General features: G+C 58.7%; 48 protein-coding genes (1 of these 48 running past the window's edge). 22 read left to right on the top strand and 26 right to left on the bottom strand.

What is annotated here, in order from left to right:
• Positions 1-1,352: the 5' portion of a 30S ribosomal protein S1 gene (locus VGM18_12065; GenBank protein ID HEY3973734.1), read on the bottom strand. It extends 565 nt beyond the left edge of the window; the window shows 1,352 of its 1,917 coding nt (coding positions 1-1,352); it begins with the start codon at positions 1,350-1,352; the stop codon falls past the left edge of the window.
• Positions 1,353-1,710: 358 nt separating this feature from the next.
• Between VGM18_12065 and VGM18_12060 the strand changes: the two genes are divergently transcribed.
• Positions 1,711-2,214 carry an HIT domain-containing protein gene (locus VGM18_12060; GenBank protein ID HEY3973733.1) on the top strand — a complete coding sequence of 168 codons (504 nt, stop codon included), beginning with the start codon at positions 1,711-1,713 and terminating at the stop codon, positions 2,212-2,214.
• 15 nt (positions 2,215-2,229) lie between these two features.
• On the opposite strand, the gene ligA is transcribed toward VGM18_12060, so the two are convergent.
• From ligA to VGM18_12045, 3 genes are all read right to left on the bottom strand, one after another.
• Complete coding sequence (ligA, locus tag VGM18_12055) at positions 2,230-4,260, bottom strand: NAD-dependent DNA ligase LigA (GenBank protein HEY3973732.1); 2,031 nt, start codon at positions 4,258-4,260, stop codon at positions 2,230-2,232.
• Between the two features lie 154 nt (positions 4,261-4,414).
• Positions 4,415-5,560: a DUF5005 domain-containing protein gene (locus tag VGM18_12050; protein ID HEY3973731.1), complete on the bottom strand. Its 1,146-nt coding sequence runs from the start codon at positions 5,558-5,560 to the stop codon at positions 4,415-4,417.
• 180 nt (positions 5,561-5,740) lie between these two features.
• Positions 5,741-7,411, bottom strand: coding sequence for a hypothetical protein (locus VGM18_12045; GenBank protein ID HEY3973730.1), 1,671 nt, complete (start codon positions 7,409-7,411; stop codon positions 5,741-5,743).
• Between the two features lie 318 nt (positions 7,412-7,729).
• Here VGM18_12045 and VGM18_12040 point away from each other — a divergent pair, with 318 nt between their 5' ends.
• The 3 genes from VGM18_12040 to VGM18_12030 all read left to right on the top strand — a co-directional run bounded on the left by VGM18_12040 (position 7,730) and on the right by VGM18_12030 (position 10,529).
• On the top strand, positions 7,730-8,707 hold the full coding sequence (locus VGM18_12040; GenBank protein HEY3973729.1) for a diacylglycerol kinase family protein: 978 nt from the start codon (positions 7,730-7,732) through the stop codon (positions 8,705-8,707).
• A 44-nt stretch (positions 8,708-8,751) separates the two neighbouring features.
• Positions 8,752-9,885 (top strand): metal-dependent hydrolase, encoded by a 1,134-nt coding sequence (locus VGM18_12035; protein ID HEY3973728.1) that lies wholly within the window; start codon positions 8,752-8,754, stop codon positions 9,883-9,885.
• Positions 9,886-10,004: 119 nt separating this feature from the next.
• The gene (locus VGM18_12030; protein ID HEY3973727.1) at positions 10,005-10,529 is read left to right on the top strand and encodes a DUF6580 family putative transport protein; all 525 of its coding nucleotides are present in this window, start codon (positions 10,005-10,007) and stop codon (positions 10,527-10,529) included.
• A 100-nt stretch (positions 10,530-10,629) separates the two neighbouring features.
• Here VGM18_12030 and VGM18_12025 read toward each other — a convergent pair whose 3' ends face one another.
• Entirely contained in the window at positions 10,630-11,250 is a 621-nt protein-coding gene (locus VGM18_12025; GenBank protein HEY3973726.1) for a VTT domain-containing protein, read from the bottom strand.
• 164 nt (positions 11,251-11,414) lie between these two features.
• Here VGM18_12025 and VGM18_12020 point away from each other — a divergent pair, with 164 nt between their 5' ends.
• Positions 11,415-12,854 carry an amidohydrolase family protein gene (locus VGM18_12020; protein HEY3973725.1) on the top strand — a complete coding sequence of 480 codons (1,440 nt, stop codon included), beginning with the start codon at positions 11,415-11,417 and terminating at the stop codon, positions 12,852-12,854.
• A 108-nt stretch (positions 12,855-12,962) separates the two neighbouring features.
• On the opposite strand, the gene VGM18_12015 is transcribed toward VGM18_12020, so the two are convergent.
• From VGM18_12015 to queD, 9 genes are all read right to left on the bottom strand, one after another.
• Positions 12,963-13,472 (bottom strand): MogA/MoaB family molybdenum cofactor biosynthesis protein, encoded by a 510-nt coding sequence (locus VGM18_12015; protein ID HEY3973724.1) that lies wholly within the window; start codon positions 13,470-13,472, stop codon positions 12,963-12,965.
• A 2-nt stretch (positions 13,473-13,474) separates the two neighbouring features.
• On the bottom strand, positions 13,475-14,350 hold the full coding sequence (locus VGM18_12010) for a response regulator (protein ID HEY3973723.1): 876 nt from the start codon (positions 14,348-14,350) through the stop codon (positions 13,475-13,477).
• An 11-nt stretch (positions 14,351-14,361) separates the two neighbouring features.
• Complete coding sequence (gene moaC / locus VGM18_12005; GenBank protein ID HEY3973722.1) at positions 14,362-14,832, bottom strand: cyclic pyranopterin monophosphate synthase MoaC; 471 nt, start codon at positions 14,830-14,832, stop codon at positions 14,362-14,364.
• A 210-nt stretch (positions 14,833-15,042) separates the two neighbouring features.
• Entirely contained in the window at positions 15,043-16,296 is a 1,254-nt protein-coding gene (gene glp, locus VGM18_12000; protein HEY3973721.1) for a gephyrin-like molybdotransferase Glp, read from the bottom strand.
• Positions 16,297-16,364: 68 nt separating this feature from the next.
• On the bottom strand, positions 16,365-17,510 hold the full coding sequence (locus VGM18_11995; protein ID HEY3973720.1) for a PilT/PilU family type 4a pilus ATPase: 1,146 nt from the start codon (positions 17,508-17,510) through the stop codon (positions 16,365-16,367).
• Positions 17,511-17,711: 201 nt separating this feature from the next.
• Entirely contained in the window at positions 17,712-18,860 is a 1,149-nt protein-coding gene (locus VGM18_11990; GenBank protein HEY3973719.1) for a tetratricopeptide repeat protein, read from the bottom strand.
• Positions 18,861-18,930: 70 nt separating this feature from the next.
• Positions 18,931-19,608 carry a 7-cyano-7-deazaguanine synthase QueC gene (gene queC / locus VGM18_11985; protein HEY3973718.1) on the bottom strand — a complete coding sequence of 226 codons (678 nt, stop codon included), beginning with the start codon at positions 19,606-19,608 and terminating at the stop codon, positions 18,931-18,933.
• 113 nt (positions 19,609-19,721) lie between these two features.
• Positions 19,722-20,405, bottom strand: a complete 684-nt coding sequence (locus VGM18_11980) for a radical SAM protein (protein HEY3973717.1) — start codon at positions 20,403-20,405, stop codon at positions 19,722-19,724.
• 454 nt (positions 20,406-20,859) lie between these two features.
• A complete protein-coding gene (queD, locus tag VGM18_11975; protein ID HEY3973716.1) occupies positions 20,860-21,276 on the bottom strand; it encodes a 6-carboxytetrahydropterin synthase QueD in 417 nt (138 codons plus the stop codon).
• A 119-nt stretch (positions 21,277-21,395) separates the two neighbouring features.
• On the opposite strand from queD, the gene VGM18_11970 reads away from it, so the two are divergent.
• From VGM18_11970 to VGM18_11960, 3 genes are all read left to right on the top strand, one after another.
• On the top strand, positions 21,396-23,351 hold the full coding sequence (locus VGM18_11970; GenBank protein HEY3973715.1) for a CocE/NonD family hydrolase: 1,956 nt from the start codon (positions 21,396-21,398) through the stop codon (positions 23,349-23,351).
• 83 nt (positions 23,352-23,434) lie between these two features.
• Positions 23,435-23,695, top strand: coding sequence for an AbrB/MazE/SpoVT family DNA-binding domain-containing protein (locus VGM18_11965; protein ID HEY3973714.1), 261 nt, complete (start codon positions 23,435-23,437; stop codon positions 23,693-23,695).
• Positions 23,692-24,087, top strand: coding sequence for a type II toxin-antitoxin system VapC family toxin (locus tag VGM18_11960; GenBank protein HEY3973713.1), 396 nt, complete (start codon positions 23,692-23,694; stop codon positions 24,085-24,087). The genes VGM18_11965 and VGM18_11960 overlap by 4 nt, the downstream gene beginning before the upstream one ends.
• A 25-nt stretch (positions 24,088-24,112) precedes the next feature.
• On the opposite strand, the gene VGM18_11955 is transcribed toward VGM18_11960, so the two are convergent.
• Positions 24,113-26,245 (bottom strand): ATP-dependent DNA helicase, encoded by a 2,133-nt coding sequence (locus tag VGM18_11955; protein ID HEY3973712.1) that lies wholly within the window; start codon positions 26,243-26,245, stop codon positions 24,113-24,115.
• A gap of 175 nt (positions 26,246-26,420) precedes the next feature.
• Between VGM18_11955 and der the strand changes: the two genes are divergently transcribed.
• Positions 26,421-27,932, top strand: coding sequence for a ribosome biogenesis GTPase Der (der, locus tag VGM18_11950; GenBank protein ID HEY3973711.1), 1,512 nt, complete (start codon positions 26,421-26,423; stop codon positions 27,930-27,932).
• 129 nt (positions 27,933-28,061) lie between these two features.
• On the opposite strand, the gene VGM18_11945 is transcribed toward der, so the two are convergent.
• Positions 28,062-28,505 (bottom strand): biopolymer transporter ExbD, encoded by a 444-nt coding sequence (locus VGM18_11945; protein ID HEY3973710.1) that lies wholly within the window; start codon positions 28,503-28,505, stop codon positions 28,062-28,064.
• 390 nt (positions 28,506-28,895) lie between these two features.
• Between VGM18_11945 and VGM18_11940 the strand changes: the two genes are divergently transcribed.
• Positions 28,896-29,687: a hypothetical protein gene (locus tag VGM18_11940; protein ID HEY3973709.1), complete on the top strand. Its 792-nt coding sequence runs from the start codon at positions 28,896-28,898 to the stop codon at positions 29,685-29,687.
• Positions 29,688-29,779: 92 nt separating this feature from the next.
• Here the strand turns inward: VGM18_11940 and VGM18_11935 are convergent, their stop codons facing one another.
• From VGM18_11935 to VGM18_11910, 6 genes are all read right to left on the bottom strand, one after another.
• Positions 29,780-30,889 carry a hypothetical protein gene (locus VGM18_11935; protein HEY3973708.1) on the bottom strand — a complete coding sequence of 370 codons (1,110 nt, stop codon included), beginning with the start codon at positions 30,887-30,889 and terminating at the stop codon, positions 29,780-29,782.
• A 201-nt stretch (positions 30,890-31,090) separates the two neighbouring features.
• Complete coding sequence (locus VGM18_11930) at positions 31,091-32,347, bottom strand: ABC transporter permease (GenBank protein ID HEY3973707.1); 1,257 nt, start codon at positions 32,345-32,347, stop codon at positions 31,091-31,093.
• A gap of 107 nt (positions 32,348-32,454) precedes the next feature.
• Positions 32,455-33,642, bottom strand: a complete 1,188-nt coding sequence (locus tag VGM18_11925; protein HEY3973706.1) for an ABC transporter permease — start codon at positions 33,640-33,642, stop codon at positions 32,455-32,457.
• Between the two features lie 288 nt (positions 33,643-33,930).
• Positions 33,931-35,364 carry a methylenetetrahydrofolate--tRNA-(uracil(54)-C(5))-methyltransferase (FADH(2)-oxidizing) TrmFO gene (gene trmFO, locus VGM18_11920; GenBank protein HEY3973705.1) on the bottom strand — a complete coding sequence of 478 codons (1,434 nt, stop codon included), beginning with the start codon at positions 35,362-35,364 and terminating at the stop codon, positions 33,931-33,933.
• A gap of 301 nt (positions 35,365-35,665) precedes the next feature.
• The gene (locus VGM18_11915) at positions 35,666-36,127 is read right to left on the bottom strand and encodes a nuclear transport factor 2 family protein (protein ID HEY3973704.1); all 462 of its coding nucleotides are present in this window, start codon (positions 36,125-36,127) and stop codon (positions 35,666-35,668) included.
• A 131-nt stretch (positions 36,128-36,258) separates the two neighbouring features.
• Positions 36,259-36,708 carry a nuclear transport factor 2 family protein gene (locus VGM18_11910; GenBank protein HEY3973703.1) on the bottom strand — a complete coding sequence of 150 codons (450 nt, stop codon included), beginning with the start codon at positions 36,706-36,708 and terminating at the stop codon, positions 36,259-36,261.
• 264 nt (positions 36,709-36,972) lie between these two features.
• Between VGM18_11910 and VGM18_11905 the strand changes: the two genes are divergently transcribed.
• The 6 genes from VGM18_11905 to VGM18_11880 all read left to right on the top strand — a co-directional run bounded on the left by VGM18_11905 (position 36,973) and on the right by VGM18_11880 (position 45,451).
• A complete protein-coding gene (locus tag VGM18_11905) occupies positions 36,973-38,457 on the top strand; it encodes an RNase adapter RapZ (GenBank protein ID HEY3973702.1) in 1,485 nt (494 codons plus the stop codon).
• A 23-nt stretch (positions 38,458-38,480) separates the two neighbouring features.
• The gene (locus VGM18_11900) at positions 38,481-39,227 is read left to right on the top strand and encodes a nucleotidyltransferase family protein (GenBank protein ID HEY3973701.1); all 747 of its coding nucleotides are present in this window, start codon (positions 38,481-38,483) and stop codon (positions 39,225-39,227) included.
• 70 nt (positions 39,228-39,297) lie between these two features.
• Positions 39,298-39,630 carry a cupin domain-containing protein gene (locus VGM18_11895; protein ID HEY3973700.1) on the top strand — a complete coding sequence of 111 codons (333 nt, stop codon included), beginning with the start codon at positions 39,298-39,300 and terminating at the stop codon, positions 39,628-39,630.
• A 394-nt stretch (positions 39,631-40,024) separates the two neighbouring features.
• Positions 40,025-41,746 (top strand): biosynthetic-type acetolactate synthase large subunit, encoded by a 1,722-nt coding sequence (ilvB, locus tag VGM18_11890; GenBank protein HEY3973699.1) that lies wholly within the window; start codon positions 40,025-40,027, stop codon positions 41,744-41,746.
• A gap of 109 nt (positions 41,747-41,855) precedes the next feature.
• A complete protein-coding gene (ilvN, locus tag VGM18_11885; protein ID HEY3973698.1) occupies positions 41,856-42,401 on the top strand; it encodes an acetolactate synthase small subunit in 546 nt (181 codons plus the stop codon).
• A gap of 209 nt (positions 42,402-42,610) precedes the next feature.
• On the top strand, positions 42,611-45,451 hold the full coding sequence (locus VGM18_11880) for an HD domain-containing phosphohydrolase (GenBank protein HEY3973697.1): 2,841 nt from the start codon (positions 42,611-42,613) through the stop codon (positions 45,449-45,451).
• A gap of 153 nt (positions 45,452-45,604) precedes the next feature.
• Here VGM18_11880 and VGM18_11875 read toward each other — a convergent pair whose 3' ends face one another.
• From VGM18_11875 to VGM18_11865, 3 genes are all read right to left on the bottom strand, one after another.
• Positions 45,605-46,783 carry a methyl-accepting chemotaxis protein gene (locus VGM18_11875; GenBank protein ID HEY3973696.1) on the bottom strand — a complete coding sequence of 393 codons (1,179 nt, stop codon included), beginning with the start codon at positions 46,781-46,783 and terminating at the stop codon, positions 45,605-45,607.
• A gap of 124 nt (positions 46,784-46,907) precedes the next feature.
• Positions 46,908-47,402, bottom strand: coding sequence for a chemotaxis protein CheW (locus VGM18_11870; GenBank protein ID HEY3973695.1), 495 nt, complete (start codon positions 47,400-47,402; stop codon positions 46,908-46,910).
• Positions 47,403-47,413: 11 nt separating this feature from the next.
• A complete protein-coding gene (locus VGM18_11865; GenBank protein HEY3973694.1) occupies positions 47,414-49,819 on the bottom strand; it encodes a chemotaxis protein CheA in 2,406 nt (801 codons plus the stop codon).
• A gap of 134 nt (positions 49,820-49,953) precedes the next feature.
• Between VGM18_11865 and VGM18_11860 the strand changes: the two genes are divergently transcribed.
• Together VGM18_11860 and VGM18_11855 are read left to right on the top strand one after the other, a co-directional pair.
• Positions 49,954-50,904, top strand: coding sequence for a cation diffusion facilitator family transporter (locus tag VGM18_11860; GenBank protein ID HEY3973693.1), 951 nt, complete (start codon positions 49,954-49,956; stop codon positions 50,902-50,904).
• A gap of 36 nt (positions 50,905-50,940) precedes the next feature.
• Positions 50,941-51,585, top strand: coding sequence for a nuclear transport factor 2 family protein (locus VGM18_11855; GenBank protein ID HEY3973692.1), 645 nt, complete (start codon positions 50,941-50,943; stop codon positions 51,583-51,585).
• A gap of 164 nt (positions 51,586-51,749) precedes the next feature.
• Here the strand turns inward: VGM18_11855 and VGM18_11850 are convergent, their stop codons facing one another.
• The gene (locus VGM18_11850) at positions 51,750-53,552 is read right to left on the bottom strand and encodes an ATP-dependent DNA ligase (GenBank protein ID HEY3973691.1); all 1,803 of its coding nucleotides are present in this window, start codon (positions 53,550-53,552) and stop codon (positions 51,750-51,752) included.
• 198 nt (positions 53,553-53,750) lie between these two features.
• Here VGM18_11850 and VGM18_11845 point away from each other — a divergent pair, with 198 nt between their 5' ends.
• The 4 genes from VGM18_11845 to VGM18_11830 all read left to right on the top strand — a co-directional run bounded on the left by VGM18_11845 (position 53,751) and on the right by VGM18_11830 (position 57,358).
• Complete coding sequence (locus tag VGM18_11845) at positions 53,751-54,872, top strand: DUF1385 domain-containing protein (protein HEY3973690.1); 1,122 nt, start codon at positions 53,751-53,753, stop codon at positions 54,870-54,872.
• 141 nt (positions 54,873-55,013) lie between these two features.
• Positions 55,014-55,376 carry a four helix bundle protein gene (locus tag VGM18_11840; protein HEY3973689.1) on the top strand — a complete coding sequence of 121 codons (363 nt, stop codon included), beginning with the start codon at positions 55,014-55,016 and terminating at the stop codon, positions 55,374-55,376.
• Between the two features lie 46 nt (positions 55,377-55,422).
• Positions 55,423-56,502: a peptide chain release factor 1 gene (prfA, locus tag VGM18_11835; protein HEY3973688.1), complete on the top strand. Its 1,080-nt coding sequence runs from the start codon at positions 55,423-55,425 to the stop codon at positions 56,500-56,502.
• Positions 56,503-56,578: 76 nt separating this feature from the next.
• Positions 56,579-57,358, top strand: coding sequence for a carbohydrate-binding family 9-like protein (locus tag VGM18_11830; GenBank protein HEY3973687.1), 780 nt, complete (start codon positions 56,579-56,581; stop codon positions 57,356-57,358).
• Positions 57,359-57,671: the final 313 nt, after the last annotated feature.

Raw genomic sequence — 57,671 nt, 5'->3', positions numbered from 1 at the left:
CGGCCCTCGACCGTCATTCCGACCGGGAACTTTTCATGGAGCGAATCCCATGGATTGGCGGCCAGTTGACGCATGCCCAGCGAGATGCGCCGCTCGGTGGGATTCACGTTGATTACCACGCACTCCACCTGATCGCCGACATTAACCAGTTTCGACGGATGCTTCATGCGTTTCGACCATGTCATTTCGCTGACGTGTACCAGGCCTTCGATGCCTTGTTCGAGTTCGACGAACGCGCCGTAGTCAGTGACGCTGATGACGCGGCCGCCCACATGTGCACCCTCCGGATAGCGGTGCTCGGCATCAAGCCAAGGGTCGGGCGTGAGTTGCTTGAATCCCAGCGAAACGCGCTGTTTGTCTTTGTCGTACTTCAGCACTTTCACCTGAATCTGATCTCCGACGTTGACCAGATCTTTGGGATGGGTGAGGCGTCCCCAGGACATGTCGGTAATGTGCAGCAGGCCGTCGAGGCCGCCGAGATCGACAAACGCCCCGTATTCGGTGAGGTTTTTGACCACGCCGGTGAGAACCGATCCTTCTTCCAGATGCTCGAGAGTCTTGGAGCGCTTCTCGTTCTGCTCGCCTTCGAGCAGGTCTTTACGGGAGACGACGATGTTGCCGCGCTTCTTGTTCAGTTTGATGACCGCAACTTCGAGCGTCTGGCCTTTCATGCCGTCGAGGTTGCGGATGGGCCGCAGGTCGACTTGCGAGCCGGGCAGGAAGGCGTGCGCGCCCAGAATGTCGACGGTCAGCCCTCCTTTAATGCGGTCAACTACAACGGCTTGAATCGGCTTCTTCTCGTTGTAAGCCTTTTCGATTTCTTCCCAGGCGTGAATGCGCTGCGCCTTCTGGTGCGAGAGGTTAATGTAACCTTCTTCGGACGGGCCTTTGTCGCGCATCACATCGATCTCGTCGCCGGGCTTGAACTTCGGCTTGCCCTCGTGATCGAGCACTTCCGCCAGAGATAACAGCCCTTCGGACTTGGCGCCGATATCGACGACCACATGCGTTCCCGTCAGCTTCAGCACCGTGCCCTTGATGACGCGATCTTCACTCACCGCCTCTTCGGCCTCGGTGGTGAAACTCTCAAGCACAGATGCGAAGTCCTCGCTGGCGGCGGACTTCTCTTCGCCAGTCTTCTCTTCCGCACTCTTGTCGTCGGCAGACTTGTCTTCCCCAAGCCTATCTGTGTTGTCGGTGACAGCGGAAGAAGCTTGCATCTCGGTGGAATGGTCGGTGGTGGCGGCAGCCTGCGTCGCTTCGGGCTGGTGCTGCTGCTCTGTCGTCGGCTCGGTTTCGGTTGCGACAGAAGAGTTGGAATCGGAGTTGTGGGCGGTGGTCTCGTCGAACAAGGTTAGGCCTCTCTGATGACGGGATGCGGGGCCTGCTTTGCGGACTGCTGGATGAGTCGTTTGGTTGTGGTGGGCTCACCCTGGCGAATGAGCTTGGACAATCCCAGCTGTCGGACGTTTTCACAGAGAACCCGCGTCCAATGGGAACTCTTCGACTATAGCAATCGTGCGCGAACAGTGTCAAACGCAAAGCGGCCGATTGTTACAGGAAGGTTTCAGCGCAGATTCAGCACTCAGCAGTCAGCATTCAGCATGCAGCCAGTTCGAAACCGCGACTGATGGACTGAGTGCCAAATGCTGACTGCTGACTGCTTCGATCATTTCCATCGTCCGCGTGCATCTGCTAACCTGCCCTGCTATGGATTACCTCTGGACCCCGTGGCGGTATGCCTATGTCTCTTCCACAGAAAAGGCCGCTGGGTGCGTGTTTTGCGACGCGCCGAAGGAAGATGACGCGAAGGTTTTCATTGTCTATCGCGGGCAAAATTGCTATGTCATTCTGAACGCGTATCCGTATACGCCGGGTCACGTGATGATCGTGCCCTACGCTCACTTGGATGAGTTGCGCAAGCTACCAGTCGAGGCGGCGCAAGAGATGATGGCGCTTTCGCAAAAAATGGAGTCGGTGCTGCGCGAACTCTATCATCCGGACGGTATTAATCTGGGGATGAATATCGGGAAGGCCGCCGGCGCTGGAATTGCGGGACACATTCACATGCACGAGCTGCCGAGATGGGTGGCGGATGCGAATTTCGTGTCGGTCGTAGCGGAGACGCGGATTCTGCCGGAAACGCTGGATGTGACCTGGGCAAGGATGCGGGAGGCGCTGAAACTGTGTGAAATCGATGAGGGATATTCATAGTAGAAAAAATTGGGATTAGCCGGTCAGCCGTTCCATCTCGTTTTCATCGATTACCTCCACGCCCAGGTCCTTCGCCTTATCCAGCTTCGAGCCTGCATCCGCGCCGGCTACGACGTAATCCGTTTTCTTACTCACCGAGCCAGTGACTTTGCCGCCGGCGTCTTCAATCATCTTTTTGGCCTCGTCGCGGGTGAAATGGGCCAGTGTGCCGGTGAGCACGAAGGTCTTGCCCGCGAGCTTCGTGCCGCGTTCTTTTTTCTTACCGGTAAGCGTCAGCTTTGCCTTGCGCAACTGATCCACCAGATTCCTGTTGGCCGGGATGCTGAAGAACTCGACGATGCTCTCCGCGATGCGTGGGCCGACTTCGTTCACATTTTGCAGTTCTTCCACGCCTGCCTGCTCCAGCGCTTCCATCGATCCAAAGTGTTCGGCGAGAAATTGCGCGGTGCGTTCGCCGACCATGCGGATGCCGAGGCCGTAGACCACGCGCTCCAGCGGAAGATTCTTCGAGTTTTCGATCTCGCCGATAATGTTCTGCGCCGACTTGTCGGCAAAACGCTCCAGACCGAGCAGATCGTCTTTCGTAAGCTTGTAAATGTCGGCAACGTTCTTCACCAGGCCGCGCTCGGTGAGTTGCGTGACCAGCGCGTCGCCCATGCCGTCGATATTCATCACTCCGCGCGAGGCAAAGTGCAGGATCGTTCCCAGCAATTTTGCCGGGCAATTCGCATTGACGCAGCGGTAATCGACTTCGTCCTCCATGCGGACAACCTTTGTGCCGCACACCGGACACTTCTCCGGCATGACGAATTCTTTCGTGCCGCGCGGATGATCTTTATCGTCGATTACCTTCGCGACTTTTGGAATCACATCGCCGCCGCGCTCCACCTGCACCCAGTCGCCGATCTTCACGCCCAGGCGGCCAATCTCGTCCATGTTGTGCAGCGTAGCGTTGCGGACGGTCGTTCCACCGATCAGCGCGGGCGACAGCATGGCGACAGGCGTAAGTTTTCCCGTACGGCCGACCTGCACGCGAATATCTTCCAGTTTCGTGATTCCCGCGCGCGCTGTGTATTTGTAGGCGATCGCCCAGCGCGGGGCTTTTCCTGTAAAACCCAATTCGTCCTGTAAGCCGGTGCGGTCGACTTTGACGACGATGCCGTCGATCTCGTAAGGAAGTGAATCGCGCTTCTCTTCCCACTGTCGAATGAATGCCCAGACTTCGTCCATGGAATGAACGAGTTTGTAGTTCGAATTAACTTTGAATCCGGCCGCGGCGAGGGCGATGAGCGTCTTCGAATGGCGATCGAAATAGGTGCGGCCGTTGGCCAGCAGGATGTAGGGAAAGAAGTCCATGCGGCGCTCGGCGGTAACGTTGGCATCAAGCTGGCGGACGGTGCCTGCCGTGAAATTACGCGGATTGGCGTAGGTCGACAGCCCGTTGCGTTCGCGCTCTTCGTTGATCTTCTTGAACGACGCGGTGGGCATGAGCAATTCGCCGCGGACCTCGAAGTTCGGTGGCATGCCCGCTTTCTTCAGCCGGTCGAGCGGAATCGACAAGGGCACCGAGCGCACAGTGCGCACGTTGAGCGTGACGTCTTCGCCCACCGATCCATCGCCGCGAGTCACCCCTCGCGCCAGCTTGCCATCTTCATAAATCAAGGCCAGCGACATGCCGTCGAGCTTCAACTCGCAGACGTAGTCCACCTCACTGCGCCCGGTGAGTTCATGTACGCGGCGCTCCCAGTCGCGCAGGTCTTCCTCGTTATAGGTGTTGTCGAGCGACAGCATGGGCGTGGAGTGCCGCACTTTGACGAAGCCTTCGCGCGGCTTTCCGCCCACCCGCTGCGTGGGTGAATCCGGGGTGAGCATCGACGGATGCTCGCTCTCCAAAGCTTTCAGTTGCTGCATCAGCTTGTCGAATTCCGCGTCGCTGATTTCGGGATTGTCCAGAACGTAATAGAGGTACTCGTGGTGGCGAATTTGTTCGCGCAGCGCCTCAACCTTTTTTTCGGCCTTGTTTTGGAGGTCTTTCGCAGCTGGCATTGCAGGAAGATTATATGCAAAAGGGACGAGCCGCTTTAACCGCGCCGCCGAACACGTAGCCCCGGACGCATTCGTCCGGCGGCCAGGCATCGCCTGACTGCGGACGGACGAATGCGTCCGCCGCTACGCGTTCGGTTCCAACCGTCTTCTCAAACTACCTGGCGTCGTCCGTTGCGTCGGTAACGCCCGGTATCTGCACGCGCACGAAGCGGGGCTTGTAGTCATCGGCGCAAACCAGATCGGAGGAGTCGTTGGCGTTCACGTTGTAGGACATCAGAATTCCATCCGCATCGGTAAATTCCATATGCGCCTTCGCGTTGTACGTGACCAGAGTGCCGACTTTACATCCATTGGCTCCTGCTTCTGGCGTTGTGTAGACGGTGGTCTTATTGGTCCACGGTCCCTGCGGCGAGCATGAATACCAGGTCGTCACCGCGTCCCACAACGGATATGCCGGGTGCTGGGGATCCATCCCCGCCATTAGATAAAATGTGCCCCCGTTGTAGCTCATTGGGTCGACGGAATATTCCGGTGTCACCGCGGCCACGCCTTGCATGGCGGTGGCATTCGATTCTCCCGCCAGCCACTTCTTTTGTGCTGCATTCCAGAACTGCCACTTCGAGGCGTTGGTCAGATTGTTGACGGAGGTGGTCCGCGCCAGGTAGGGCGTCTTCGTATTGGTTCCCGGATCTTTCAATCCATAAATGTAGTAATAATTTCCGACTTGCAGAATTTTCGTTCCCCACTCCAGGCTCGTATCGAGGCCGGTCACCGGCGTGATGGAAACGATAGAGAGACTCGGCCACGAAAGCGTTGCCACGGAGTGCCCAACTAACTTGAACGCGCCGGTCCACTCCAGCAGCATGATTTTGATTTGATATGTTCCCGTGGTCGGCTCGGTGACAATTCCGTCTCCCTGCCAGAACCAGTCGCTCTTGCTTTTGGGCGCAAAGTAGGAAGTCGTCTTTGGCGGATAGCCGACGGTGGTCCACGATCCGGTGGACTGATTCAAAATCGTCAGCGAGTTGTGCGCCGAGAACAGATCGCCGCTGCGCATGCGGGTGGTCGGATTCACCGTTCCAATATAGGAATCAGACCACATCCACAGATTCGTTCCGTCGGGCAAAGGCAGGGAATACGTGCCGTCCGCTCCGGTCCAGCCAGGGCCGTTCTGCGTCGCGTATGCGTCGAAAGTAGAATCGATCGTGCCGGCCGACGGAGTTCCGGGCAGCGTACATTGGCCCACGGCGACGGATGAACAGAGGAATAGAGCAATGATGACGGCTGCGAAACATTTCATAATTTGAACTCCCACCGGAAGGTTACAACACCGGATACTTTATCCCATGGCAGGACGAGTGTTATAGAGCCCAATGACTCCACAGCTTCCCTAATATTAGATCCAGCGAGAGAAGCACTTAGCGACAGACGCCTCGGCATTGGCGGGACAGCCGAGGCGTCTGTTGCTACGTGACCCGTGCTAGACCAGATCATCCAGCTTCAACGCCTGCACTCCGCCTTTCCAATTCGCCTCAAACTGTTTCTGAACGAACCCCGCGTCGTAGTCGCGATTCTGCTTTAGCAGGGCCTGGTGCAATCCCCACAGCGAGCGAGGATTTCGCGGATTGCGGTCGAGATCTTCGCGAAATACTTTTTCCGCTGCCGTTGCATCACCGTTCAGCAGCAGCGCCGCTCCCAGAGACTCCCGCACGGGAAAGAACCAGTCGGGCGGCTCGCCATATTTGAGCTTGTCCTGAATCCCGACCGCATCGCGAAGCATAGCGATCGCCGCGGCGTTATCTTTCTTGGCGACGGCAATCTTCGCGCCCACGACATCCTCGGCGATTTTCATGATGTCTTTCGCCTTGTTGTTGATCGGCATCTGAAAGATGACATCCGGCGGTGTGGCGGCTTCGGCATCGGCGACAATCTTGTACTCCGCTTCCGCCTCCGTCATTTTGCCGGTTCCCGCCAGCGCCAGGCCGCGGCCAAAGTGCCAGAAGACCGTCGCGGTCTTCATGCTCGCGTCGGGCGCCGGCATCTTCAGAATTTCGTTCCAATGATGGAAGCGAACCTCCACCGCCATAGGGATCGTCATAAAACCCTCCAGCGGCGGCATGTCTTTCACATACGGTCCGACGTTGGCGGCCAGCAGGTCTGCATTCTGGCGCGCCTCGGAGTAGCGTCCATTCATGGCGCCGCACATGGCCACGAAGTGCAGGTTGTGGCTGTAATACATCATCGGATAAATGCCCTGCGCGCCAGTCGCCTTGATGTAGGCGCGATCGACCTCGGCAGCCTGTTCGTTGGTCTTGACCGCGGCATCATAGTCGCCGGTGCGAATGTAGACATGTGCCGGCATGTGCACGATGTGTCCCGCGCCGGGCGCGAGCGCAGCCAGTTTATTTGCCCCGGCCAGCGCGCGCTCAGGATTATTGGACGCCTCCACGGTGTGGATGTAGTAGTGGATCGCGCCGAGATGATTGGGGTCGCGCTTCATCACCGATTCGAGCGTGGCCACGATTTCTTCCGTGCCGGCTTCGGGTGTACCGTCCTGATGCCAGAGTCCCCAGGGATGCAGGTTCATACCCGACTCCGCGAAAAGCGTGGCCGCGTCGAGATCGTCGGGAAATTCGGCGGAGACCTGCCGCATCGCGTCGTGATAATCTTCCGCGGCTTGCTTCAGATCAGAATTAGGATCGGCAGGGAAGCGCTTGGCCATCGCCTGGATGTAAGCCCGCTCGCTAGGTGAACCGTCGGCGGACAGGTCCACAGCCTTCTGTGCCGCGTCGTGCGCCTTCTTATAACGCTCGGGATCGGCGGGATCGTTGTAATTCGGTCCTACCGCTTCAGCGACGCCCCAGTAGGCTATCGCCAGCTTGGGATCAAGTTCTGCCGCGTGCTGAAATGATCGCGCGGCTTCGTCGTGATTAAAGGCGTAGATGAAGCGCAATCCCTGATCGAAGAACTGCTGCGCCTCAGCGTTGTGCGTGGAAACAGGGTGATGGAGATCGCCGAGTCCGCTGACCAGCGTGACCGCATGGCTCGGCATGTGAGCGCCGTGGGCATCGGCATTCTGCGCCGTCGCGTGAAGGCAAAGCAAAGCGCCGCTCAAAAACGTACCGCATAGCATCTGCGCCAGAATTTTCATCTGGTTGACCCTCCTGATTCGATTTTGAAATTCGAGCCCCAACGACAGGATCGGCTGAAGAAAACACGCCCTGCGATTGCCGCCAAGCTTATGACAAAACAAGGCGATTGCCAAGCTTATGTCGGCACTGATGCCTGAGTTGCTTGTCCATGTTTAGGCCACCTGTTGCTCCAGAAAGATACCTTCGGTATGTGGAGTGGGGCTCACCCTGAGTAAACCTGGCACACTGAAGAACCTCTCTGTGTCCGCTCGCGTCAAGTACAATCCACTTTCGGCGAACGGCTTCAAACGGTCACTCAACGCTACTCCAAGAAACTTATGCGCAAGGCTGCATTGCTCTACAATCCGGATTCCGGCGGCAGCCATCAACGCCGGCGAGAATTGGAATCCGCCCTCGCTCTCCTGAGAGTAGCGGGCGTAGACGCGGAGCTGGTTCCCACCGAGTCGACCCGTCATGGAGTGGAAGAAACCCGCCGGGCCATCGAATGCGGTTGCGATACCATTTTTGCCTGCGGTGGCGACGGCACCATTCACAACATCGCCCAAGTCGTCGCCCACTCGCCCGCGGCATTGGCTATCTTGCCCCTGGGGACGGCGAATGCCCTGGCTCACGACATTCAACTTCCACTCAAAGTAGTCGAGGCAGCCCAGGCGTCGCTGCATGCCGTGCCGCGCCGCATCCCGCTTGGCCGCGTTAACTTCGCCGATCTCAATGGAAATCCTGGATCGCGATATTTTCTGGTCGCCGCGGGAATCGGCGCCGACGCGCACCTCTTCTACAAGCTTCATACCGGAACCAAGCAGCGCATGGGCATGGGCGCCTACTATGCCAAAGCCTGGCAGCTTTGGTTTAACTATCCCATGACGCGCTTTGTCGCCGAGTACATGGAAGCCGGATCGGACTCGATCCATCGCGCCGAAGTCACCGAACTGATGGCCGTCCGCATCCGCAACTTCGGTGGAGTGCTGCAAGAACTTGCTCCCGGAGCGTCTCTCGACCGGAACGACAACCGTCTGGTTTTCTGCCGGACTGCCAGTCGCCTGGCTTATCTGGCATACGTGACTCGCGGCCTGCTGCGTCTGCGCTGTTCGGTTCCCGGCATTGATCTTGCTCACAGCACGAGCGTCGCCTGCACGTATATGCCCCAGCGGAACTCATCCCGAACGCCGCGCAGGATCTACGTGGAGGCCGATGGCGAACTCCTGGGCACGCTCCCTGCGGAAATTAGTGTCGTGCCCGATGCACTCACGCTGCTGATGCCGCCGCGCGCGAATTACTTTGCGTCGTCTCTCTAATCCCCGCGTCCAATAACGTCGCTGAGTCTCCCGATGCTTCCCTGGTGACGCATCGCAGCCCAGCACAATACAATTCCTCGAACCAATTGGAACCGATTACTCACTTTCTGACCGGCGCCTGCCTGGGACGCGCCGGCTTCAACCGCAAGACCGCCCTGGCTACGCTCACCATGACGCTCGCCGCCGAGGCGCCCGACCTGGATGTGCTCGAAAGTTTTCGCGGGTCGGCCTTTGGTTTCGCCCACCATCGCGGCTTCACCCACTCTTTCCTCGGAGTTCCGCTCGACGCCCTGATCGTAGTCGGCTTCGTCTATCTCATCTGGCGCATCCGTGGACGCAAAATTGGATTGAACGAAAACGATCCTAGCCTCCGGCCGCGCTGGGGCCTGCTTTGCGTTTATGCCTGCATCGCCGGATTGAGCCACATCCTGCTCGACTTCACCAACAATTACGGCGTTCGCCCCTTCTGGCCCTTTTCCGAGAAGTGGTATTCCTGGGACATCGTCTTCATCGTCGAGCCGGTCATGCTGGCATTTCTGATCTTGGGACTGATTATCCCCTCGCTCTTCGGATTGATCGACCGCGAAATCGGCGCGCGCAGTCATGGTCCTCGTGGCCGCCTCTCTGCCACACTCGCGCTGATCGGCGTCGTGCTGATGTGGGGAGTGCGCGACTACGAACACCGCCGCGCAGTCCATGCACTCGAAGCCCGCACCTATCACGGTGCCGATCCCCTGCGCGCCTCGGCCTATCCAAAATGGGTCGATCCCTTTCACTGGGACGGCGTGGTCGAGACGCCTGCCTTCTTCGCGCTCGCCCCGGTGAATTCGCTCACGCCTGAGGTTGATCCTGAAGGCCGCATGGAAATTCGCTATAAACCAGAGGAGACTCCGGTCACGCTCGCTGCCAAAAAATCTTACATCGGCCGCGTTTTCCTGGATTGGGCGCAATATCCCATCACCGAGACTGAAACTCTGCCGCCGCCGAAGCCGGGTTACATCGTTCTGTTTCAGGACCTACGCTATGCCGGTATTTCGCGTTCGCTCTCGCGCGGTCGTGGCGGCTTAAGCAAGGCTGTTGAACTCGACCAGAATCTGCATGTGGTCGGCGATGTCTTCGAGACTAAGAACGGTCAAATCGTGGTTCGCGAACCTGGGCCCTTTTGGCCCACCGATTGAGCCGCAAGGAGGAACGATTCCTTCCTCTGCGTTTCCTCGGCGATGTTCGGCCCACAGGTCCTCGCTTGACGCCGGCCCCGCCAGCGCCCAGAATAAGAATTCGGGTATGAGGTGATTTCATGTTGGCCTACGTATTTGTTGTATTCGCGTTAGTGTTCCGGTTCATCCCGCATCCCATGGCATTCACTCCTGTGGGCGCATCGCTTCTGTTTTTCGGAGCTCGCGCGCCGCGCCGTCGCCTTTGGATTCCGCTCGCGCTCCTCGCTGCCTCCGACTTAATCCTGACCATGCTTGTCTACCGCTATCCTTTCAGCTGGGATCATCTTGTAACCTGGGCGTGGTATGCCGCCATGCTCTGGCTGGGTACGACTCTCAGGCAGAACGCCGGGGCGTTTCGGATTCTGGGTTCCGCGCTCGGCGGGTCGATCGTGTTTTTTGTAGTAAGTAACTTCGCGGTCTGGCTTGCCTGGGAAATGTATCCGCGCACCTTCGCTGGCCTGATGACCTGCTATGAAGCCGGCATCCCATTCTTCCGCCGCGCCGTTGCTGGCGACTTGCTGTTCACCGCCGCAATGTTCGCCACTCCGTTCGCAATTACCGCCGTTTCGGAACGGCTGCACAAAGCCGACCCCACCGCCGCCTAAACGATGCTCGTGGAGGGGCGGGCGCCTAGCCCGCCCCAGCCGCGACGGTTTTTGTCGCGGCAGCGCAGTCCGTTGGTTCGAACTTTATCTCGCCTTCCAATTAGTTAGAGCCCGCCGCAGAATCGCGCCGCAGCCGTATCGCGAGCCACAAGCACACTCCCGCTACAACCGTCCCAACGATCCAAACCCAGTGCTGCTTCACCGCTCCACCCAACAATCCCAAAATCTGCGGCCCAAACCAGAGCACGAGCGCCGACAGCACGCCGAAGCGCACACACCTTCCCAGAAAAATCGCCACCAAAAAATCGCGAAACCGCATCTCAAACACAGCCGCAGCTAAGACGAAAATCTTGAACGGCAACGGCGGCGGCAACATCCCCGGAAACATCAATGCCCAGAATTCATGTTCCTCGAACGATCGATGAATCTTCTGAAAGCGCTCTTCCGAAATTCGCTTGCGCAGCACTTTCTCTCCGCCCAGATAGCCCACCAGATACAGCGGAATGCTCCCCAGCGCCGATCCCAGCGAAGCCATTGCAATGTACAGCAGCATCCGCCTCCGGTCCTGATAAACGTAGGTGGCGACCACAAAATCTACCGGCATCCCCAAGAGCGCGCTATCGGCGAAGGCAATCACAAAGACGCCCCAGATCCCCAGCACCTTCATCATGCCCAGGATCCACGCCGTGTAGCGAGCCAGGATGTGTCCGATGGTTTTCAAGGAAACAGCTAGTGTACGTGATCGAAATCGATGTGTCAGTCGAGTGAGGTTGTGCGGGCCGGAGGTTGTGTGAGGACACTGCCCTCGGCTGTCCAGGCCGCGAGGGTTTTTGTCGGGGCTGCCGCACCCAGTGACGGCCCTAGTCCTGCTATCATCGCAGCCGCATGCCGAAATTGTTCCTGACTCTCTGGCTTCTCGCTGCCACTCTCGCCACAGCCCAGCAATATGACCTCGTCCTCGAAGGCGGCCGCGTCATCGATCCTGAAACCTCACTCGATGCCATCCGCAACGTTGGCATACGCGACGGAAAAATCGCCCGCATCTCCGTGACTCCGCTGAACGGACGCCGCATCATCCCCGCCGCCGGCCTCGTCGTAGCCCCCGGCTTCATCGACCTGCACCAGCACGCCCAGGAAATTACGAGCCAGCGCGTGAAGGCCTTCGACGGCGTAACCACCGCGCTGGAAATGGAAATCGGCGCGCCCGACGTGACCCAGTTTCTAAACCGAAAGCAGGGACACTCGCTCATCAACTACGGCACTACCGCCAGTCACGTCGCCGCCCGCTCTCTAATTTTCGGCGACCCCTTGCCGGAAGGAACCATCCTTCCCCAGAGCGGTCCCGCCACCGATCGGCACGCTACTCCCGAGCAAATCGCCCGCATTCAGCAGCGCCTGCGTGACGAGATCGATGCCGGAGCTCTCGGCGTCGGCATGGGCATTGCATACACTCCCGGCGCCACGCGCCTCGAAGTCATCGACATTTTCCGCGTTGCCGCCGAGCGTAAGCTGCCGGTCTACACCCACGTTCGCGGTGCGGGCCTCGTCGAGCCCGGGTCCGCGATTGAGTCCGTCGAAGAAGTTATCGGCGCCGCGGCGATTACCGGCGCTCCTCTGCACGTTGTTCACATCAATAGCACTTGCCTGGCCGACTCGATGGAATGCCTTTCGCTGATCGAAGGTGCGCGCGCCCGCGGCCTCGACGTCACCGCCGAAGCCTATCCTTACATCGCCGGCATGACCGCTATCAATTCCGCGGTGTTCAATCCCGGCTGGCGCGAACAGCAGGGCATCGACTACGGCAATCTCGTTCTTCCCGAGACTGGCGAGCACCTTACGAAAGAGCGCTTCGAGCAGCTGCATGCCTCTAGCAAGAAGCAGTGGGTTCTCATCTTCGCCAACAAGCAGGCTACCGTCGACGCCATCATCCCCAACCCGCTGGTCATGATCGCCAGCGACGGCATCGAAGGCCATCCCCGCAACGCCGGAACTTATTCGCGCATCATCGCGCAATATGTCCGGGAGAAAAAGACGCTCACCCTAATGGAAGCGATTCGCAAAATGAGTCTGATGCCCGCGCAGATGCTGGAGCGCTCCACCCCCTTCGCGCGCCAGAAAGGACGTCTCCACGAAGGCGCCGACGCCGACATCGTCGTCTTCGATCCCCAAACCATCGCCGACCGCTCCACGTTCGAGAAACCTATGGAACCAAGTGTCGGTGTGCACTACGAACTGGTCGGAGGAACAGTATTGATTGACGACGGCCAACTCGTCCCTGATGTTTTCCCCGGCCGAGCGATTCTGGGCCCAGGGAAAGCGAAGTAAATGTGTGGGAGATTTGCTTGTGTGAGGCGCGCTGCTTGTGTGGGGACGGGCGCATTCGCCCGTCCAGGTTTTGACGTTCTCATCAGCAACAGTAGCTCTTCGCGCCCGCTACTCGTGCTCGGTCTTCCCACCCAGTAACTCAATCGCATGCGGAATCAGCCCTGCCACGGCCTCCAATGACTCCACCGCCCCCGCAGGACTCCCCGGCAGATTCAGAATCAAAGCTTTCCCCCGTACTCCACATACGCCCCGGCTCAGCGCCGCAAACGGAGTCTTCTGCGAACCCACGCGACGCATCAGCTCCGCCACGCCGTCAAGCATCCGATCGCACACCGCCGTAGTCGCTTCTGGCGTGAAATCGCGCTCAGCGATCCCCGTTCCGCCGGTAGTCACGACGAGCCGCACCTCGCGCCCCAGCCGAATCAGCAGATTTTGAATTTGTATGGGATCGTCCGGAACGACTACGCGCACTTCCACCGAGAAGTGAAGCTTCTCAAGAAGTTGCGCCACCGCCGGACCAGATGCGTCCTGGCGTTCCCCGCGAGCGCAAGAATCGCTGATTGTCACAACCGCAACGGTCAGTCCGTGTGGCTCAGCCGCCGATGGTTTACCCGTCATGCTTAACCATCGAGGAGAACATCTTCCTCTTCTTCCCGTCGGCCCGCGGCCGGCGCCGTACTCGGAGCCGGCGCTGGTGCACTTGCTGGCGGCGTCGCGGCGACAGGCGCCTCAGCCTGCGCCGCTTCCGTTTCCCCACCGCCCTCGCGCGAGGATTCGTCGAGCAATCGCAGCCCTTCCATCAGCAGTCCCTGAGTATTGAGTTGCGTGGTTTCTTTATTGGTCTTGCCTTCGAAGTCGAGCTGGAAATTTCCGCCCGTCCAGCGCAGCACTTTGAACACAGCCGGATCGCCCACCAGATCTCCGTAGGTCGCGTGTTTCACCTGGCCTTCGACAAAAAATACTTCGCATTCATCACCTTCATTGCTCAGCGAAAGCTGGCAACTCTTGCGTCCCATCTCGAGCGACTGCATCAGATCGATCACGTTCATCTGGGTGAGACTGCCACGCACCACGCCATCTTTCGGCGCGGTCTTCGCCATTTTCTCCAAAGCCAGCCGGTCAATCAAACGTTTGATGCGCCGCGTGGCATCTTTCAGAAAAAACGGCTTCTCCAGATAGTCATCCGCCGCGTCCACGGGCGAGAGCCGCTCCGCGATATCCGCTTTACTGGCCATCAACACGGTCGAAAAATTAGCCGTCGCCGGCCGGCTCTTCAGTTTTTCGACCAGTTGCCGTCCATCCATCCCGGGCATTTTGTAATCGCACACCAGCAGATCGGGAGTATCATCAACAGCTTTCAGGAGTGCGTCGGCGGCGTCGGTCGCTGTCGTGACCTGCGCCAGCGGGGTCAGCGCCTGCTGCAACATCGCCAGTACCATCGGATTGTCGTCCACCACGAGCAGCTTGACGTTATTCGCCATTCCGTTTGCAGTCATTACTGATACTTCTACTTCGTGCGCCGATACTCTCCGCTCTTGCCGCCGCTTTTCCGTTCCAACACAATTTCGCGAATCGCAATGCTCTTGTCCACGCCCTTGCACATATCGTAGACAGTGAGCGCGGCCACGCTGGCGGCGACCAGGGCCTCCATTTCGACGCCGGTTTCCGCCGTAGTCGCGGCTTTAGAGGTGATGGCGACGCCATTCTCGCACAGCCGCAACTCGACATCAACGAGCGCCAGCGGCAAGGGATGACACATAGGAATCAATTCGGCCGTACGCTTCGCCGCCATGATGCCGGCGATGCGCGCCACTTCGAGCGCATCGCCCTTGGGATTTTGCGGCAGCGCCGCGAGCACCGCCGGAGTCATCGCGACGAATGCGCTGGCCTCAGCCTCGCGCTTCGTCGCCGACTTGCCCGAAACGTCCACCATGCGCGCCCGTCCCGCCCCGTCATAATGGGATAATTTCTTCGCCATGCCGAAATCCTATCTTACAAGACAGCGCGTGTAGGACGGACACTCCTGTCCGTCGCCGTTGATCTTGAAGTTGATCTTGATCTTGATTTTTGACTTTGACTCCCCATCCCAATTTTTTGCAAGCGCAAATGCAAACGGCAAAAACAAGATCAACTGCGACGGCAAAAACAAGATCAACTGCGACGGACAAGAGCTTCCGTCCTACATGAATCAACGCAGCATCACTGCAACAAACTCTTCCGCCAGAATCCGCTCCCGGTCGTCGGGTACAACGATATAGCAATTGGCGCGAGCAGTGGCGGCGATGTCGCCCGATCCTTGCCATTCCACCAACTCGACTTGCGAGTGTTCGAATTCTCCGGAGAGCATCGCGGGAAGAAAACGTTTGAGCCCCGTCTTCACCCGGATTTCCTTCTTCAGGCGTGCATGTAGAAATCTCAGTGTGCGCGGCGACACGCCCGCAAGCGCCTCAAGCATGGGCCGCGCGAACAGTTCGAAAGTCACCATAGTTGAGACCGGATTTCCGGGGAGGCCGAAGAAATATGTCGGAGTTTCGCGGCCGACCGCACCACACTTGCCGAATACGACGGGACGGCCGGGCTGAATTTTCGCGCCAGTGAAAAAGAATTCAGCGCGCAATTCCGACAAGACCTGCTCAACCAAATCGTACCGGCCCATAGAGACGCCGCCCGTCAGCAGCAGCAGGTCGGACTTCAGTCCTTCCTCGATCAACCTTCGCAGACCCTTTGCTTCGTCCGTAGCCACGGGCAGCAGCACGGGCTCGCCGCCAGCCTGTCGTATCTGTGCGGCCAGCGAATAGCTGTTCGAGTTGCGAATCTGCGTAGGGCCGGGTGTTGCGTCGACATCCACGATCTCGTCCCCGGTGATCAGTACAGCCACTTTCGGGCGCTTGTGAACCTGCAAACGCGATTTGCCCACAGAAGCTGCCAGCGCAATCGCCGCCTCATTCAATCGGGCGCCGCGATCGACCAAAACACTTCCCGCCCGCGCCTCGGCCCCGCAGGGAACAATATTTTCTCCCGGCGCGGCACCTCTACTGATCTCGACTCGTTGCCCCCGCTGCGATGTGTGCTCGACCATCACTACCGCGTCCGCGCCAGCGGGAACTGGGGCCCCAGTCATGATCGATGCGGTCTGCCCCCGGCCGATGTTCGCCGGAATGTTCTCCAGCTTCTCTCCCGCTTTGATTTCAGCGATCACCGTGAGCGTTGTAGGAACTTCACTCAAGTCCGTCGAGCGCACGGCATAGCCATCACGAGTGGACCGCGGGAAAGGAGGCAAGTCGCGATCCGCCACAACGGATTCGGCAAGCGCGCGGCCGGCAGCGGAGATCAGATCGACGGATTCCGTTTCCCGAACTCGAACCAGCGCCGCCCGCTCCTCGACCACTCTGCGGGCGTCTTCAAAGCGCAGAACCGTGGAGTTTACGGGCGTGGCGGACATCGGACTGATGATACTAGAGACGAAGAAAAGAAACCGAGAAGGTCCAGATTCATCCTGAACTCGGGAATTTACCGGGCCAGTTCCTGGCCCAGCGCTCCGGGATTGCTGGCGAACGACAGGCCAGTTTCAAGATCAATCACGCGATCCTGAACCAGTTGCGCAATCTCGCCATCGAAATGCTGCATCCCCTCAGACACGCCGGCTTTGATGGCATCGAGCAAACACTTGTTTTCGCGCTCCCCTTTTTCTATGCACTCGCGAGTGCGGGCGTTCGCTTTCAGAATTTCGAACGCAGCGACGCGTCCGCTGCGATCTTGCTTCGAAATCAGGCGCTGACAGACGATATAGCGGAACGACTTGGCAAAACGCTCACGCACTGACTGCTGCTCCGCCGGCGAGAACGAGCTGACGACTCGCTCCACTGTTTTCGATGTGTCGACTGTGTTGACGCTGGAGAACACTAAGTGCCCGGTCTCGGCTGCCTCCAGCACGATCTCAATCGTCTCCCGGTCGCACATCTCACCGACCAGAATGACTTTCGGAGCCTGCCGCATCGCCGACCGCAAGGCGTGGGCAAAACTAGGCGTGTCGCTGTGCAGCTCCCGCTGATGAATCGTGGAACACTTGTGATTGTGCAAAAACTCGATCGGATCTTCGACGGTGATGATGTGGTAGTACTTCTCGCGGTTGATGGCGTCGAGCAGCACCGCCAGAGTGGACGATTTGCCCGAGCCCGCCGCCCCCGTCACCAGCACGATTCCATCTCTCAGTTTGGTGACATCTGTAAGCTGTGGCGGCAGCCGCAACGCCGCGAAGTCCGGAATGGCCGTAGGAATCACTCGCATCACCACCGCGCAACTGCCGCGCTGAATGAAAATGTTGACGCGGAAACGGGCTACGCCAGACAATCCGAAAGAGATGTCGCAAGCTCCATGCTCGCGCAGGGTGGTAATGGCCTGCTTGTTGTCCCCAATCAGGTCGGCGGCGATGTGGCGTGTGTCGTCGGGCGTTAGAAAGGTGAGCCCCGGCACCTGCACCGGAATCATCTGGCCGTAGACCTGGACCTGCGGCGGGCGCCCGGGGGAGAAGATCAGGTCGCTGATTTTCTCTGCGGCGCGCAGCATGGCCCCCAGCAGCGCTGGGGTGGCGACTCTGCCGGTTCCAGAAAAACCTTCTAACGCAACGGTAATCGGGGCAATGGTCGGTGCTGCCATTCGTCCTCACACCTTAGGAATCGCACGCACCACAGATTGGGAAGAAAAAACTTAGATGGTTAACTTTAACCCGCCGCAGGCCAGCCAAGAAGGACAGCAAGTACATAGACCTTGGTAACCTCTTCCAAGACCTGCAAAAAGGGCGGCTCGAATTGAGCCGCCTCTTGCAAACTTGCATGCGAAAAATGGATACCTAAGTAACTATTTCTTCGGAGTTTTCTTCTTCCCGAAGGTGGTTTCCACCGACGAACCGAGGCTCGCCAACAAGTCCTTCGCACTCTGGGCATTCGGCCCGGTCGGCGCAAGCTCCAGATACTTCTGGAAAGCTTCGACGGTTCCCGGCGCCGCAACCTGCTTGTCGCCCTGCAGCGTGGCCTTCGCCAGCAAATTTATGCCTTTCTGATAATAAGCTTCCGCCCGGTTGGGATCGGCGGCAATGCATTTATCGAAGGCGGCATTGGCCTCGTCCGGCCTGCCGGCATTCGTGAGGACGGCCCCGATATTGAAGTAAGCCTGCGCCGCCGCGGCCGGGTCGGTCTGCGCCGCCAGTTCATAGGTCTTTACGGCATCATCGATTTTTTTCGCTTTGGCGTAAGCGTCCGCCAGGTTGTTGTAGTAGGCAGCCAGGTTCGAGACGGCCTTCGGATCCTTGTCGTTCGTCGTGTTCTTCTTAATGTCGACGGCCTTCTGATAAGCCTCGACAGCCGAATCCAGGCGCTTCTGTTTTTCTGCCGGATCCGTTTGTTTGGGCGCCGACATTCGATAGTAATCGCCGAGCTTGAACCAGATCACGTCGCGGCTCGCATCCATCTGTGTAGCTTCGGTGAGCGCAGCGATCGCCGTTTCGTAGTCGCCTGCGTCGGCGGCCGTTTTGGCCGCGGTGAGCTTTTCGTTCAACGCTTTGACTGTGTTCACTTCCTTGGTCTGTTTAGCTTGCGCCTCCTGCATTTGCTTCATCTGCTCGGCGGAAACACCCTTGCCCTTGGCGGCATCTTCCTGATCTTTCTTCAGATCGAAGTCCTGAACATTTTCACTGGTGTTCACCGGGAACCCGTTGAGATGATCCAGTTCCTTGCCCGCTTTCTGATCGTCCGCGTTCTTATAAATCGTGATGTTGTACTTGCCGGGCGTCAGCCCCAGCGAGAAATATTCACCTTTCTTGTTGGTCTTAAGGACGTACTTCTGACCGTTATCCATATTGGCGTAGACCACGATTCCGTCAACGATCGGGTTGCCCTGCGCATCTTTGACGACGCCTTTCACCGACCCCGAAGCCTGGGCGAAGACGGGAGGTACGCACAGTCCCAGCGCCAGTATTGCGAATAGAAGAATTCCAAAATATTTTTTCATCTTGCCTCCCGGCAAATCCGAATTTTGCTGGCCACTTCTCGAAAGCATCAAGATCTTCCCAACCACCCCTCTAGTCCGCGTACGGAATTGGATCCTGCACTCCCGCCGCCGCGAAGGCACGCAGGCGCAACGCGCAGCTGTCACACTTACCGCAAGCCCGATCCTGGCGGCTGTAACATGACCAAGTTAAATCGAACGGCGCACCCAGTTCAAGGCCGAGGCGCACAATCTCGGCTTTGCGCATGGCGATCAGTGGAGTCACAATTTCGATCCGTCCGTCCTTCGTGCCGGTTCTCGCCACTTCATTGAACGCCTTGTAATAAGCCGGACGGCAATCGGGATAGCCCGAGCTATCCGGTTCAACAGCGCCAATGTACACCTTTTCCGCGCCCAGCACCTCCGCCCAGCTCACCGCGACCGCCAGGAAGTGTGCGTTGCGGAAGGGCACGTACGTGACCGGGACGCTATGCCCAACTTCGCCGGCCGCAGGCACGTCGATGGCATCGTCGGTCAGCGCCGAACCGCCAATCGCACGCAAGGCCTCGTTTCGCACCATAAGTTTATCTGCAATCTTCAGCCGCTGGCAGATGGCCAGAAACGACTGTCGCTCCCGCTCCTCGGTGCGCTGGCCATAGCTGATGTGCACCGCGGCAACCTCGTAGTCCCGTACCGCCAAAGCGGCGCACACGCAAGAGTCCATGCCTCCGCTGAGCAGAACCACGGCGCGAGATTGAGTAGAAGGAGCCATCCTGTGAAATCGCCATTGATGATTGTCGATTTTTGATTGTTGATTCGAAAAAGGCTCCGAGGCCTTGCGGTTTTTAATCGACAATCAAAAAATCGTCAATCAACAATTTCTTCCTAGACTCCTTTCAATGCCGGGTCCCATATGAACTTATGCAACTGCAATCCCAGCCGCGCCGGCACATCGTCCGCAATCATCCACTCTGCCAATTCCCGCGGATCGAGCAGGCAATGCGAGCTGTCGCGCCCGCCGGTCGCGTCTTTGCGGAATGCGGGCGAGAATAGGACCGCATTCACGCGCTCCGCAAGATGATGCCGCTGGGTGAACTTCCGCGCAAAGTCGTAATCCGTCCGGCTGCTCAGCACGAACTTGACTTCATCTCGGGGCGATAGCGTCTCCACGTTTTCCATGCAAAACGTATCACCCTCGCCCGAGTTCGGACACTTCACGTCGACGATCTTGACAACGCCCGCCGGAACCCGCGCCAGCGGCCGCTCTCCGCTCGTTTCCAGCAGAACCTGATATCCGTTATCCAGAAGCCGCTGCATCAGCGGAACCACTTCCCGCTCTTGCAGCATAGGCTCGCCGCCGGTTATCTCTACTAGCCCTCCGCCCGGACTCAGCCGCGAAACCTCGGCGAGCACCGCTTCCATCTCCATCTTGCGACCGCCCTGAAAGGTGTACTCGCTGTCGCACCAGGAACACCGCAGATTGCACCCTGTCAACCGCACAAAAACGCACGACAGCCCCGCGTACGTCGACTCCCCCTGCAATGATTTATAAATCTCAGTGATCTGCATGAACAGCTGCCAGCCTCCAGTTGCCAGCCCCCCGCCTCAGGCTCCCGCTTGCTTAGAGACCGAGGGCAAGAGTCCGTTAACGATGCGACCGACTTCGCCGCACAACTCCAACAGCTTGCTGGTGGTTTCCTTTTGCAAGTAGCCGAGATTCTCTGCGATCTGGGAGTTGCGTTTCGATTTCCATCAGAGAACCTCTCCCCTGCCCCAGAAAATATCGGAACTCCTTTTCCGACAGTCTGCCCTGCCCCTCAGCAATGTTGCTCGGAATAGACGCGGCGGCGCGGCGCACCTGTGAGGTAATTCCAAATAGCTCATCTTTCGGAAAGGTGGCTGTCGCTCGCGCCGTTACAAGCTCCATCGATTTCTGCCGGGCAAACAGGTCCTTGTAAGATCGCCCCAAGCGCTAGATCCTTCCCTGCTGTATCTTCACTGGCAACTGGGGGCTGGCGACTGATTACTCACTGTATTTCGCGGTCGTCGTATCCGTCTCGAAAACCGTCACGTCCTTCACCCACACCCGCCCGCCAGTCACGCTTTGCAGCCGCGTGTTCGACTCATCGTAGAAATACTTTGCCAAATTTTCCGCCGACGGATTGATCACAGTGAAGGGCTCAATCTCATTGATCATCTGGTGGTCGAGACGCTCAATCACGTGCTTCATCACCTCGCGCAGATCTTTGAAGTCGAGCAGCAGACCAGCTTTGTCCAACTCGGCCCCGGCGAGCGTCACCCGTATCTTATAGTTGTGGCCGTGCGGATTCTCGCACTTGCCCTTGTAATTGCGCAGGTAATGCCCCGCCGCGAAAGTGTCTTCCACCGTGACTTCGAACATGATCCCCCAGCAGCCGGGCCGCGATTCAGGGCCGGCCACGCTACTTTGCTCTATGCCCAATGCTCCATTGTACCGCCGGACTCGAAGCGGGCGCCGCTTGACTCACGCCCCAAGGAAATGTAGCTTGCCTATTCCTCGTTTAATCCCAAGGAGCACGCATGCTGCCGCGCAAGTCCCCTCTCGCATTCCTGTTTGCCCTGGCGCTGACGGCCAGTCTTTTTGCGCAAAATCGGCCGGACGCCACAGCCCCCGACTACGAAGCCAAGGAACACTACACGAAGTACGAATATCGCATCGCCATGCGCGACGGCGTCCATTTGTTTACCTCCGTCTACGTTCCCAAAGATAGTTCTCGCACCTACCCGTTCCTGATCAACCGCACCCCTTACAGTGTCGGACCGTACGGCGTCGACCTCTACCGCACGCAGCTTGGCCCATCCCCTGAGTTCGACAAGGCAGGATACATCTTCGTATTTCAGGATGTGCGCGGCCGCTACATGTCGGAGGGTACTTTCGTCGAGATGCGCCCGCACATCGACAACAAGAAGTCCAAACAGGATGTCGACGACAGCACCGATCTTTACGACAGCATCGACTGGCTGCTCAAGAATGTTCCCAACAACAACGGTAATGCCGGGATCTGGGGAATCTCGTACCCCGGCTTTTTCACCTCCGCCAGCATCATCGACTCGCATCCCGCGCTGAAAGCCGCATCGCCGCAGGCTCCTATGACCGACCTCTTCATGGGCGACGACGCCTACCACGGCGGCGCCTTCATGCTGGCCGCGAATTTCGGCTTCTACAGCTCGTTCAAGCCGCAGGAAAATCCCCAGCTCCCGCCGAAAACCTTCGTCCCTTTCGACTGGGGAACGAAAGACGCCTACGAATTTTATTTAAACGCCGGTCCGTTAGCGAGTCTACAAAAATATCTCGAGGGCAAGAGCGCTCTCTGGGACGACCAGGTGAAGCACGACACCTATGACGACTACTGGAAGGCGCGCAATCTCGCGCCGCACATGAAGAACATTCATTGCGCCGTCCTCACCGTCGGCGGATGGTTTGATGCCGAAGATCTGCAAGGCCCCTTCTCAACCTTTCATGCCATCGATAAAAATAATTCCGGCATTTTCAACGCGCTCGTGATCGGCCCATGGGTTCATGGCGGCTGGGCCCGCTACGACGGCGAGCATCTTGGCCGCGTCGACTTTGCTTCGAACACCGGCGAGTATTATCGCAAGAACATTCTCTTCCCCTTCTTCGAGCAGCACCTCAAAGGCAACGGCGACGCCAAACTTCCGAAGGCCTATGTCTTTGAAACCGGCACGAATGTGTGGCGGCAATATTCCGCCTGGCCTCCGAAAAATGCCGAGCCGAAAACTCTCTACCTCCACGCCAATGGTGATCTTTCGTTCAAACCGCCCACTGAATCGGCCTCGTTCGACGAATATGTGAGCGATCCAGCCAAGCCCGTGCCGTTCGTAAGTTACGCCGCGCTCAATGTTCCCCAGGAATACATGCTCTCGGACCAGCGCTTCGCCGACCGTCGCACCGATGTCGTTGTTTATCAGACGCCCGTTCTGCAGGAAGATATAACTATCGCCGGTCCGATCTCGCCGCGCCTTTTCGTTTCCACCAGTGGCACCGACTCCGACTGGGACGTAAAGCTGATCGACGTCTATCCGACGGATTATCCTGATAGTAAGCAGGACGCGCCGCGTCCTGAAGATCGCGATAAACCGCGCAAAGACGTGGGCGCACCGTCGTTCACGATGGGCGGTTATCAGCAATTAGTCCGCGGCGAGCCCTTCCGCGGAAAATTCCGCCACAGCTTCGAAAAGCCCGACCCCTTCACTCCCGGCAAAGTCGAAGAGATCAATTTCACTATGCAGGACGTCAACCACACCTTCCGCCGCGGCCATCGCATCATGGTGCAGTTGCAAAGTTCCTGGTTTCCCCTCACCGACCGGAACCCGCAAACCTTCGTCAACATCCCCGATGCCAAGCCCGCGGACTTCGTGAAAGCCACCGAGCGCGTCTATCACACGAAAGCGGAGCCGTCGGGAATGATGGTCGGAGTAATAGCCGGGCCCGAAATGGCAGAAGAAGAGAAATAGGCAACAAGAAGCGGAAGTCATGGGTTGACTAAATGGCAAATTCCTTACTATAATGTAAGGAATCCGTCAAGGAGTAAGGAATTATGGCATCCGCAACCATCACTTCCAAAGGGCAAATCACCATCCCGGTACAGGTCCGCGAGAAACTTGGGCTCGAGCCGGGCGATCGCATCGAATTCGTACAGACGGAGCCGCGCAAGTTCGAGATCGTTCCGGTCACGGGGTCCGTGCGGGACCTGAAGGGGATGCTCTACAAGAAAGGCCGCAAGCCCGTATCGATTGAGGAAATGAACGCCGCCGTCGCCTGGGCCGCGTCTCAATCAAATGGGCGCTCGAAGCGATGACCGGTTTGGACACGAACATCATCGTCCGATACGTGACCCAGGATGATCCGGCGCAAACTCGAACGGCCACAAAGTTGATCGAGTCGCTCTCGGCGGAAGAGCCGGGTTTCATTGCCCTGGTTGTCGTCGCCGAACTGGCATGGGTCCTGCAGACGTCGTACAGTTCCACACGTGACGAGATCGTAAGCGTGCTCGAGTCGCTCTTGCGAGCCAAGACACTTGTGGTGGAGCGCACCGATTTGGTGCGGCAGGCCTTGCGCCAATTTTCTGCCGGACGCGCCGATTTCGCGGATTACTTAGTCGAACGCTGTGCGAATGCTGCCGGCTGCGAGCGGACATTTACATTCGATAAGGTTGCGGCAACCGATGCGGGCATGCGATTGCTCAGGTGATTGCAGATTGGCTTCGTCCACCTAGCTACGTTCCCACCCCGAAAAACTCCTCCACCACTTTCACATCCGTCGTCCTCTTATAGTTCGGCAGGCTCTCCACAAACACTTTCCCATACTGCTTCTTCAGTATGCGATTGTCCAGCAGCACCAGCAGTCCGCGGTCATGCAGCGACCGGATCAGCCGCCCGAAACCCTGCTTCAGCGTGATGACCGCCGACGGCACCTGATACTGAAAGAACGCGTTCCCCCCGTCAGCATCGATCGCCTTCACCCGCGCCGCCACCACCGGATCGCTCGGCACCGCAAACGGCAGCCGATCGATGATCACGCAACTCAACTGTTCCCCTTGCACATCCACTCCCTGCCAAAATGAAGACGTCGCGAACAACACCGCATTCGGCGTCAGCCGAAACTCATCGAGCAGCGAGCTCTTCGGCGCGTCCCCCTGTTTCAACAGAGGAAACCCCACTTCCCCCAGCAGCCGCTGATAAATGTCATTCATCTGCGCGTAGCTCGTGAACAGCACGAACGCCCGTCCGCGCGTGATCTCCAGCAACCGGCGAATGCGCTCGGCTGCAACGGCAGTGAATTGCGGCGCACGCGGATCGGGCAAATCCGGGGGCACATAAAGCACCGCCTGACTCTGATAATCGAAGTGCGAAGGCAGCACCAACTCGCGGGCATGTTCAAACCCGAGCCGCTGACGAATATATTCGAAGCCACCGCCCACCGCCAGCGTCGCCGAAGTCAGGACGGCGCACTCCAGCTTCGACCACAGGCATTCCCGCAAGATAGGACCAACATCAATCGGTGTCGCCTGCAAAAAAACATTCTGTCGACCGTGTGCGTTTTCCGCAGCCTTTTCTGTGCCTCGCTGACTCCGTAGTGAAAATGTTCTACCTCGCCGCTCAATCCAAAAAACCGTATTGCGATCTTCCGCCTCCATCGCAAATCCCAACTGCGCCTGAATCTCCTGCGCCCTGCGCACGAAGTTGAAAACTTCTTCCGGTTTCTGCGGCAAACCTTCCAGTTCCCCGGCAAGCCGCGTCAACGCATGATTCAGCGCCCCAAATTCGTCCCCATTCTCCTCCAGAAACTCGCGCCGCGTATCGAACGCAAACCGTCCCTCACCGGCCGGAAGCAACGAAAAGAAAAATTGCGAGCGCTCCCGCAAACTCCCCAGCGCCCCGCTAAGCGATGCCGACAGCATCTGATTGCGCTGCATCGAGATCTCGACATCCCGCGCCAACTCCTCCATCCGCAGATTGCTCACCGAGATGCCGAAGTAATTTCCCGCGACATCTTCCAGTTCATGAGCTTCATCAAAAATCACCGCCGCCGCCTCCGGCAAGACGCCCGCATCGGGCGCACCGTCGGCCTGCAATTTGATGGCAAGATCCGCAAAAAAAAGATGATGGTTGACGATAATGATGTCGCTCTCCATCGCTTTGCGTCGCATCTCGGTGATGAAGCAGCGCTCAAACTCGCTGCACTTCTGCCCAGTGCAAGCGTCGGCCCGCGCGTCCAGCTTGTGCCAGAGCAGGCTAGCCTCGGGCAGTTCGGCCAATTCGGCGCGATCGCCGGTCGAAGTCGCCTTCTCCCAGGCAGCGATGGCGCGATATTGCTCAATCTCCTCCAACCCGCTCAGCACCGCCTGATCCGTCAGGTCATACAATTTCTTGCGGCACAAATAATTGCTGCGCCCCTTCATATAGCAAACCGAAAGCCGGCCCGTGCTCCGTTTGACGCCTGCACTCTCTTTGTCATTTCGAATATTTTCTTTGTCATTTCGAGCGGAACGAGAAACCTGCTGTTCGCCGGCAGCGTCTCCGAACAGCGCTTCCTCCAGGAACGGCAAGTCTTTGTAAAACAGTTGTTCCTGCAGATTCTTCGTCCCGGTCGAAATGATGACCCGCTTCCCCGACCGGATCACCGGCATCAGATAGGCCAAGGTTTTCCCCGTGCCCGTGCCCGCTTCCACGATCAGGTGCCGCTTTTCCCCCAGCGCCTGCTCGACCGCCTGCGCCATTTGCAATTGCCCGCGCCGAAATTCATACGCTGGATGCGTCCGCGACAGCACTCCACCAGGCCCAAAAAATTGATGCAACGTCGCATCTTCCCCACGCTGCTCCGTCCGATTTGAAGTTGTAGAAGCCAAGGAGTCTCTATAATAGAACTTCCCAGTTCATGTGGGGACAGCCGCCCTCGGCTGTCCAGCCGACTCGAAGAGTCGGCAGCCCCTCCACAAATACGGGAACCATTGGGGTCTTGCCACAGCAAGGACAGTCGGGGACGGCTGTCTCGACACAATCTTTTCACCACATAAAGTTATTTTGACCCAACCCACCTACAACTCGACCAGCACCATCGCCACTACCGCCGCCGGCATTCCCACAATCGCCATTGTCGGACGCCCCAACGTGGGTAAGTCCACGCTCTTCAACCGCATCGTAGGTTCCCGCCGCGCCATCGTCGGCGACGAGCCCGGCATCACCCGCGACCGCCTTTACGGCGATGCCGAATGGGAAGGTCGCCACCTGCGCATCGTCGACACCGGCGGCATCCTGCCGGAAGAAAAAGATCTGATCCCATCTGAAATCTACCGTCAGGCCCGCGTCGCGCTCGACGAAGCCGCCGCCATCGTCATGGTCGTCGACGGACGCACCGAACTCGCCGGCCCCGACCTCGAACTCGTCCGTCTGCTCCGCAAAGCCAACCGCCCGCTATTCGTAGCTGTGAACAAAGTCGACACCGAAAAACAATCTAACCTGATCAACGATTTCCACCGCCTCGGCGTGAAAAAGATGTTCCCCATCTCCGCCGAACACGGCCGCGGCATCGACGACCTGCTGGACGCGGTGGTCGAAGCCCTCCCTGCAGAAAACTTAACCGCCGAAGACACAGAGCGCACAGAGGCCAACGACCAACGACCAACGACCAACGACGGTTCCGACGACCAACGACCAACGACCGACGACGACGCGCCATCGTCCGCCCACGAAACCAAAGTCGCTATCATCGGCCATCCCAACGTCGGCAAATCCACCCTCCTCAACTGCCTCACCGCCTCCGATCGCGCCATCGTCTCGCCCATCCCCGGCACCACGCGCGACGCCGTCGACGAAATCGTCGAGCACAACGGACGCCGCTTCCGCTTCATAGACACCGCCGGCATCCGCCGTAAAGGCAAGACGCATTTGATGGCTGAAAAACTTTCCGTCGTCATGGCCCGCAAGCATCTCGAAGGCGCCGACATCGCCCTGCTCGTCATCGATGCCACCGAAGGCGTCAGCCAGCTCGACGCCTCCATCGCCGGGCTCGCGCACGAGGGCGGACGCTCCATCATCATCGTCGTCAACAAATGGGATTTAGTAATTAGCGGAAAAGACAAACCGTCGCGCCCCACCAAAGCCGAACGCATGCGCGAATCCAAACGCCCCGGCGACCGCGACGCCTACGAAGAACGCCTGCGCTACGAACTAAAATTCCTGAACTACGCGCCCATCGTCTTCATCTCCGCGCAAAGCGGCAAGGGCACCGAGAAAATCTTCCCTCTGCTCGAAGAAGTCGCCACCGAACGTCGCAAGCGCGTCACCACCGGCCAGATGAATCGATTCCTCGAACGCGTGGATTTCGAACGAGCCTCCGTCCCCATGCGCCAGCGAGTGAAAATCCTCTACATGACGCAAGCCTCCGTCGCTCCTCCCACCTTCGTCCTCTTCACCAACCGAGCCGTGAAACTCCATTTCTCCTACCAGCGCTTCCTCGAAAACCAAATCCGAGAAGCCTTCGGCTTCCTCGGCACCCCCATCTGGATTAAGAACAAAGCCAGAGAATCAAAGTAGAAGAAGCAGGAAACAGCGGGAAGCCGACAACGACCATGTTGGCACAGCCCATGTGGGGACGGACGCCTTCGTCCGTCCAGCAAGCGCAGCGAGCGGAAAGTCGAGGCGCTGCCGAAATCTAATGTCGATTCACTCGCCTGCCATCGCCTGCCCCTTCGTCAGCAACCCCACCCGCTGCACTCCCGCATGATGCGCCCGATCGATCACATCCGCCACATACTGAAAATCCACATCCGCATCGCCACGGACGAACGCCACCTTCTCCGCACGCTTCAAATAAATCTGCGCCAGCCGCACATCCAGATCCTCCCAGCGCACGTCTTCCTTGTTGATCTTCACCGTCGGCGGAACATCCTTCGCTGTCCAGATCACCTCAATCACAATCGTCCGCGACTGCGTTTCCGGCGCCGTCTGCTTCTGATTCGGCTGCGGAATCTGCGTCTTCTCCTGATACTCCTTGTCCATCGACACCACCAGCATGAACATGATGATCAATGTCAGCAACACATCAATCAGCGGCGTAACATTAATCTGCGGCCCGCGCGCACCGGCGCCTCCCATTGCAAATGCCATCGCGATTGCTCCTCTCGGCCACGCACGTCTGCAACATCAGACACCGCCGCACCGCGAGAGTTCCTGCTGTTCGCGCTCATTGGGCCGAAGGAGTTTCGAAGATTTGTCATTCCGAGGAGCGAAGGCGACGAGGAACCTGCTGTCTGCCGGAAGCAGCAAAACAGCAGGTTTCTCGGTTCGCTCGAAAATGACAAGGCCGAGGATCGGAAGCGACAAAAAATGGGGAATGAAAAAAACGGGGAATGACGAAGATCGGGAGTAATAGACGAAGATCGGGAGTAATAGAACATGAGGGATCGAACGACCGTTTCCTTGCCACTTTCCATCGTCCCCCTGCATCATTGATGCAGTGGTCGCATGAGCCGCCATCCCTGCGCAATCCATAGTGCCATGACTCTCACGCCGCGACTTGCGCTCCTCGCACTCTTGAGCCTCCTCGCGCCCTTCGTCCGCGCCCAGGACAACTACGAAATCCAGGTCTATGGCTCCGAGACCCAGGCCCCGCGCTCTACCATGATCGAAATTCATTCGAACTTCACCGTCGACGGCAGCAAGACCGTCATTGACGGCATGCTCCCGACCAATCACGCTGAGCACGAAACGCTCGAACTCACGCAGGGCATCAACGATTGGGCGGAAGTCGGTTTCTATCTCTTCTCCAGCATTCAACCGGACGGCGGCTGGCAATGGGTTGGCGATCACATTCGCCCGCGCGTCCGCGCCCCGGAGAAGTGGCACTGGCCAGTCGGTGTGAGTTTGTCGACGGAATTCGGTTACCAGCGCGCCGCTTTCTCGCCCGATACCTGGACGTGGGAAATCCGTCCCATCATCGACAAGAAAATCGGCCCCTGGTACTTGAGCTTCAATCCCGCGCTGGACCGCTCGTTTCACGGCCCCAGCGTCAACAAAGGCGTCGAGTTTTCCCCTAACGCAAAAGTCAGTTACGACTTCACGAAGAAAATTGCCGGCGGGCTGGAGTACTACGCCGCCTACGGCTCACTCGCAGGATTCGACCCGCTCCGCGATCAGCAGCAGCAATTCGTCCCAGCGATCGACATCAACTTCGCCCCCCAATGGGAGTTCAACTTCGGCGTCGGTGTCGGTACCACGCGTTCCACCGATCACTTGATCGTCAAATGCATAATAGGCCGCCGCTTCAGTTGGCCCCACGGAAAGAAATAGAAGGGAAGTGTGAGAAAACGCCGCCATCTAGGGACGACCCATGTGGGGACGGACGCATTCGTCCGTCCCGCCGAGCGCAGCGAGGTGCGGCACTACCCAATCGGTTCAGGAGTGAGTGACAGTGGCGGTGGTTCCGGCGGAGGCCCGCCCTCCGAAGCCGGCCCTGCCGCCGCCGAGGGCGGATACAAAACCATCCCCAGCGGTCGATACCTCGCCGCAAAGAAATAAATCGAATACGCCGGGAAGAAAACGATCGCCGGCACCGCAATCAGCCCGACCAAATACATGAAAGCCGCGAACAGAATGCTTCCCACCACCACCGCCACCGTAATGGTAAAAACATTCCAGGTCAGTCCAACGCTTTTCCCGGTGAGCACCGCAACCAGCGTCAAGGCCACGGTCGGAATCGCAATGATCAATCCCAGAATCAACGACGCGATGCCAATTACGATCCCTGCCCCGATCGCCAGTGCGATCTTCATCCCAATGTACCCGGCGTAGCCGCCCTTCTCCGCCTTGATCATCGGCCACAAACGTCGCCACCCCTCGATGGCTCCAATTCCCTCCAGCGCCATCTGCGGCACCACAAAATCTTTGGTCAGCACATGCACCACCGCCGTCACCACGAAGACAGCGAACATTACGAAGAACAACGCAATCCCGCCCAGCACCAGTCCTAGAGCGTGCTCCCCAGGCTGGCTAAACCACCCCAAGGCGTAGGCAAAGGCCGCGGGAATACCCACGAACACTGCCAGTCCCCCGAGCACGACCATCATGTAACCCAGTTGCCACCAAAAATATCGCCAGCCCGGGCCCGTCCTGCGGCTCCAGCCCTGCCGAATATGGCAGTCCTTCGCCAGCACGCTATCGAACAGAATGAACCGCATCACGCTGCTCACGTACAGCAGCACGATCGCCAGGATAAAGCCGGTTACGACGAGCGTCGCAATCACTCCCGCCAGAATTGCGGGATCGATCTGCGGAAACCGATCTGTAAGAGGATTCACGAAATGGCGCGACGATCCGCCTTGTTGCGGAATATTGAAATTGGAAGGAAAGTTAAACCCGCCCGATCCCATCTCTCCCGCCAGCAACCCCACCAACGCCAGACGGGTCCACTGCCCAAAGCGAAATGGTTGTATGAGTTGTTGCCTGGTGTGTTGAAAGGCAAGCGTGATGGTATCGATGGCGGAAATCGGCAAGCAGCACCTCGGGGCGAAATTGCCCCAGCAGCAAATTACTGCGAACCAAGGTACTGCGAACGAAGATGCGGTGCAAATCAATTCGTGGAAGAGCGGCCCTTTGTGGAAGAACGGTTTCTCGTGGAAGAGCGGCCCTTTAGGGCCGCGTCATGCGTTAAAAGCGATGCGGGGCTTTAGCCCTGGCCGTCCGGCCGCTAGGCGCTACTCATACCGCAGCGCCTCCACCGGGTCCAGCTTCGACGCCCGCAGCGCCGGCACCAATCCGCTGACCACGCCCACCACCAGCAACACCGCGCCCGATAAAAATACCGTCATCAGCGAAATCTTCAGATGAATATCGCCCTGCCCGGAATCGTCCTCGAACAACGGTCCCATCATCGGCAACGTCCCCACCGACCAGGCGATCACGTACGACAACAACACGCCGATCGCGCCGCCGATCAGCATGATCAGCAGCGTCTCCGCCAAAAACTGCAGCTTGATGTGACGCTTGCGCGCCCCCAGCGCACGCCTGAGTCCAATCTCGCGAATGCGCTCGTCCACCGATACGAGCATGATGTTCATCACGCCGACCCCGCCGATCCCCAAAGTCAGCGTGCCAATAAAAGTCAGCAGCACCTGCAGCCCGATCGTCAGCGCATCGATCACCGGCCGAAATTCGTCGCGCCCAAACATCTGGAACGCTTTCGGATCGGTCGGCGAAAAATTCTGCCGTGTCGCCACCGCCGCCAGAACCTGCGCCATAGCTTTCTTTTCAAATTGCGGCGCGATCGGCTCAAACACCATCACCGCCGCATAGCGGGTGTTCCACAAATCGCCCGCCGACGAATAAGGAATCCACGATGATTCGTCGTCGCTGGAAAAATAATTGCTGAGCTGAATCTTCCGCGCCATCACGCCAATCACTGTGAAGCGTACGCCCGCGACCTGCACCGTCTCACCCACCGCCGGCCGCCCGCTGAATAATTCTTCCTTTAACCGTCCGCCCAGAAAAATCACCCGCCGCCGTTCCATCTCATCCTCGGCGTCAATCCATCGCCCTTCCGACGGCACCTCGTTCCGCATCTCGCCGTATTCCGGACAAACTCCTCGCACCGGCGCCGTCCCGACCATGCGGTCGCCATAAGCAATTCCCGGCCGCCGCACTGTTTCCAGGCAAACATGCTTCACGAGCGGTGCCGTCTGCTTCACCATGTCGAGATCGGCCTGTTCCAGCACAACTTTTTTTCCCGCCCGCTGCCCGCCCGGCTGCTCGCTCGTCTGCTGTGGCCAGCAGATCACCGCGCCCTTGCCGAACGCGTCGAACCCATGCACCAGCACGCTGCGAAAGCTGTTGCCATACGCAATCAGCAGCGTCACCGTCGCGATCCCCCACACGACCCCCAGCATGGTAAGAAAGCTGCGGGTAACATTCCGCTTCAGCGCGACCCAGGCCTCGAGAATGATTTCAATCAGCATGAAAGAGAATCGAGTAATTGTGAAATTGAGTAATTGGGGAATTGAAAACTCGATGTCCGGTGTTTTCAATTACTCAATTACCAAATTACAAAATTACACAATGATCCCTATCCTCCCGCCTCATATCGCAACGCCTCAATCGGATCAATCGACGCCGCCTTCCGCGCCGGATACAGCGCCGCTCCTACCGCAATCGCTCCCAGCAGCCCAGCCGCAACCAGCCCCGACGTCCAACTCGGAATCAGCCCGGCAAAAAAGTCCGGCATCGGCAACATATTCACGAGCGCGCAAAATCCGAACGCCACGCCCAGCCCAATCCCGCCGCTCAGCAGCGCAATGATCAGCGCCTCAATAAAAAACTGCCGCAGGATCGTGCCCGCCGGAGCGCCAATCGCTTTCCGCACGCCAATCTCCCGCGTCCGCTCCCGCACCGCCACCAGCATCACGTTCATCACACCGATTCCGCCCAGCAGCAGCGTCACAATCCCGACTGCGCCCAGAAAAAATTTCATCCCATCCGTCATCGTCTTGAACGCCTGCGCCTCCTGCACCGTATCCCAGATCGGACACGCCTCCTTATCGCGCGGATCGTAGCGATGCATCCGTGCCAGCGCCGCGCGCACTTCATGCTTGCAAGCCTCATGCTGCCCCACCGATTTCGGCGTCACCAGCAATTGATCGAACGTCGTGTCGGTCCCGGGAGGCTTATCCGGAAAATCGCGTCGCATCGCGGCAAACGGCACGAAAACTTTATTCACATCCCAGCCGTCATAGCTGGAATCCTGCTTCTTCTTCGCCATCACGCCAATCACGTTATACGGAAAATCATTCAGATAAATCGTATCGCCCACCGGATTGCGCCCGGGGAACAACTGCTTGGCGGCATCCGACCCCAGAAATGCCACCCGCCTGCCCTCGCGCATATCATCCCAGTCATAGAACCTTCCCGCGCCCACATCGAGGCTGCGAATATAACCAAACGGTGGGTGCGATCCTGTCACCGTGAACGCCGCATTATTGAAATTAGAGTGCACGCGCACCGTGTCCTGCTCCAGCTCCGGAATCGCATACTCGCAATCGGGAGACTCCGCCTGCACTACCGGCACATCCTGGTCCTCCCAGTGAACCACGCGCCCAGCATGGGTTCCACCCGCCTGTAGGCTGGTGCGGCCATGAAACACGATCATCACGTCCTTGCCCAGGTTCCGCGCCTGCGCTTCCTGACCCTTCCGCAACCCCTCGCCCGCCGCCACCATCAGCACAATCGAAACAATCCCCCATGCAATTCCGAACATGGTCAAAAAAGCCCGCAATTTATGCGCCCACAAGGTTCGAAGCACATCGAAAATAAGATCCCGAACGGTCATAACACTAAGTTGGACGCAGCCCGAAAGAGAAGGTAATCCCCAAGCCTCTTGTAGTTAATACGAAAGCGAGCATCTTTTTGTTGCAGAGAATTCGTGGAGGGCAGGCGCCTCGCCCGTCCCCCAAAGCGAAGCGCGGTAGTTCTTACCTTGCACTTGTTTGCGTGGGGACGGACGCATTCGTCCGTCCGCCGAGCGAAGCTCGGCGATGCTCTGACTTCAGATCTTCACGGCCGCCGCTCCCACATCGGAAAACCACCGGTCAAACGCCCGCAAAGCCATCTCACACTGCACCCGATGCCGCTCCTTCCGGTCGCGAATCTTCCTCTCCAGCGCCGGCAGCAAATCAAACGTGATATTCGCCGGCTGAAAATTCTTCGCATCTGCATGCGTCACATAATGCGTCAGCGATCCAAACGCCGAAGCCCGCGGCGCAGGCCCGATTTCGACGTCCGAAGCCAACGCCGAAGCATGCATCCCAGCCAACAATCCGGTGGCAATCGACTCCACATATCCCTCCACCCCGCAAATCTGCCCGGCAAAGAAAACCCGAGGATGCACCTTCATCTGCAGCGTCTCGCGCAACAGCGTCGGCGAATTGATGTACGTATTGCGATGAATCTGCCCATAGCGCAGAAACCGCGCATTCTCCAAACCCGGAATCAGCCGCAGCACCCGCGCCTGCTCGCCAAACTTCAAATGATTCTGAAATCCCACCAGGTTGTATGAATCCGCCCGCAGATTTTCCTGCCGCAACTGCACCACCGCATACGGCATCCTGCCTGTCCGCGGATTAATCAATCCCACCGGCTTCATCGGACCAAAGCGCAGCGTATCCCGTCCGCGCCGCGCAATCTCCTCAATCGGCAGACAGCTCTCAAAATAATTCAACTTCTCCCAATCCCGCTCCTCCACCGATTGCGCCGCCAGCAGCGCATCGTAAAACACTCCATATTCCTCCGCCGTCATCGGACAGTTAATGTAATCCGCCGACCCCTTGTCATAGCGCGCCGCCAAATATACGCGCCCCATATCAATCGAGTCCGCCTCCACAATCGGACTAATCGAATCGTAGAAGTAAAGATGCGCACTCTCTTGCGGGTGCGGAACCAGCTGCTGTGGATCGGGATTATCTGGAGCCGGGTGCCCCATTTCTCGCGCGCTCTCTGCGCGCGAAGTGGGGTCTTGCGGTCCTCGGCTCAGCCGCCCAATCTCCGCCGCCAGCACCTCCGAAGTCAGTGGCCCAGTAGCAATAATCGTGATCTCCCCCGCCTCTTCAATCGCGGTAACTTCCTCCCGCCGAACCGTGATCCGCCGCTCGCGCCCGATCGCCTCCGTCACCCGCGCCGCAAACGCCACCCGATCCACTGCCAACGCATGCCCCGCCGGCACCGCGCACGCTCGCGCAATCTCCAGCAGGAGCGATCCTGCCCGCCGCATCTCCTCTTTCAGCAGCCACGGAGCTGTGTTCTCACTATCCGACTTCAGCGAATTCGAGCACACCAGCTCCGCAAAATCCGCCGTCTGATGCGCCGGCGTCGTCCGTACCGGCCGCATCTCCAACAACTCCACCTCGAGCCCGCGCCGCGCACACTGCCACGCCGCCTCCGACCCCGCCAGTCCGGCCCCGATAATGCGAATCTTGTTCCTCATGGAATCACTATTGAAATGTCGACGAACCGCGGGTGCCCCATTTCTCGCCTCCTTTGCGAGAAGTGGGGACTTTCGCCGAACTTTCACGGCGAGTGAACCCACCCGTTCCTCTCCAGTATTTCGACGACGTCCGGCAATTGAGATGACCCTTGTCAGCCCCTGCGCCCTGGCTCGGAAAAAGACAAATTCGCAAACAGACAAATAGCATGGCTACCGTCTTCGTCCGTTTTTTCAGATACTATTTCTAGTGTAATTCCACGCAGATCAAGGCCAGAATGTGTCGGAATGTTTTAGGGAGAACTCAGTGCAGAACCGGCGTCGCGTCGGTGCCCACGCACACCCAGTTCCCGCGCTTGAACAGCCAGGTATCGACAAAACGTTCGCGCCGAGTATACGACTTGCCGTTCTCCACGCCTTTCACCTTCATCACTCCGGTCGCGATAGCCACATTCCCATAAACATTTACTTTGAATGATTCCGGAGGCACTTGTTGCTGCTGGGCACTGGGTTCAGGAGCAGCCGTCTTCACGCTCGCCAGAAATTCCGACTTGGTTTGCACCGAGCCGTCATCGTTTACCAGCACGATCGCATCGTCCAGAATGGAATCCAGCGCTCTCGTGTCGCCCGACTTGTACGCCTGATTCCATAACTGCTCCAGCGCGACGATCTTCGACTTCGCGGCCGCCTCGCTCTCGCTTTGCGCCGCAGCGCAGGCCGCAATACAGATGCAGCCTAAGATGACGAAAGTGGCGCTCCGTTTCATGCTCTTGCCTCGGGGTGAAGCTAGCAATAACTGCACTCTAACGGCACGCCTGCGAGGGGACAAGTGTTTGTTTCTATTCCGCGGGCCGGCCGAATTCCGCAACCGCGTGGCGGGTGCGAAAAGCGCCCCTTTTACTGCACCATCGGCGTGTCCTCGGCCGCGACGCAGATCCACGATCCATCCTTGTACACCCATGTGTTGAGAAAACGACCGCGCCGCAGGATCAGCTTGCCATTCTTGAATTCGCTCGATCGGTAGACTCCGGTCACGATCGCAGTATCCCCGAACACCTGCACGCTCATCGACTCCGTCACCACCTTCTCCAGACGCATGGCTCTCACGCTCAAAAGAAAATCCGCTTTCGTCAACAACGTGCCGTCCTGGGTGATATACACCAGCGCGTTGTCGAATAGGGAATCCAGTCCTTTCAGGTCGTTGGACTCGACCGCCCGGTCCCAGGCATGTTCGAGGGCCAGGATTTTGCTTCGGGTTGCCGCTTCGTCAATGACTTGCGCCCGCAGCGGGGTCACCGCCGTCCCGACAAACATCATCCACATGAACAGTGCCGCATGGGTTTTCATGTGGGGTACATCGGCAATCGATCTTTCCCGCTTGAATGCGACTTCGTGGCATTGGGGCAGTTTCGCTTGTTTTCGCCGCCCTATCCTTCCGAGCGAAACTCGAAGGGATCCCTGCCCCCCGATGCGGGACGTGGAGCTGAAAGGTTCACCATTACCGATGTTTCGTCTGCGGATGCTCAGGGCATTTTGCTTCTGCCCTTCGATGATATCTTTAGTAAATAAAAGTGGATGAATCGTCATCTCTAAACCGCTCGGCAGCGTCAAATGGACATTCTCAAAAAGCTATTCGAGCAGCGCTTCCACTCGCCAGTTGAGCACGTCCAGCCGCTGCAAGGGCAACTGGGCGGCTCGGGGCGGCAAATCGTACGTCTGGCCACCGGCAAAGTCAGCGCCATCGGCATTCTCTACGACGTGCGCGAAGAGAATGCGGCCTTTCTCGAATTCTCCCGGCATTTTCGCAAGCACTCTTTGCCCGTGCCGGAAATCTACGCCGCAGATTTGGATCGCGGCGCTTATCTCGAAGAAGATCTCGGCAGCACTACGCTTTTTGAATTTTTGTCGAAACATCGCCAGGGCGGACAAATTGCCGTCCCCGCGGTTGACGCCTATCGCAAAGTCATCGGCATCCTGCCGCGTTTTCAAATCGAGGCCGGACGCGACCTGAACTACAAAGTATGCTATCCGCGCGGAAGTTTCGACCGGCAGTCGATCGCATGGGACCTGAATTATTTTAAATACTATTTTCTTCGCTTGGCGGGCGTTCCGTTCAGCGAGCAGGCGCTCGAAGACGACTTCGACAACCTCACCAGCTTCCTGTTGAGCGCGGAGCGGGATTATTTTCTCTATCGCGATTTCCAGTCGCGCAACATCATGCTCCGCGATGGTCAACCGTTTTTTCTCGACTATCAGGGCGGACGCAAGGGCGCGCTGCAATATGACGTCGCTTCCCTCCTTTACGACGCCAAGGCCGATCTGCCGCCGGATCTGCGCCAACAGCTTCTGGATCATTATCTAGACGTGCTGCCCGGCTACGCCGGGGGGAATCACGATTTAACCCGCGCAGCCTTCATGCGGCACTATTACGCTTACGTCTACATCCGCATCATGCAGGCGCTGGGAGCCTACGGATTCCGCGGATTTTACGAACGCAAAGTTCACTTCTTGCAGAGCGTGCCGTACGCGCTGAAAAATCTGCGCTGGCTGCTGCATCATGTAAACCTGCCTATCGCCCTGCCGACGCTCATGGACGCTTTTCACAGCATGCTCGCCTCGGAGAAGCTGCAAGGCCTCGCCTCGGATGCGGATAATCTAGTCGTGCGCATTGTCAGTTTTTCCTTTCATCGCGGCCTGCCGAAAGACGAAAGCGGGAACGGCGGCGGATTCATTTTCGATGGACGCAGCCTGCCCAATCCTGGACGCGAAGAGCGCTTCAAGGTGCTCACGGGCCGCGACGCGCCGGTGATCGACTATCTGAACCAGCAGGAAAGCGTGCATCAGTTTCTGGCCAGCGTGATGTCGCTGGTGGATGCCAGCGTGAATAACTATCGGCAACGCAGCTTCAAACATTTGATGGTTTCATTTGGATGCACCGGCGGCCAGCATCGCTCCGTGTACCTCGCCGAACAAGTCGCGAAGCGGTTGCGCGCGCGTAGCGGCGTTGCCGTTGTCGTGCAGCACCGCGAGCTGGAAAGAATGGAATCCGAAGCTGCTGCCGCCGGGAAATCGATTCCGGCGAAATCCCCGCAATGACAATAATGACAACGACAATGAGGATGAGAGCGATGGTTCTGGCCGCCGGCCTGGGGACGCGCCTGCGTCCCCTCACCGACGATCGTCCCAAAGCCCTGGTGGAAGTGGCCGGTCATACCATGCTTGAAATCACGATCCGCCGTCTGCGCACCTTCGGCATTTCCGAAGTCATCGTCAACGTGCATCACTTCGCCGACATGGTGGCTGAGTATCTGAAGAAGAACAATAACTTCGGCATGCGGATTGAAATCTCGCGCGAAGAAACCTTGCTCGATACCGGTGGCGGCCTCAAGCAGGCGGCGTGGTTTTTTCTGGAGAATTCCACCCATTCGAATGAGCCGATCGTTGTGCACAACGTAGATGTCGTCAGCACCATCGACCTGAACCGCATGCTGCAAGCTCATCGAGAGAAGCGCGCGCTCGCTACGCTGGCCGTGCAGGAACGCAAAAGCTCACGCTATCTTCTGTTCGACGGGCATCGCCAACTGTGCGGCCGCCGTACAGACGATAACGCCGCCGAATTAGCCGGAAATCCGCATGAGATGCAGGCGCTCGCCTTCTCCGGCGTGCACGTAATTTCTTCGAGCCTTCTCTCCCGAATCACCGAGGACGGGGCGTTCTCAATTATCAATTCTTACCTGCGCCTGGCACGAGAAGGAGAAAAGATTCTGGCCTTTCGCGCCGACGACTATTATTGGCGCGATCTGGGCCGGCCCGAAAGCGTGGCGCAAGCTGCCAAGGATGTGCAGCAAGGGCTGGTTGAGATTTAGCCGTACATCACACGTCGCCCGGAACCAAACCGCGTCCAACGTCATCCAATCCGGCCAGGAGAGTGACGCAATGTATCACGTCCGCCAGGAGAACCTGCCCTTTGTTGGTAGTTCGCACGAGTTTATCGGAGCTGAGCAGGGCAACGCTGCTGTTTCGGTGTTCCTGTTCCACGGAAAACCCGGATCGGGGCCGGGGCCGCACCGCCATCCCTATGACGAAATCCAGTTCATTCGTGAAGGCCGCGGAGTGTGGACCGTAAACGGCCAAACCTTCGAGGGCGGCGCGGGAGACATCTTCGTCATCAAGGCTGGCGAGATCCACAGCTTCAAAGCGGTCGGCGATTCACCGCTGGTGCAATTCGATATTCACCTCAGTCCCCGCTTCATCCAGGAAAATCTCTAGAACGCTGGCTCACATCGTGGTCCGAAACCGCCCTCGGCAATACGGAAGCGCTTTTCTCGCGAACTGCCGTCGCGGACTTTCCGCTTGCACCCCATCCCCGCCTTCGATACCATCACTGCACCTCTTGACACAGGCATGATTTGATACAGGAATGATTTGAGACAGCGATGAACAACTGCTATTTGCATCGATTTCGTGTCGTACTGTTGAGAGCGGGATTTTTTCCCCTCTCTCCGGTGTGGAGGGAACCAGCGAGCTGAGAAACGCGAAATCTTGACGGCTCCCGAATCCCGCCCCGCCAGAAATGCTGGCCCGGTGGGTTTTGCTTTTAGGGAATCACGTAGGGCCGGACGCATTCGTCCGGCCCCGCAGAGTGCAATGAAGGACAAGATTTATGACCACCAAGAATATGACCGGCGCCAGCATCCTCTGGGAGTGCCTGGAACGCGAAGGCGTGACCACGGTTTTCGGCTATCCCGGCGGAGCCATTCTTCCCGCCTACGACGCGCTCAAGGGCAGCAAGATCCATCACATCCTGGTGCGCCATGAGCAAGGCGCGACCCATATGGCTGACGGCTACGCGCGCGCCAGCGGCAAAGTCGGAGTCGCCGTCGCCACTTCCGGCCCGGGCGCAACCAACATGGTCACGGGAATCGCCACCGCCATGCTTGATTCATCGCCTATCGTCTGCATTACTGGACAAGTCGGCAGCAAGTTGATCGGCTCCGACGCCTTCCAGGAAACAGATATCACCGGCGTAACGCTTCCGATCACCAAGCACAACTATCTGGTAACGCATGCGAGCGAAGTGGCGCGTACCGTTCGCGAAGCTTTTTATGTGGCTCGCTCCGGCAGGCCCGGCCCTGTGCTGATCGACATCACCAAAGATGCGCAGCAGACCACCGCCGAATTCGACTGGGATGCCGCCAAGCCGCAACTGCCGGGATATCGCCCCGACCTGTCGCCCGAAAAGAAGGAGTATGAACAGGCCCTCGAGTTAATTCACAACTCCAAGCGCCCCGTAATTCTAGCCGGTCATGGCATCATCATTTCCGGAGCGATGAATGAGGTTCGCGACTTTGCCGAGCGTACCGGCATTCCTGTAGCACTAACGCTGCTCGGGTTGGGAGCGTTCCCGGCCTCGCATCCGCTGAACCTCGGCATGATGGGCATGCACGGCGAGGCTTGGGTCAACCATACGATTCAGGAAGCCGACTTGCTTCTCGCCTTCGGCATGCGCTTCGACGATCGCGTCACCGGCAATTTGAAAACCTACGCCTCGAACGCGAAAAAGATTCACATCGAGATCGACCCGGCGGAAATAAATAAAAACGTCAAAGTGGATGTCCCCCTGGTCGGCGATCTTCGCGAAGTTCTGCATGAGTTGCTGCCGCACGTCGAATCCATCGACCGCAGCGAGTGGCTCGATTCCATCGACAAATTAAAGGGCGACGCGGCCGTGCGCGACATCCAGAACCTTCCCGACAGCGGACATCTCTACGCCGCGCACGTGATCAACGATCTGTGGCGCGAGACCCGCGACGTAGAAACCGTCGTAGTCACCGACGTCGGCCAGCACCAGATGTGGGAAGCGCAATACTACAAGCACGAAAAAGCGCGCAGTCTGATCACCTCCGGCGGCCTGGGAACGATGGGCTTCGCCTTACCCGCCGCCATCGGCGCCAAGGTCGCGCGGCCGGAAGCCGAAGTGTGGGTCGTGGTGGGCGATGGCGGCTTCCAGATGACGTTGTGCGAACTCGCGACCATTGTCCAGGAAAAGTTGAAAGTGAACATCGCCATCATCAACAACGGCTTCCTAGGCATGGTGCGCCAGTGGCAGGAATTTTTCTACGAGCGCAACTACGCCGCGACGCCGCTCCTGAATCCGGATTTCGCAAAGCTAGGCGAAGCGTACGGCATCAAGAGCATGACCGTGAGCGGGCGCTCGCAGGTCGTGCCTTCGGTGCATCAGGCGCAGCAGCACGATGGCCCGGTGCTCATCAACTTCCGCGTCGAGCAGGAAGACACGGTCTATCCCATGGTCGCGGCAGGAGCATCGCTGCACGAAATGATCCGCCGCCCCAGCAAAATAGTGGAAACCGCAGGGGACGAATAAACGAGACTGAAAGGAGATAGCCGACGACCGAAGACCGAAGGCCGACGACCGAAGACCGACGACTAACGACCAACGGCTAACGACTGACGACTAACGACTAACGACCGCCATGCTAAACACTTACGTAGTCTACGTAGAAAATAAACCAGGCGTCCTGACCCGCGTGGCCTCGCTGTTTCGCCGTCGCGCTTTCAATATCGATTCGCTCACAGTTGGCCGCACCGAGAAGCCCGAAGTCTCGCGCATGACCATCACCGTCGACGCCGACCACGATCAGGCGCGCCGCATCGAGGCCAATCTCTACAAGCTCGTCAACGTGCTGCTCGTGGAAAACATCACCAACCAGCCGGCGATCATCCGCGACCTGGCGATGATCAAAGTCGCGGCCACGCACGATGCGCGCTCGCACGTGCTGGAACTGGCCAGCGTCTTTCGCGCCCGCGTCGTCGACGTAGCCCCCGACTCGCTGACCATCGAAATCACCGGAGCCGAAGACAAAATCGACGGCCTGCTCGAAGTCCTGCGTCCCTACGGCGTTCTCGAGATGGTCCGCACCGGAATCGTAGCCATGCGCCGCGGCAAGTCCTCGACCACCGCCGCCACGACGAGCACAGGCGCAGACGTAACCGAAGAAGACGTTTCGCACTCCGTGTGAGTTTCCCACCTCTCTGGCACGGTATGCTAGCCGCGTCGTCGGGAAGCTCTGAACTCGAAGCAGCGCTTGAACTTACTCGCCGCGAGCCGATTGTCCGCTCGCAAACCATCCGGAAACCTGCGACCAAAGTCACCCAGGCAGGTTACTGAAGTTTGCGCCGTGGCAACCTAAATCATTGTTTCTAAACACGTTAGCTGGTACCTTCCAGAGTGGCTGGCTGTCCCTCGGGCCAGCGTGTGTTTACTCGCATGATGACTGGCGTCACCAGCGCTCCCATAGCTCTGCCCGCGCACTCGCGCTCGTGGAGATCTCTGTCTCTACCGGCCAAGCTGTTCATCAGTGTCGTAGTGATCGCCGGACTGGCCACGCTGATTCTCGGCGGCGTTCACCAGACCAGTAAGAACATCGCGGAGTTCATCTGCTACCTGTGCATCGCCATCCTGGCCTCGCGGCTCAAGGTGAATCTGCCCGGCATCACGGGCACGCTGTCGGTAAATTTTCTTTTCATCCTCATCGGCATCCTGGAACTCAGCTATAGCGAGACGCTGATTCTGGGCGCCGTCTCGATGCTGGCCCAATGCCTTTATCCCGAGCGCCCCAAAGCGATTCAGGTGACGTTCAATGTGTGCGCGGGCTCGCTTTCAACGGCGCTGGCCTACGTCGTCTATCACCATCCTCTGACAAACCGGCTTCTGCCGAATCATCCACTCTTGCTGGTGCTGGCCGCGATCGTTTATTTCATCGCCAACGCCGGCTCCATCGCGACAGTCATCTCGCTGACCGAGCGCCGGCCGCTCATCCGAATTCTGGTGGACTGTTATTTCTGGTCGTTCCCCTACTATCTGGTCGGAGCTGGAATCGCCGGCTCGGTGGCCTGGCTGAATCACACCTTCAACTGGGAAACCTCGCTGCTGCTGGTGCCCGCCGTTTACGTCATCTACCGCTCGTATCGCCTTTATCTCGGCAAACTGGAAGACGAGAAGCGCCACGTCGAGGACATGGCAAACCTGCATCTGCGGACGATCGAAGCCCTGGCCATGGCCATCGAAGCCAAAGACCACACTACGCACGAGCACCTCCAGCGCGTCCGCGTCTACGCCATTGAAGTGGCCAAGGAGTTGGGCGTGACCGGCCCTGAACTCGAGGCGCTCCACGCGGCCGCTCTGCTGCACGACATTGGAAAGCTGGCGGTACCCGAGCACATCATCTCAAAGCCGGGCCGCCTCACGCCGGAAGAATTCGAGAAGATGAAAATTCACACGCTCGTCGGCGCCGAGATTCTTGAGCGCGTGCGCTTCCCGTATCCGGTGGTGCCGATCGTCCGCGCTCACCACGAAAAGTGGGACGGCTCCGGCTACCCCATGGGACTAAAGGGCGCGGAAATCCCTATCGGCGCCCGCATCCTTTCGGCCGTAGATTATCTCGACGCTCTGGCTTCAGACCGGCAATACCGCCGCGCTCTGCCCATGCGCGAAGTCATACAGAAACTCGCGGCCGAATCCGGAAAGTCGTTTGATCCGCGTGTGGTCGACGTTCTGCAAAAACGCTATCAATATCTGGAGCGGTTGGCTGTAGCCAAATCGGCGCAGGATCCCAACGGCCCGCTCTCCACTTCGATCAAGATCGAGCGCGGGCACGAACCGGCAGCGGGATTTGAGAACGCCACCAATGTCCCGGATTACGCGGGAGGTGAAACGACTTTCCTATCCTCCATCGCCGCCGCCAGGCAAGAAGCGCAATCGCTCTTCGAACTAAGCCAGGACCTCGGCGCATCGCTCAGCCTGACCGAGACGCTCTCGGTCTTCTCGGTGAAACTCAAGCCCATGGTTCCCTATGACGCGATCGCGATCTACATCAAACGCGACGCCGAACTCATTCCCGAGTACGTAAACGGCGACAACTATCGCCTCTTTTCCTCGCTGCGAATCCCCATCGGCGACGGCCTCTCGGGCTGGGTGGCGCACAACCGCAAGCCGATCATCAACGGCAACCCGTCGGTCGAACCGGGATACCTGAACGATCCTTCAAAATTCAGCACGCTCCGTTCGGCGCTGGCCGTGCCCCTGGAGGGCATCGCCGGAGTCATCGGCGTGCTCGCGCTGTATCGCGCCGACCGTGACGCCTTCTCCACCGACCATCTGCGTATTCTGCTCGCGGTCAGCGGCAAGATGGCCTTGTCGATCGAGAACGCTCTCAAGTATCAGCAGGCGGAAAGCTCCGCCACCACCGACTACCTTACCGGCCTGCCCAACGCGCGTTCGCTCTTTCTGCAACTGGATCGTGACCTCGCCCGCTGCAAGCGCGACGACTCCACGCTGACCGTAATGGTCTCCGACATGGACGGCTTCAAGCAGATCAACGACCGCTTCGGCCATCTGGAGGGCAACCGCGTATTACGTCTGTTCGCCCAGGCCCTCAAAGATAGCTGCCGCGAATATGACTACGTCGCCCGCATGGGCGGAGACGAATTCGTCGTGATCGCGCCCGGGCTCACCCCCGAGGCCGCGAGTAAAAAAGCGGAGCAAATGCGCGCCTTGGCCCGCCAGGCGGGAAGCGAAGTCTGCGGCGAAGATATTCTCTCGCTCAGTGTCGGGCGCGCGCTGTATCCCGAAGACGGCAAAGACGCCGAGCAACTGCTCACTCAAGCCGACCGCCGCATGTACCTTGAAAAACAGAAAGAGCTTTCCTATAAAGACCGCCGTTCCCATCCCCGCCTGAAGTGCCGGGTCACTATCGAAATGCAAACCGAAGCTGGAAAAACTCCTGTATTCGCCAATGTCACCGACCTCAGCATGGGAGGCTGTTTCGTGGAAACCAGCACCATCCTTCCGCCGGGCAGCAAAATCAAGCTGGGATTCTCCATGGACGACGCTGGTTTGTCGGCGGAAGGTGTGGTGCTGCGACTGGATCCAGGTTCCGGCATTGCCGTCCAGTTCCGCGAAGTGAATCGCGAAGGCCGCGAACGCATGTTCAAAATTCTCGAGTTCGTCCAGAAAACAACCACATACTTCAACAACCGCTACATCGACAGCCTGACCAAGAAAATCTAATGAACAACAGTGTGATCTCAGGAATGGATCGCTGTTGTCATCCAACTTGATTGTCATCCTGAACGGAGCCGTTGTTCAGGCGAAGTGAAGGATCTCCGCGCAAATGGCCTCGTTGGGAATTAGTCTCAGCCCGGCATCGTTCCTGCGCGCGCCTTACTTTCCCGCGGACGCGGCCATGCTCTTGAAGGCGGCTTGAGCGCGGTAGCTGCGGCCGCCGTTGATCTTGAATTGCGAAACCAGACGGCGCAGTTGTTCCGCCATCTCCAGGAGTTCGTTGGCAGCCTGCTGCGACTCCTGCGCACTACCAGAGGTGCTTTGAGCCCCGTGCGCCACGCCCTCGATGTTGCGCGTGATCTCCTCCGATCCTTTGGCCGCATCGGCCACGTTCCGCGTCATCTCGGTAGTGGTCGCGCTCTGCTCTTCAACGGCCGTTGCAATCGTCGCCGATATGTCATTGACCATGCCGATGACGGTGGTGATCGAGCCGATCGCCTCCACCGCACCCTTGGTATCGGTTTGAATGGCGGTAATTTTGCGACTGATGTCCTCCGTCGCTTTGGCCGTCTGCTTGGCCAACTCTTTTACCTCGTTGGCTACCACCGCGAAACCTTTTCCCGCCTCGCCTGCGCGCGCCGCTTCGATGGTGGCATTGAGCGCCAGCAGGTTGGTTTGCTGCGCGATCGAGGTGATGACTTTAATCACTTCCCCAATCTCCGCGCTGGAGGCGCCCAGTTTTCCCACCGTGGAATTAGCGGCCTCCGCAGTCTGCATGGCGCCGGAAGCCACCGTAGCCGCTTCATGCGCATTGGCGGCGATCGACTGGATGGTCGATGTCATTTCCGTGGCGCCATGCGACAGACTCTTCAGATTCTGGCTCACCTGCTGGGTCGCCTCGGACACTATATTGGCTTGAGCTGACGTTCCCTCCGAGTTAGCCGATATCTGCTGGCTGCTCGTGGAGAGTTGTTGGCTGGCCGAAGCCACGTGCTGGGCATTCTCCGCGATAGCGAGGATCATGCTTCTCAGGCTGTGGTTCACTTTGTTGATGGCCTTGGTCAGCTCTCCCAGTTCGTCTTCGCCAGGCACTTCCAGATCGATCTGGCTCAGGTCGCCCGCCGCAATGGCCTCCGCCTGGTTCACCAGCGATTGCGTCGTCCGGGAAATGCGACGGCCCAGATGGAGCGCCATCCCGATACCAACGATGAGCGCGACCAGTTCGCATATGGCCATGATCCAGGTCAGCTTGTAGTAGCTGAGCGCCGTGCTCAAGACCATCAACCCGAGCACCGCCCCAAAACCCAAACCAAGTTTCTTGCCGAGTGTAAATCGCATGGTTTTGCCTCCGGCGAGTGCGCCCCAGCCCATTCACCGACATAGGTTCCTCATCGGCAGCGTGGCCAAAGGGCTTCAACCGGTGGCGGCAGTTCCAATTTCGTGGATGGCAGTTCCGCTTCCGCTAGAGGTGGTCATTCACCGGGCTGTCGCCCGCGTCGGGTACCTGGCAGGCTTTCCCGGTGTCGAGTAAATGCAGCAGCCGGTGATCCAGTTTGTGCACCCCAAGAATCATCGCGCGCACCGCGCCGCGCAGCGTTTCCGGGGGAGCTTCGAAGGTCGAGTGGTCGACTTCAATCACATCCCCGATCTCATCCACCAGCAGGCTGACGGCGCCATCCGGCGTGCGCACGACCACGTTCATGGGCAGTTCACCCTCGCAACGTTTCTCCAGCGCCAGCCTGTGCCGCAGATCGATGGCGAGCACGATCTGTCCCCGCAGGTTGATCATGCCTACCACGGCCGGAGGCGCCAGCGGCACCGGCGTTATCGGCTGATACCGGATCACTTCCTGCACCTCGGGCACGGGCACTCCGAATAAATATCCGTTCAGCAGGAAGGTGCAGAACTGTAACGTGCAGAACGGTTGCGACAATGTGTAGACAGGTTGCAACGCCAATGCAATCGCTCCTATATTCCGCCCGCCTGCGAATCAAGTCCATCCAGTAATCCGGGAACAGCGGCGCGCACGATCGCGGGCAGGTCCAGCAGATCGGTCACGTGGCGCTGAGTCACGAACGAGCCCACAATTCCAGCGCGCGGAGTGAGCGACTCAACCATGGCCCGCTCTTCCACGATGTCGATGATGCGATCCACGATCAGGCCGACCGTATGTTTGCCCTCCGAATAAACCACAACCTGAATGGAACGATCCGGCTCCTGCATCTCCGCCTCGCTCGAACTGGGGAAGATCTGGGACAGGCGCACCAGCGGTACGATCTGTCCGCGATACTGCATCACTTCCTGAGCGGCGGCGAGTTCCACCACCGACTTGGGAAATTCCTCGAGCCGCGCTACCATCGAAAGTGGAATCGCTACCCTCCCCTCGATTCCATTCCCGGCCAGCAACAGAGCATGTTCTTCGCGGAAGGCTTGGGCGGCGGCTCCGCAGCGCCCTTCATCATGACCGAATTCCTGTCCTTCGGCGATCACCCGCGCCTTCTGCGCCAGTCCCGGCACATCGAGAATTAACGCGACTCGCCCGTCCCCCATAATGGTCGCGCCCGCGTATGCGCTGATGCCCTTGAGTTGCTTGCCCAGCGGCTTGACCACGATTTCCTCGGTGTCGGTAATTTCGTCCACGATCAGGCCGAACTGCTGCTCCTCCGCCTGTAACACGACGATGTTGATGGCGGCGGGAGAACTGGCTTCTTGCTCGCCCTGGCCAATTCCGAGTTCCCGATCCAGATACACCAGCGGCAATAAACGTCCCCGCAGCCGGTACACCGGCGCGCCATGAACTAGTTCGATTTTTGTTTCCCGCTCCTCCGCGTCCAGCCGCACCAGTTCCGACAAGCTGACTTGCGGAATGGCGAACCGTTCGCCGCCGCAAGTCACGATCAGCGCTGGAATAATGGCCAGGGTCAGCGGAATTTTCACCCGCACGGAAGTGCCCCGCCCCGGAGTCGACTGAATGTCGACCGTGCCGCCGATTTTCTCGACGTTCGTTTTCACCACATCCATGCCCACTCCGCGACCAGACACGTTGCTGACTTTTTCGGCGGTCGAGAATCCGGGAAGGAAAATCAGATTGAAAACGTCCCGCTCGGCCATGCCCGAGACCTGCGCCGAAGCCTGCGCCGAAGCCTGCGCCGAAGTCTGGTTCGACGCGGCTGGCTTCGGAATGAGTCCGCGCTCGATGGCCTTCTGCCGGATGCGGTCCACATCGAGACCGGCGCCGTCGTCGCTGATCTCGATATTGACCTGCCCGCCCTCGTGAAACGCCCGCAACTTGAGCAGACCAGCGGCGTCCTTACCCGCGCGCCGGCGCACCGCCGCGCATTCCACGCCGTGATCCACGGAATTGCGCACCAGGTGCGTCAGAGGATCCTTGATCGCTTCAATGATGGTTCGGTCCAGTTCCGTGTCCTGCCCCTCCATTTCGAGCCGGACTTCCTTGCCGCAACTGAGCGCAAGATCGCGAACCGTGCGCGGAAACTTGTTCCAGATATTGCCAATCGGCTGCATGCGGGTCTTCATCACTTCCCCCTGCAACTCCGTGGCGATCAGATTCATCCGCTGGGCGACCGCCTGAAATCCGGCATCCTGCGAACGGCCGGAGAGTTGCAGCAACTGGTTCCGCGCCAGCACCAGCTCGCCCACCAGATTCATCAGCCGGTCGAGCAGCGTAACTGCAACGCGGATGGTTTCGACCGAAGACTCAGGATTGCCGGACTCAGGATTGCGCGACTCAGAATTGCCGGACTCAGGATTGCCGGGCTCAGGATTGCGGCTTTCCGGCGCTTGCTGCCCCGACACAGCGGGTTCCACCACGACCGGTGCAATCGGTCCCCGCGCCGCGATTTGGCCAGGCCGCTCCGTCGACTCTTGAGGACCAAGCCTGCAATCGGGCTCCCCCGCCGGAAGGATGCGAATCTCACCCGAGTTGTCGCCGGCAGTCACGCGGGCTGCGTCCGCTTCGGGCATTGCTCCAACAGCCTGCTCGACTTGCAAGCGTCCCAGTGCTGCGATCAGTGGCGCATAATTTTCCTCGCCGTCATGGCCCGAATCCTGAATAGCGGCTAGCATTTGCCGCACTCCGTCGACCATGGCCAGCAAACCACTGGTGACTTTCGCATTCAGCCCGATTTCGCCGTCGCGCAGCCGTGACAACAGGTTCTCGCCCGCGTGCGTCAGCTTTTCCAGCCGGGTAAAGCCCAGAAAACCGCACGTCCCCTTAATGGTATGAATCGTCCGGAAGACGCTGTCTAACAATTCCTTGGACGAGGGCTCGCTCTCCAGTTTCACCAGTTCCTGATCCAGTCGGTCCAGGTTCTCGCCGCTCTCGATAAGAAAATCCTTAACGATCTCGTCCATAGAGTCTCTGCTCCACATCGGCTGCCTGCGGAAACAACTTAAGCGTGCGACGCCTCCAGCCTCCTTCGGACGTTGCGGAATACGACGGCCCGCCTTCCCTTGAAGCCCGTCTTCAGCACCCTTACACTGGAAGCATGCACGGGCACAGTCATGGCACAGGTGGCGCGACCACGACCCGAGTTCTGAAGACCTCGCTGGGTGTGACCCTGGCCTACATCGTGCTGCTGGTCGTGGCCGGCATCCGCGCCCATTCCCTGGCGCTGCTCTCCGAAGCCGGTCATAATCTTTCCGACTTTCTGGCCCTGCTGCTCTCGCTGGTTGCGGTCTATTTTCAGGCGCGTCCGGCCAGCGCCACCAAGACCTATGGATATCATCGCGCCGGCGTGCTCGCTGCGCTGGTCAACGCTACCTCGCTGGTCGCGGTTTCCTTCTTCATCTTCTACGAAGCCTTCCGGCGCGTGCAGCATCCCCAACCCGTGCAGGCCACCGTCATGATGTGGGTTGCAGCCGCCGGCGTAGTGATGAATGGCGCAATCGCGCTCCTGCTTTATCGCTCGGCTCGAAGCGGAGCCTCCAGCGGTGACGTCAACATTCGCAGCGCTTTGCTGCATGAAGTCGGCGACACACTATCAACCGCCGCCGTCATCGCCGGCGGCTGGGCGATTTTAGCCACCGGGCAATATTGGATCGATTCTGCTCTCTCCTTCGGTATCGGCGTCCTGATCCTCTGGTCGGGCTTTGGCATCGTGCGCGAGACGCTCAACATCCTGCTCGAAGGCACGCCCCGCGGCATGCAACTGGATAAAATCGCAGCCTCGATCTGTTCGGTCGAAGGCGTCAATGACGTTCACGACCTGCACGTCTGGAGCATCGGCTCGGAATCCCACGCGCTCTCCTGCCACGTATCGATCGCTGACATTCCACCGTCGGTCAGCGAGCGCATTCTGCGCGACGTGAAAGAACGCCTCACTCACGATTTCCGCATCGTCCACACCACCATCCAGTTCGAGCACGCCGTCTGCGAAGTGGCCCACGGTTGCGTGATCCCGGTAAGCGAGAGCCAGGAGCACCACCATAGCCATTAACGAACAGCCTGTCCAAATTCAGCGCAAGGCATTAAAATGCCGTGGGCGCGTGCTTTCGACTTTACCGGCGCAATCAACATTGAAGGTGCCGCATACTGCGTTCTTTGCGAAGAGTGGGAACCCGTGCCGCCTGCCGCGCCGGTTTTGACTTTGCCGAAATCCGATCGTTACAAGAAAGCTCAAATGCTCAAGCACATCCCCATCCCAGCCGATAGTCGTTTTATGAAGCTGATGTATCCCTATGCCTTGGGCTTAATCTTCGCCGCTTTAATCCCGGTCGCCCCGCTTGCCGCCCAGGACAAATCGGATGCCGCAGTGTCCAAAATCATCGCCCTCGAGAAGGCCTGGAATCAGGCCTATAAGTTTCGCGATAAGAAAGCGCTGACTGAAATCCTGCACGACTCGATCGTTCTCGTGAATGACGATGGCAGTCTTCAATCCCGTTCGGGATTTCTCGCGAGCATCGACGCCTCGGCCCCATCCGACGAACAACAAGCCGAGCCTGAATCGATTTCCGTCTATGTGTTCGGCGACGTCGCCGTCGCCACCGGAGTCTTTCGCAGAAGGGAAGTCAAGAACGGCAAGTCTTACGTTGAGCGCGATCGTTTCGTCGATACCTGGGTCAGCCGGGGCGGTTCTTGGGTATGCGTCGCCGCGTCGGCAACGTCTATGTCTCATTGATTATTGATTGGCAGTGGTGAAGTTTGGCTTTCCGGACTGCGGTGTCATCCTGAGTGCAGCCGTTTTTCAGGCGGAGCGAAGAGCCTGCCCTGAGCGAAGTCGAAGGGATCTCACGCTCAACGGGCGCGGCGCGAAAGCCAAGATGTCGACTAGATGGTTGAAAGTTACTGATTCTCGAAAATTTCCCGCGCCCGCTCCAGCGTGTCCGCCTCTTCCGCCGATTTATCCGGACGCAGCCGCACAATCCTCGGGAACCGCAGCGCGTATCCGCTCTCGTGCCGGTCGGACTTCATCATATTGTTGAACGCCACTTCCAGCACGATCTTCGGCTCGACTACGAGCCTGAATCCCTGATCTTCAACAGCGTGCTCCAGAAACCACTGCGTCATCTCGGCGATCTCGGCGTCGGTCAAACCAGAATAGGCCTTGCCGATGTTCACGAGCTTGGCTTCACTCGAGTCTGCCCTTCTGTCCCAGACCGCAAACGTATAGTCGCTGAGCACGCCGATGCGCTTGCCGTGCCCATACTCGACCGCGGTCACAACCACATCGAGCGTCGCCAGTTCCCGCTTCATCTTCAGCCACGCCTTGCCGCGCTTGCCGGGAGAATAGACCGAGTCGAGATCCTTGATCATCAACCCTTCATTCCCGCGCTCCTGCGCCGCGGCGAAAAGCACTTCTAGTTCGTCAGGCGATGCCGCGCGGAAAACGGGTGCTCGAATAACCTGAGCCGCGAACTTCGATCCTCCCTTCTCGAAGCCGAGCAACCCCTGTGATCCTCTGTGCCCTCTGTGGTTAAGGGTTTTGCGTTCAGCCAGCAATACATCCAAAATCCCTGCCCGCTCCCGCAGCGGACGATCCATCACCAACTCCCCGCCCGCATAAAGCACATCGAATGCCAGGAACGCCACCGGAATCTCCCGCAGCAATTCCTCGCTGACTTTCTTTCTTCCCAGCCTCTGTTGAAGGAAAGTAAATGGCCGCGCCCGGCCCAGCTTCATCGCATCCATTTCCATCGCATTCGGGTTCATCGCCTTCCGCTCGCCGGCGTCGGAAACCGCGCCATCCACTATTTCCCGCGCATCCGAAAGATGTTCGGGATATTCCCAGGCAACGATCTCTCCGTCGAGAATCGCATCCTGCCGCAGCCCAGCCAGCGCCTCCGGCAACTCGGGGAACGACTCCGTGATTTCATCCCGCGTGCGCGAAAAAATTTTCACCTCGCCCTCCGCCACATGCGCCTGCGCGCGAATGCCGTCATACTTATCTTCAACCGCCGCTTCCGCAAAATAATTCAGCCCTTCTTCCGCCGACTCAATCGGACTGGCCAGCATGAATCCCAGCGGATGGAACATCCGCATCTTCGCTTCGCCCAGCCTGCCCTGCGCCGCCAACCGCACCGTCTCCCCGAGATCGCCCAGCAGCATATTGGCACGCTGCACTTCTGCCAACGTGCCCCCGTAAGCTCGCGCAATCGCCTCCTCAACCAGGCTCTCTTTCAGCCCGATCCGCAGATCGCCGGTCATGATCTTCACGACGTACTTCGCTTCGAGCGGCGTAGCCCGCGAAAGCAGATCGCGAACCATCACCGCCTTCGCTGCCGGACCCCGTGCCGCCGCAATCTCACGAAACATGCGCTCTACTGCTAACAAATCGAGGCCTTGACCCTCGCGCGGGAAAAGCATCTCTCCCGCGACCGCTCCCAAGTCGCCATGCTTCCGATAAGCCGCCGTCAGCACGCCCTCGTCTTTTCCCGACAACTTCTCGACGATCCGCCACAGCGCTCGCCCGCCAACTTGCAGCGTAGTCTCTTCCCACGCCGGAAACGCGCGCCCCGAAAGAAACACCGCCGACACCGCCGCCTCCTCGATCGTGCGAGACTTCAAATAATCCGCTACGATCCCAGTCTTCAGCAGCTTCTTCGTAGTCCCGGCAATCGCCTCGCAGGTAGTCGCGAACTTCAGCATGCATCTCCGTAGCGCCGGCGTCCCGCCGGCTGTAGCGGGGGCGACTCGCCCACGCGCTGTGCGCCCCCATTAACTATTGCGGCTTCTTGAACTTAGCCAGCCCACATCGCAATCTTAAACGGCCCAGGCCTGTGATACCCTAGAACCTGCGTCGTGTCTTTTGCCAGCAGCATCCAATACCAGGAGCATCCAACAGTCGTGCGTAAGCTAGCCAATTACTTGCGATTCCTCGCCGCCGTGCAACTTCTGCCCGCCCTTGAGAGCGGAGAAGAAACCCTGGTCGGCGGACAAGCCGTGCTCGAAGGCGTTATGATGCGCTCGCCGCACGCCTGGGCGATCGCCTGCCGCAAACCTTCCGGCGAAGTCGTCACCATGAGCGAGCCGCTGGAGCGCCCCTCGGAAAAACATAAGTGGATGGCCTGGCCCATCCTACGCGGCGTAATGACCCTCGGCTACGCCATGAATCTCGGCTACCGCGCCCTCCGCTTCTCCGCCAACGTAGCCATCGAAGACATCATGCAGGAAGAAGACTCTCATGTGGCAACGACGGACCATGTGGGGACGGACCACGTGGGGACGGACGCATTCGTCCGTCCCGCCGAGCGAAGCAAGGCGGAACCTTCCCAACTGCCGGCAGCAAAATCCTCGGCACCGACCAACTCCCGCGAAAAAGCCGCCACCGTCAGCAACTGGCTGGCGATGGGCAATCTCCTCATCTCCCTCGCCTTCTTCATCTTCATGTACAAATATCTTCCCCTGCTGGCGGCGACGGAGCTAAAAAAGATCGACCCCGCCCTGGGCGGCAGAATTATTTTCAACCTGATCGACGGCGGCATCCGCCTCGTTCTCTTCCTGTTCTTCATCTGGGGCGTATCTCTCTGGAAAGATATTCGACGCGTCTACGAATATCACGGCGCCGAACACAAAACCGTTTTCGCCTTCGAAAACGGTGACCCGCTCACGACAACAGAAGTGCAGAAATATTCCACGTACCATCCCCGCTGCGGCACCAGCTTTCTCATGACCGTGATGCTGATCTCGATCGCCTTCTACATGCTGATCCCGTGGACCACGTTCTGGGCTCGCTTCGCGTCGCGCATCGCGCTGCTCCCCATCATCGCCGGAGTCTCCTACGAGATCATCCGCTTCGCCGCCAAACACCGCGGATCGCTCTTCGCCCTGATGACCGCCCCCGGCCTGTGGCTCCAGCGCATCACCACCAAACCGCCCTCGGACGAAATGGCCCAATGCGCCATCACCGCCCTCGACCAGGCCATGTTGCTGGAAAAAGAGCGCGGCGGCGAGTTGGTGATTGCCTAGGGGTCGTCGGTCGTCAGCCTTCGGTCGTCGGCTAACCCCTACACGCTGATGGGACCAGATTGGAACCACTGCAAAATATTTCTTCGATTCGGCGATCGGCGGATTGTTATATGACGTAACGTTTTTACTCGGAGGAAACCGATGAGCGCATCTTTCCGAGAATTGAGAGTCTGGCAACAAGCCATGGAACTGGCCGTAGTTGTTTATCAGGGAACAGAAGCATTCCCAAAACACGAGCTTTATGGACTAGCCAGCCAAATGCGTCGAGCCGCAGTTTCGGTGCCGAGCAATATCGCCGAAGGCAAGGGACACCGGTCCGATAAGGAGTTCAGTCGGTTTCTGTTTCACGCGCGTGGATCGCTGATGGAGCTTGAAACGCAAATCCTGCTGGCCGGCAAGCTACAATACTTATCGCCGGAGCAGTCGCACAGTTTACAGAGCGCCGCAACTCAAGTCGCCAAGAGTTTGGCCGGCCTCCTGAACGCACTCTCAGAGGCGGCATGACACTTTTTGCTGACGACCGAAGACCGACGACCGAAGACGTTTTCCCATGTTTGAGAGACTCGATCAAATCGAAGCCCGTTACGAAGAGCTGACCCAGGCTCTCGCCTCGCCCGACATCGTCAACGATTCGGCGCGCTACCAGAAGACTGCCAAGGCCCATGCGGAAATCGCGCCCATTGTCGAAAAATATCGCGAATACAAAGACCTGACCAAAGGGATCGCCGACAGCAAGGCCATGCTGGCCGACGAAAAAGATCCCGAGATGCGCGCCTATGCGCAGGACGAACTCACGCAACTCGAAGCCCGCGTCGGCACCGTTGAAGCGGATTTGAAAGTGCTGCTGCTGCCCAAAGATCCCAACGACGAAAAAAATATCATCCTCGAAATCCGCGCTGGCACCGGCGGAGACGAAGCCACCCTCTTCGCCGCCGAAATCTTCCGCATGTACACGCGCTACGCCGAGACGCAGCGCTGGAAGGTCGAAGTGCTGTCATCTTCCGAATCGTCTGCCGGCGGCCTGAAAGAAGTCATCGCCATCATCGAAGGCAACCGCGTCTTCTCTCAGCTCAAATACGAAAGCGGCGTACACCGCGTGCAGCGCGTACCCGCGACCGAGCAGCAGGGGCGCGTCCACACTTCGGCGGTCACCGTCGCCGTGCTGCCGGAAGCCGAAGACGTCGACATCAAGATCGAAGCCAAAGATCTGCGCATCGACACCTTCTGCTCCTCCGGCCCCGGCGGCCAGTCGGTGAACACGACCTACTCGGCGGTGCGCATCACGCACATCCCGACCGGCACCGTGGTGAGCTGTCAGGACGAGAAGTCGCAGATCAAGAACCGCGAGAAGGGCATGCGCGTGCTGCGTGCGCGCCTTTACGAAGTCGAGCAGGAGAAGCAGCAGGCTGCGCTCGCGCAGGAGCGCAAGCAGCAGGTCGGCTCCGGAGACCGGTCAGAGAAGATCCGCACCTATAACTTCCCGCAGAACCGCCTGACCGATCACCGCATCGGCCTGACTCTGCACCAGCTCGCCGAGATCATGGAGGGCAGGCTGCAACCGGTGATCGATGCGGTTGTCGCGCACTTCCAGGCGGAGCGGCTGAAGGCGGAGACGGCCAACATCGCCTAATGCAACGGGTCGTGTCATCCTGAGCGAAGCGAAGGACCTGTAGTGCCAGCGATCTATATTTTGGAAACAACGGTCCATGGGCAAGACGCTACCGACGATGGGTAAACTTACGGCCATCTGCCTCGCAACATTTCTCGCTACGACCGCACACGCACAGCCTGCGCCTGCCCCGCTGTCGTATGACTGCTACCGCACAAAAACGCCGATCCGCATCGATGGCAAGCTGGACGACGCGGCGTGGAAGAAGGCGAAGTGGACCTCCAATTTCGTCGACATCGAAGATGCCAAGAAGCCCGGGGATGCCCAGAAGCCCACGCCGCGTTTCCGCACGCGCGCAAAGATGCTGTGGGATGACCACTATCTCTACATCGCCGCGGAGTTAGAGGAGCCAAACGTCACCGCCACGCTGACGAAACATGATTCCGTCATCTTCAAAGACAACGACTTCGAAGTCTTCATCAAACCGCTGCCGGAGACGGAGAGCTACTACGAATTCGAGATGAACGCGCTCAATACCGGCTGGGACCTCTTTCTGCCGAAGCCATACAGCGAGGGCGGCAAGCCCGACAACAGTTGGGACATCGCCGGACTGAAGACCGAGGTCGCCGTTCAAGGCACGCTGAACAATCCCGGCGATACCGACCGCGGCTGGACACTCGAGATAGCCTATCCTCTGACCGCCTTCAACTCCCGCCAGCCAGTCCCCGTGCCGCAGCCCGGCACCGTGTGGCGCATCAACTTCAGCCGCGTGGAGTGGACGCCCGGCAATCCGAAGGAAGACAACTGGGTGTGGTCGCCGCAGGGCGTCATCAACATGCACGTGCCGGAGCGTTGGGGTTATCTGCACTTCCGCTAGTGCTTGAGGCCCACTCCTCCCTGGCGATGCGGCTGCCTGAGGTGTAAGTCTTTGGGTTCATCGTTTGTAACTCAATCCCTCGCGCGCGATGGCTGGCAATCGAGTTCCGCATCGAGAGGCTTTCCTCAGTCATCATTAGGTGCATGGCCATCACAGCGAATACGGCACTCGCGAACCCGATCTGGCAGGCCGCGACCACGCGCCAGCAGCATCTTGCGTATGGCGAGGGCCCCGTCCGCCGCTTCTACACCGAGGTGGTGCCGCTTGCGGCGTTTGAAAACCACTCGCCGGAAGCAATCGCTGCACTGACCGC

It is taken from the genome of Candidatus Sulfotelmatobacter sp. (assembly GCA_036500765.1).
In the GTDB taxonomy this organism is placed as follows: domain Bacteria; phylum Acidobacteriota; class Terriglobia; order Terriglobales; family Acidobacteriaceae; genus Sulfotelmatobacter.
Note: the sequence above shows the minus strand (reverse complement) of the source record. Positions and strands in the feature narration are given on the sequence as shown.

Excerpts from the sequence above, each read along its gene's own strand:
- VGM18_12060 (HEY3973733.1), top strand. The coding sequence starts at position 1,711 with ATGGATTACCTCTGGACCCCGTGGCGGTATGCCTATGTCTCTTCCACA.
- ligA (HEY3973732.1), bottom strand. The coding sequence starts at position 4,260 with ATGCCAGCTGCGAAAGACCTCCAAAACAAGGCCGAAAAAAAGGTTGAG.
- VGM18_12050 (HEY3973731.1), bottom strand. The coding sequence starts at position 5,560 with ATGAAATGTTTCGCAGCCGTCATCATTGCTCTATTCCTCTGTTCATCC.
- VGM18_12045 (HEY3973730.1), bottom strand. The coding sequence starts at position 7,411 with ATGAAAATTCTGGCGCAGATGCTATGCGGTACGTTTTTGAGCGGCGCT.
- VGM18_12040 (HEY3973729.1), top strand. The coding sequence starts at position 7,730 with ATGCGCAAGGCTGCATTGCTCTACAATCCGGATTCCGGCGGCAGCCAT.
- VGM18_12030 (HEY3973727.1), top strand. The coding sequence starts at position 10,005 with ATGTTGGCCTACGTATTTGTTGTATTCGCGTTAGTGTTCCGGTTCATC.
- VGM18_12020 (HEY3973725.1), top strand. The coding sequence starts at position 11,415 with ATGCCGAAATTGTTCCTGACTCTCTGGCTTCTCGCTGCCACTCTCGCC.
- VGM18_12015 (HEY3973724.1), bottom strand. The coding sequence starts at position 13,472 with ATGACGGGTAAACCATCGGCGGCTGAGCCACACGGACTGACCGTTGCG.
- VGM18_12010 (HEY3973723.1), bottom strand. The coding sequence starts at position 14,350 with ATGACTGCAAACGGAATGGCGAATAACGTCAAGCTGCTCGTGGTGGAC.
- moaC (HEY3973722.1), bottom strand. The coding sequence starts at position 14,832 with ATGGCGAAGAAATTATCCCATTATGACGGGGCGGGACGGGCGCGCATG.
- glp (HEY3973721.1), bottom strand. The coding sequence starts at position 16,296 with ATGTCCGCCACGCCCGTAAACTCCACGGTTCTGCGCTTTGAAGACGCC.
- VGM18_11995 (HEY3973720.1), bottom strand. The coding sequence starts at position 17,510 with ATGGCAGCACCGACCATTGCCCCGATTACCGTTGCGTTAGAAGGTTTT.
- VGM18_11990 (HEY3973719.1), bottom strand. The coding sequence starts at position 18,860 with ATGAAAAAATATTTTGGAATTCTTCTATTCGCAATACTGGCGCTGGGA.
- queC (HEY3973718.1), bottom strand. The coding sequence starts at position 19,608 with ATGGCTCCTTCTACTCAATCTCGCGCCGTGGTTCTGCTCAGCGGAGGC.
- VGM18_11980 (HEY3973717.1), bottom strand. The coding sequence starts at position 20,405 with ATGCAGATCACTGAGATTTATAAATCATTGCAGGGGGAGTCGACGTAC.
- VGM18_11970 (HEY3973715.1), top strand. The coding sequence starts at position 21,396 with ATGCTGCCGCGCAAGTCCCCTCTCGCATTCCTGTTTGCCCTGGCGCTG.
- VGM18_11965 (HEY3973714.1), top strand. The coding sequence starts at position 23,435 with ATGGCATCCGCAACCATCACTTCCAAAGGGCAAATCACCATCCCGGTA.
- VGM18_11960 (HEY3973713.1), top strand. The coding sequence starts at position 23,692 with ATGACCGGTTTGGACACGAACATCATCGTCCGATACGTGACCCAGGAT.
- VGM18_11945 (HEY3973710.1), bottom strand. The coding sequence starts at position 28,505 with ATGGCATTTGCAATGGGAGGCGCCGGTGCGCGCGGGCCGCAGATTAAT.
- VGM18_11940 (HEY3973709.1), top strand. The coding sequence starts at position 28,896 with ATGACTCTCACGCCGCGACTTGCGCTCCTCGCACTCTTGAGCCTCCTC.
- VGM18_11930 (HEY3973707.1), bottom strand. The coding sequence starts at position 32,347 with ATGCTGATTGAAATCATTCTCGAGGCCTGGGTCGCGCTGAAGCGGAAT.
- VGM18_11925 (HEY3973706.1), bottom strand. The coding sequence starts at position 33,642 with ATGTTCGGAATTGCATGGGGGATTGTTTCGATTGTGCTGATGGTGGCG.
- trmFO (HEY3973705.1), bottom strand. The coding sequence starts at position 35,364 with ATGAGGAACAAGATTCGCATTATCGGGGCCGGACTGGCGGGGTCGGAG.
- VGM18_11915 (HEY3973704.1), bottom strand. The coding sequence starts at position 36,127 with ATGAAACGGAGCGCCACTTTCGTCATCTTAGGCTGCATCTGTATTGCG.
- VGM18_11910 (HEY3973703.1), bottom strand. The coding sequence starts at position 36,708 with ATGAAAACCCATGCGGCACTGTTCATGTGGATGATGTTTGTCGGGACG.
- VGM18_11905 (HEY3973702.1), top strand. The coding sequence starts at position 36,973 with ATGGACATTCTCAAAAAGCTATTCGAGCAGCGCTTCCACTCGCCAGTT.
- VGM18_11900 (HEY3973701.1), top strand. The coding sequence starts at position 38,481 with ATGAGAGCGATGGTTCTGGCCGCCGGCCTGGGGACGCGCCTGCGTCCC.
- VGM18_11895 (HEY3973700.1), top strand. The coding sequence starts at position 39,298 with ATGTATCACGTCCGCCAGGAGAACCTGCCCTTTGTTGGTAGTTCGCAC.
- ilvB (HEY3973699.1), top strand. The coding sequence starts at position 40,025 with ATGACCACCAAGAATATGACCGGCGCCAGCATCCTCTGGGAGTGCCTG.
- ilvN (HEY3973698.1), top strand. The coding sequence starts at position 41,856 with ATGCTAAACACTTACGTAGTCTACGTAGAAAATAAACCAGGCGTCCTG.
- VGM18_11875 (HEY3973696.1), bottom strand. The coding sequence starts at position 46,783 with ATGCGATTTACACTCGGCAAGAAACTTGGTTTGGGTTTTGGGGCGGTG.
- VGM18_11865 (HEY3973694.1), bottom strand. The coding sequence starts at position 49,819 with ATGGACGAGATCGTTAAGGATTTTCTTATCGAGAGCGGCGAGAACCTG.
- VGM18_11860 (HEY3973693.1), top strand. The coding sequence starts at position 49,954 with ATGCACGGGCACAGTCATGGCACAGGTGGCGCGACCACGACCCGAGTT.
- VGM18_11855 (HEY3973692.1), top strand. The coding sequence starts at position 50,941 with ATGCCGTGGGCGCGTGCTTTCGACTTTACCGGCGCAATCAACATTGAA.
- VGM18_11850 (HEY3973691.1), bottom strand. The coding sequence starts at position 53,552 with ATGCTGAAGTTCGCGACTACCTGCGAGGCGATTGCCGGGACTACGAAG.
- VGM18_11840 (HEY3973689.1), top strand. The coding sequence starts at position 55,014 with ATGAGCGCATCTTTCCGAGAATTGAGAGTCTGGCAACAAGCCATGGAA.
- prfA (HEY3973688.1), top strand. The coding sequence starts at position 55,423 with ATGTTTGAGAGACTCGATCAAATCGAAGCCCGTTACGAAGAGCTGACC.
- VGM18_11830 (HEY3973687.1), top strand. The coding sequence starts at position 56,579 with ATGGGCAAGACGCTACCGACGATGGGTAAACTTACGGCCATCTGCCTC.